This window comes from uncultured Selenomonas sp. (genome assembly GCA_905372355.1).
Lineage (GTDB): Bacteria > Bacillota > Negativicutes > Selenomonadales > Selenomonadaceae > Selenomonas.
Map to the genome: position 1 here is coordinate 115344 of CAJPOT010000005.1, position 56086 is coordinate 171429.

Consider the following 56086-nt stretch of genomic DNA (forward strand, 5'->3'; position numbering starts at 1 on the left):
CGAGCAAGAGGGGGGTGCTGACCTCGTTGATATTTAAGAGTGTGAAGAAGAAGCGGTAGAGAAGAACGCCGGGAATCAACGGAATGGCGGAAGGGATCGTCAGCACGATGTTCGGCGTGTGAAACCAGTGAATGGCAAAGAGTGCGAGAACGCCGACGAAGGCGGAGGCGAGGAAGGTGCCGGCCGCTTGGCTCATGCCAAGTTCGAACATACAGATGTTCCGAAGGAGGATCGTGATGATGCCGCCCGCGGAGACGACCCATAGCAGGCGGCGCGGCACGCTGAAGATCAGGGAGAAACCACCGGCTGCGATGGCGGCGGCTAGCGGGTGGTAGAGGTAGATCTCGCCGGGACTGAGGCTCACGGTCGTGAATGAACTGACGTGTCCGAGGCGCAGGGCGATCGCCATGCCGAATGCCGTGCTGCAGACGATGAGGAGCGTGTCGAACGCCCGCGTCATCCCCGAGGTGATGAAGTGGTTCAGAAGGTCGTTCGCCGCATTGATCAGAGGCACGCCGGGCACGATGAAGAGGGTGCAGGCGACGATGGGCAGCATGGGCGTCGCAGACAGGTCGAGGTCTTGCAGCAGCACGGCGGCGAGCGTCGCGGCAAAGGCCGCGATGGCGATGCCCGCGTAGGCGTTGAAGCCGTGCTCGTTGCACAGGCGACGCGCATAGAAGCCGAGGAAGGCGCAGACCGCCGTGAGGAAGAAGGCGGCGAGGTCGCAGCCGAAGAGGGCGCAGGAGCCGGCGCACGCGAAGCCTGCGCCGAGTGCTGTCAAGAAGCCGTTGTAGGGGGATTTTCGTTTTTCTAGAGCTTCGATCTCGCGCTCGAAAAGTTCGAGCGACCAGGCGTCACGCATGGCGCGCCAGATCATGCGGCTGACGGCGGAGAGGACGAGCATGTTCACGCGGTGCGTGCGGCACTTGCTGAAGCGCGTGTAGGTGCGCTCTTCGTCCTTGATGTTGAGCATGATGGTCGTGTAGGCGATGTGACAGCTGACGTTTTCCGCAGGGATGCCCATGTATGCCGCCGTGCGCATGATGTACTGCGAGGTGCGGTCGGAATCGGCGCCGTTTTCCATCATTGTGCGGGCGACGAGCAGGATCAGATGCATCTTGTAGATGATCTGGGAGAAGGGGTGTGTGAGAACATGTTCTTTCGTGGGTTCCATGGGAGGCTCCTTTCTTATAGGCGGACGGCAATGGAAGATGTCCGACATGTATGCTTTCGGGTTATATTGTAATCGTAGTTTGGAATATTGCGATAATTGATGACGGACTGCCTGAAAGGCAGTCCGTGTGTCCGTGTTCCTCAGTCTTCCTGATCGACGAATCTTGATGCGAGCAGTTTCTTTTCCTGTGCGAGTTTGTTTTTGCGAATTTGGCGCGACCAGAAGATGTTCGGTATGGCGACGCTGACGGCGATGCTGATGATGATGGTCGCCGCCTCGATGCCGTTTCTAAGGGCGCCCAAGAGGATGTCCGTGCTGACGTCGTTGATGTTGAGGAGCGTGAAGAGCAGGCGGTAGAGCAGGATGCCGGGGACGAGGGGGATGGCGGACGGCGTCCTGAGGACGACGTTCGGCACATGAAACCAACGCAGGGCGTTGAGCGCGAGGAGTCCGACGACGGCTCCGCCGATGAATGTGCCTGCCGCTTGGCTCAGACCGAGGTCAAACATGCAGATGTTTCTGAGAAGGATGGTGATGGCGCCGCCGACGGAAACGACCCAGAGGACGCGCTTCGGCACTTTGAAGAGCATGGAGAAGCCGCCGGCGGAGATCGCCGCAGCGAGCGGGTGGTAGAGGTAGATGTCGCCGGGACTGAGGCTGATGGTCGCAAAATCGGTGACGTGTCCGAGGTGCAGCGCCGCTGCCGTGCCAAACGCCATCGAGCCGACGATGAGAACGGTGTGAAAGGCGCGTGTGATGCCCGCCATGATGAAGTTGTTGAGCATGTCGTCGGCCGCATTGATCAGCGGCACGCCGGGCACGAGGAAGAGGGCGCAGGCAACGATGGGGTGCATGGGCGTCGCGGATTGGACGACGCCTTGGGAGAGGGCGGCCAAGGATGTCGCGACGAAGGCGGCGATGGCGATGCCCGCATAGTTGTTGAAGCCGCGCTCGTTGCAGATCGTGCGTGCGTAGAAGCCGAAGAAGGCGCAGACCGCCGTGACGAAGAAGGCGATGAAATCGCCGCCGAAGAGCAGGCACGAGCCGCCGCAGGCGAAGCTTGAGCCGATGGCGGTCGCGAAGGAGGAGTAGGGGCTTTTGCGGCTTTTGATGCGGTCGAGTTCTTTCTCGAAGCGTTCGAGCGTCCAGTTGTCGCGCATGGCACGCCACATCGTACGACTGACGGCGGCGAGGACGCTCATGCTGACATTGTGCTTGCGGCATTTCGTGATCTCGGTGTAGGTGTGCTCCTCGTTTTTGACGTTTAAGAGGAGCGTCGTATACATGATGTGGCAGCTGACGTTTTCCGCCGGAATGCCCATGTACGCCGCCGCGCGCATGATGTAGCGCGCCGTGCGGTCAGAATCCGCGCCGTTCTCCATCATGAGTCTGCCGACTGTCAGGATCAGGGACATCTTGTAGGTGATCTTGTAAAACGGATCTTTGAATACTTGTTCAAGGGATGGTTCCATGGTTTGTTAACCTCTTTTATTTGTGTTGTTTGTTGGTTAGGGAGTTCTTCTCAGTTGAATCGGCACTTTTGAAGGGATCAACTTTCTAAAGGAACGATGGCAAGCTTTTTGCCTAAGGGAGCGAGAAGTTTCATGATGGTGGAAACGCTTGGGGTTGAGGTTCCGCGTTCCATGCGGGCAATTACGGGCTGTTTCACGCCGCTTAATTCTTCCAGCTGTTTCTGCGTGAGACCTTGTTCTTGGCGAGCTTGAATCAACTCAGTGATGAGGGCGACGCGCAGATTGCTTTCCGCGATTTCCTCGGTCGAAAAAAGTTCCTTGCGCACTTCCTGCCAGTTTTTTCCGATTGCAGAATTATTTTTCATGATGAACGCCCCTTTCTTTCAAGTCAGCGATTTCTTTTCTCGCTTTTTCTATTTCACGCAGTGGTGTTTTTTGCGTTTTCTTCATGAAGTGATGGAGTAAAACGAAGCTGCCTTCGTGCCAAGTGACGAAGAAAATTCTGTCACGCAGAGGGCGCAGTTCCCAGAGGTCATCTTCGATGTGTTTTACATAAGGCAGACCTAAATGTGTCCCCATCTTGCTCAATGCTTCGATATAATCTTGAATCTTGTTTGCCTTGATGCGGCTGTCTTTGCCGGATTTCATGGAGAGTTGCCGCAGATATTCGAGAACAGGCTCTTTTCCGTCTTTGTTACGATAAAAATAAATCGGGTGCATAATGCATCCTTCCTTTATTGTGCCTTAAAATTTATTGGATGGCAAGGTGAAATAAGAAATTCTTTCAAAAATAGGGGGGGCTTGGACTGCCCGCCCTATTTCCGATTTCGTTTCTTTTTTATTTTCCTGCGTCCGTGAAGTCGTAGAGCTTCTCCGCCTTGTGAAAATGGGTGTGCAGCAGTTCGTGCGCCTTGCCTTCCAAGGGTGCGCCGAGGAATTCTTTGTAGATGCGCACGACTTCGGGATTTTCATGCGATTTTCTCACGGGGAGGTTCTTGTCGATTTCGTAGAGAGCCTTCATGCGCTCGGCACGGCGCGCGTTCGTCGTATTGAGCGGCTGTCCGCCGCCGCCTTGGCAGCCGCCGGGGCAGGCCATGACTTCGATGAAGTCGTAGGGACTTTTGCCGGCTTTGAGTTCGTCCATGATGTGCTTGGCATTCTTGAGCGTGTGCGCGACGGCGACGCGCACCTTGCGCTCGCCGAGGTCGACGGTCGCCTCTTTGATGCCGTCCATGCCGCGCACGGCGAGAAAGTCGATGGAGGGGAGCGTCTTGCCCGTCGCCTTTTCGTAGACGGTGCGCAGCGCGGCTTCCATGACGCCGCCCGTCGTGCCGAAGATCGCGCCCGCGCCCGAGCATGTGCCGAGCGGGCTGTCGAAGTCCTCCTCGGGCAGATCGTGGAAGGTGATGCCGACGTAGTGGATGAGCTTGGCAAGCTCGCGCGTCGTGATGACGATGTCGACGTCCTGATGGCCGTCCCTGCCCATCTCGGGACGCGCGGCTTCGAACTTCTTCGCCGTGCATGGCATGACGGAGACGGTCACGATGTCCTCGACGGGGATGCCCGACTGCTTTGGATAGTAGGTCTTGGCGACAGCGCCGAAGATCTGCATGGGCGACTTCGCTGTCGAGAGGTGGGGCAAGAGGTCGCTGTAGTGTTTTTCGACGTAGTTGACCCAGCCGGGGCTGCACGAGGTCATCATGGGAAGCGTACCGCCGTGTTCCAAGCGATGCAAAAATTCATGCCCTTCTTCCATGATCGTGAGGTCGGCGCCGAAGTTCGTGTCGAAGACGCGGTCGAAGCCGAGGCGCTTCAAGGCGGCGACCATCTGTCCCGTGACGATGGCGCCGGGCGGCAGATGGAATTCGTCGCCCAAGGAGACGCGCACGGCGGGCGCGACCTGCACGATGACGTGCTTCTTCGGGTCTTGCAGGGCGTCGAGGACGCGCTGCGTATCATCTTTTTCCGTGATCGCTCCCGTCGGACAGACGAGGCTGCACTGGCCGCAGAGGATGCAGTCGGTCGCTTCGAGCGGGCTGTCGTAGGCGGTCGTTACGACAATCTTGTCGCTTCGTCCGGCGAAATTCAGGGCTTCGATGCCCTGGACGTCCTTGCAGGCGCGGATGCAGCGGCCGCATTTGATGCACTTCGTCGGGTCGCGAGCGATGCTCGGGTTGTTCGCCGCGTCCTCCTTGTTTTCGACGACGATGGGCAGTCCTGTATGGCCGATGTTGAAGCGGCTGCAAAGCTCCTGCAGGTCACAGCGGTGGTTGCGCGGACAGTTCAGGCAGTCCTGGTTGTGGTTGGCGAGGATGAGCTGAAGGATGGCGATCTGCGTGTCGCGCACGATCTGCGTGTCCGTATGGACTTCCATGCCTTCCCAGACCTCGGTCGCGCACGCTGCCATGAGGCGGCGGCTGCCCGTGACCTCGATGGAGCAGATGCGGCAGCGAGCCTTGACGCGCTGATCGGGGTGGTAGCAGAGATGCGGGATATTGATGTGCACCTTGCGTGCGGCGTCGATGATCTTCGTGCCCTTGGGGACTTCGACGGGAATGTTGTTGATTTTCAGGTGTACGAGTTCTCTTTCTTCTGCCATCAGTGTACGCCTCCGATCCGGAATGTTTCAGGGAAGAGCTTGAAGGCGGCGGAAAGGGCGTTTTCAGCGCTTTCGCCGAGGCCGCAGAGAGCGGACATGGGCATGATGCGCGCGATCATCTTCATGTTTTCGAGATCCTTTTCCGTCGCTGTTCCTTGCGCGAACTTTTCCAAGATGAGCTTGATGTGAAGGACGCCCTCGCGGCACGGCGTACACTGGCCGCAGCTCTCGTGCGAGAAGAACGCCTGCGTCATGCGCAGAAAGTCGAGGACGCTCGTGCGCTCGTCGACGACGAGGATCGCGCCCGAGCCTACGGTCACGCCGGCCGCCTTGAGGTCGTCGTAGGTGTAGGGGACGTCGAGGATGGATTCGTCGGCGATCTTGCCCGACGCGCCGCCGAACTGGATGAGGCGGATGCGTCGGCCGCCCTGAATGCCGCCCGCAAGGTCATAAATGATTTCGCGCACGGTCGTGCCGAAGGGGATTTCAAAGACGGCAGGACAGTTGACATTGCCGCCGACGGAGACGAGCTTCGTGCCGAGGGATTCGCCCGAGCCGTAGCTGATGTATTCCTTCTTGTCGTCGAGGAGGAGATGCGGCACGATGGAAAGGCTCTCGACGTTGTTGACGCACGTCGGCAGCGCGAAGAGGCCGCTCTGCTTGATGAAGGGCGGCTTCATGCGCGGCCGGCCCGCCTTGCCCTCGATGGAGCGGATGAGCGCCGTGCCCTCGCCGCAGACGTAGGCTCCCGCGCCCGAGCGGAGGTGGATGTGAAAGTTGAAGCCTTCCTTGCCGAGGATGTTCTTGCCGAGGAAGCCGCAGCGCTCCGCTTCTTCGATGGCGTTCTTGAGGCGCGAGCGAAGGTGCGCGTATTCTTCGCGCAGGTAGATGTAGCCGTCCTGTGCGCGGATGCTCCAGGCGCCGATCGTCATGGCCTCGATGAGGTTGAAGGGGTCGTTCGTGATCAGTTCGCGATCCTTGAAGGTGCAAGGCTCGCCCTCGTCAGCGTTGCAGATGATGACCTTGTGCTCGCCCTTGACGGCACGCGCCTGCGACCACTTGCGTCCCATGGGGTAGGCGGCGCCGCCGCGCCCCTTGATCCGGGCTTCGGAGAGAAGGGAGGCGATGTCCTCGCCGTCCATTGTCACGGCCTTTTTGAGGGCGTTGAAGCCGCCAATCGCCAGGTACGATTCGATGGACATGGGATCGTAGCGGTGGAAGTTCTTTGTCATGAAAGAAACCTTGCTCATATAGTCTCCTTTCGTGTGGATGTCGTTTTGTTTCCGGTCCTTTTTGTGCGTCTCGCAGAGAGGAGGCGCGGCTGCAAGGGGTGGAGCGCCCTTGCAGCGCAGGTTCGGTGAAGATGTGCAGACTACTTACTGCAGCGTGTGCAAAAGTTCCTCGATCTTCTCGCGGCTGTCAAGATGCCCGTAGACTTCGCCGTTGACGCGCACGGCGGGCGCGATGTCACAAGCGCCGAAGCACGGCGTCTTTTCGAGCGTGAAGCGTCCGTCGTAGGTGACTTCGCCGACGTCGATGCCGAGGAGGCTCTTGAGCGCAGAGAAAAGCGTTTCGTTCTCGTTGATGCGGCAGACGACGGAGTCGCACACTTGGATGGGGTACTTGGCGCGCGGCACAGGCGACAGGCTCGCGTAGAAGCTCAGACAGTCGTAGATCAGAGAGATCTTCAGCGGCAGTTTCTCCGCCACGTAGTAGGCGGCAGGCTCGGGCACATAGTGGCGCTCGAAGAGGTCCTGCACGTCGAGCAGGATGCCGACGATCTGCGTCGGGTCGTAGGAATGAGCCTCAAGCACGCGGTCGATCTTCTCGCGCGTCGCGAGTTCGAGACTCTTGGGGTCGGCGTTCATGGCAGCATCTCCTTTTCTTGGAAAATATGTTTTCTTTTATCATTATAGAGGAGAACGGAGATTCATTCAAGAGAAAGGGGTACATGAGTATGTTTCTCCGTCCGTTTGTGCTATAATGTCTGCGATATCATCTGTTTGACTTTCGGAGGTGCAGCTTGGTCTCCTTTCTCATCATTTTAGTCACCGTTCTTGCAGTGTTCACCGTGGCGGCGCTTTGGGCGCTGCGCTATCTTCTCGCCGCGCGTGCGCTGTTTATTTGCCGCGTGCTGGTCGGCGTCGTGTTCACCGTCGCGTCGGCGTCCTTCTTCTTGCGGCGCAATCCGCTCGCGGCGTTTCTTTCGGACGGTGCGACGATTTCTCTGGCTTCTGTCTTCTTCCTCTCTTTGATGTTCTTGTTTTTCTTTGTGTTGGCAGCCGTCGTCCTTCGTGCCGTCTATCGCAGGACGCTCGCCGTGCCCGAGGATGCGGGGCGGCGTAGGATTTTGCAGGCAGCGGGCGCGTATCCTGCGGCGGCGCTCGGTGCGGCGCTTTACGGCAATCTCTACGAGCGGAATGCGACGGTTGAGCGTCGCTACGACATCCCCGTTGCAGCGCCGGCGCTCGCAGGCTATACGGTCGCTCAGCTCAGCGACGTGCATCTCGGCATGTTCTTCTCGCTTGAGCGGCTGAAGAGCCTCTTGCAGCGGGTCACCGACGCTTCTCCCGACGCTCTCTTGCTGACGGGCGACATCTTCGATCATCCCGATTGGACGGTGGACGCCGTGCGCCTGATCGACGGCTTTGCCGCCGCCTTTCCTGACGGTATATGGTACTGCCACGGCAATCACGAGCATATACGCGGCATTGCGCTCGTAGAAGAAGCGCTGGCGACGTCGAAGATTCACTTTTTGAAAAATGAGGCGCAGTGCGTGAGGCAGGGAGCGCAGCCGCTCTACTTCGCGGGCGTCGACTACCCGATGTCGGAGTACAGGAAAAGGCTCGACGCCGAGGCATTCCAGCGCGAGAAGGCGATGTACGCGAAGGCGGCGCTCGAAGCGATTCCCGCAGATGCCGTGACTGTCCTGCTCGCGCACCATCCCGAGTTCATCGACGACGGCGCCGAGTACGGCGTGCGCCTCGTGCTCACGGGGCACACGCACGGCTCGCAGTTCGGCGTCTTCGGCCTGCCGCTCTTTCCTGTGTTCAAGTACACGCGCGGCATCGTCGAGAAGGGGAAGACGACGGGCTACGTCCATTCGGGCAACGGCAGCTGGTTCCCGTACCGCCTCGGCTGCCCGCCGGAGATTGCGTACTTCGTCTTGCGCGCTTAGGAGGAAGCAATGAAAATACTCGTGACAATACCGCATTACTATGCACATGACCCACAAGGCATCTATGCTTCGAACGGCGACCCTGAGCGCAAGACAGGGAATCTTCGGAAACTCATCGTTCATCTGAAAACCCTGTTTGAAAGTCCGCAGGCATATTGCCGCTACGATCTGCAGAATGCGGACGGCTCGCGCTTCACGGATGCCGATTTGCAGGCGGGCAGGCCGATTGCACGCTCACTGGCGAACTACTATGCGGCAAACGAGGCGCTTCATGCCAAGGTCGATATCGTGCTCTCGACGGCGGGCGAGCGTCATGCGCTCGATCGGCTTGGATTGCCGCAGGGCATGTACGAGCGAAGGGATTTTCCCGATGTCGATCCGAAGCTTCTGGGATTCACCTGTCAGGATGTACTTAAGGAGAGACGCGGCGAATACGACTACTACTGCTACATGGAGGACGACCTCGTCGTGCACGATCCGCTGTTCTTCCAAAAGCTCGCGTGGTTCGATGCGTTCTTCGGCCCGGACGCCGTGCTTTTGCCGCATCGTTTCGAGTACAATGAGCGCTGCGTATTCCCCAAAGGGTATGTGGAGACGGACGGCTTCGAGGCGGGCAGCGAGCTTGTGGAGAGGTTGTCGTTTGCGCAGAAGTACATTGACTTCGCTGCGCGCCCCGTCTTGACGGCTTCCATGCCCGGCGGCGAGGTGTGCTTCGTCAAGGTGCGCAATCCGCATTCGGGATGCTTCTTCTTGACGGCGGAGCAGTTTGAGCGCTGGCTGAGCCGGCCCTATTACGGCGAGCGCACGGGAGAGTTCTCCTCGACGTTCGAGAGTCCTGCCACGTGGGGACTCATACGCACCTTCAGTGTTTACAAGAGTGACTTTCCCATGGCGGCGTTCTTTGAGATCGAGCATGCGGGCGCACGCTTTTTGGGGCAGAGCCTTTCGCATGAGCCGCAAAAGCGCATTGACGCGTCGTCCTTTGCGAGGGAAGGCATCCATTTCTCGTTTTGATGCAGGAGTAAGACATAAAAAAAGCCCGCTTTCGCGGGCTTTTTTTATGTCAATATTTTCCGCCACCACCGCCGTGGCTTTCATCGCGGCTCGAAGTGTCTTTTCCTTGCTTTTTGGGCTTTTCGTGCCGTGTGACGTTCATGTAGAGGAAGGAGTCGCGGTTTTCTGTCAGATGCAGTCCTTCGTGACTCAGATAGGCGTCGGCTTCCGTTGCCGAGGTGACGTTGCTCATCGAGGCGATGAGGCTGCTGCGCACGAGGTAGAATACACCGCCTGCGAGCACGACGGCGATGCCTAGGGCGATGAAGCTGAAACCTGCCTTGGGGTCGAAGGGTTTGCCTTCCTTTTCATAGTAGGTGAGCATTTCATCAGCTGCAGCGGCGTAGGCTTTGAATCCCGCCGCATAGTCGTCCTTCTTGAACGACGGCAGGAACTTGCCCGAAAGGTAGTCCGTACCGATGTCGTCGGTGATGCGGCTCTTCATCTTCTTGTCTGTCGCGAGATACCAGTCGCGCTCTTTCGGCGCGACAAGGAGAACGAGGGCGCCATTTTCCGTGCCTACTGCGAATTTGTCAGCGAATCTGTTCGCGACTGTGCCCGCTTTCTCCCCCTTGAGGTCTTTGACTGTGTAGACGACGATACGCGCTTTGTGTGCCGTTCCGATGTCGGCAAGCGTCTTTTTGAGTGAGGATTCGTCCGCATCGCTCAAGAGTCCCGCATCATCCATGACGCATGCGTCCGCCTGTGCGCGACTCTTTTCAGCCGCCTCGCTCAAGGCAGGGGCGGCGAGTGCGAGCAAAAGGATGAGGGAGAGGAGGACGGCGCTGAAGAAGTTTCTTTGTTCACGTTTCATGTGCAGCCCTCCTCATATTGTTCCCAAAAGGAATTTCGCGATGAAGTAGAGAATCGGCACGCTGATGAGTGAGGCGGCGAGGGGATAGAGCGTCGCCTTCCGCTTGTCGATGGGCAAGGAGCCGATGACCTTGCCTGTCTGTCCGTTCATCATGAAGGTGTAGGGCTTGCCTTCGTACTTCGTTGTGAGAATCCAGACGGGCACCATAGCGTAGCTGACGGTGCCGTCCTCCTTGATGATGCACGGCTCGCCATCGAGCGAGCAGCGGTCGTAGCCTTCGACGGTGCTTTCGAGGACGCCGAGGGCGCTTTCCGTCACGCGCTTGTCGGCGCGTGGCGCGGAGGCCTCGGCGTCGACGTCGTACTTCTCGGCGAGGAAGCCCGTGAAGTAGGCGGCCGAGAAGGGCACGAGTTCGCTGTAGTCGAATGGTTCGATGCTCTCCATGTAGGTATCGTCCATGCGTTCGCTGCCGTCGACGGGAATGCGCTCGAACTTCATCGAGCCTGTGCGCTCGCAGTCGTAGACGCTCGTTTCCGTGATGATCTCGTCCGCCGTCTCGTAGATGTTGTCCCTTTCCGCGCGGAAGGAGGCACTTGCTGTGATGGCAGAGTCGAAGAGCCAGAACGGCACGTACATCGCCTGGATTTCTTTGATGCGGTTGTTCGATTTGAAGGAGTCGGGCAAGAGGTAGCGCTTCTCGTAGAACTTTTTGAGGGCAGCGATGGCTTCGTCCTTCGTTTTCTTGAATGGGATGACGAAATCGGGGCGCAGCATGCCGGAGAATTGCTGCGGCAGCATGTTTGGGCTGCCGCAGTAAGCGCATTCCGTCGCCATCGTGTTGCCGTCTGAGACCAGCTCCGCGCCGCACGATGAGCATGTCTGCACCTTCATGGTGGCGGCGTCCTGCTCATCCCATTCGCCGCCTGCATTCTCTGTGTTCCAGCGCGAGTCGCGCGCTTCTGCGGCAAGACGCGCCTTTTCCTGCTCGCGCTCGAAGAGCGCTTCGACGGTCGCGATCTCAAGCTCCGTCGAGCAGTACTCGCAGGTCACATGGTCGTGACCGGGCAGGAAGGAGAGCGGTGCGCCGCAGTTGGGGCATTTGTAGCTTACCGATGTATCGGGCATTTGCTTCACCTCGCTTACTCGTTGGAATATTGCTTACTGCAAGTCGTTCTCGTCGAAGGCGTCGCCGCACTCGGGGCAGAACTTCGGCGGATTCGTTGGATCTTTGGGCTGCCAGCCGCATTTGTCGCAGCGGTAGAGCGGTGCACCTGCGGGTTTCGGCTTGCCGCAGTTCGCGCAGAAGCGGCCCTGGTTTGTCGCGCCGCAGCTGCACTGCCAGCCGTCTGCTGCCGGCTGAGGCTTGCCGCAGTTCGCGCAGAACTTGCCCGTATTGCCCGACTGGCCGCAGCTGCAGTTCCAAGAGCCTGCAGGTGCCGGCTTTGGTTTGCCGCAGCCTGCGCAGAACTTGCCCATGTTGCCTGTCTGACCGCACGAGCAGTTCCATCCGCCGGTGGCGGCTTGTTGCTGCGGCGGCTGCGGCGACTGCTGTGGCGCGAGCGGGTTGCCCTGCGGCGCTTGGCCGCCCGCAGGGCCGAAAGCACCCATGGCTCCGGCGCCGGCGTTTCCCGCCATGCCCATGCCCATGAAGCCGAAGGCGCCGCCCATGCCGGCTTCGTTGCCCGCTGCCGTGCGCATGGCATCCGCTGTCGCCGTCGCGAGGCGGCCGGCACGCAGGTTTGGGTCACTCATGATGGCGCTGTCCTGGATCTCCTTGATGCGCTTCTCGTCCTCTTCGTCCGCCTTGACGCTCGACACGCCGAAGGAAACGATCTCGATGCCGCGCTTTTTGCCCCAGTCCTCGGAAAGCTCTGCCGACAGCTCGTTCTTGATGTCGCGTGTGTAATTGATGAGCTGCGTGTAGCGGATTCCTTTGGCGGCGATGCGCCCGAAAGCGGGCTGCAGCGCCGTCAGAAGTTCACTCTTGAGCTGGGAGTCAATTTCGCTTTTCGTGTAGACGTCCTCGACGTTGCCGCAGACGTTCGTGTAGAAGAGGATGGGGTTTGTGATGCGGTAGCTGTATTCGCCAAAGCAGCGGATGTTCACGTTCATCATGTACTGGCCGATCATCGTCTCGAACTGGATGGACTGCGGCGTGCCGTACTTGTTGCCCATGATCTCTTTCGTATTGAAGTAGTAGATGCGCTGGTCTTTCGGCGCATCGCCGCCGAAGGTGAAGCGTTTGCCAATGTTTTGGAATACCGCTTTGATGTCGCTTGCGAGGTCGCCGCCGAAGATCGTCGGCTCGGTCGAGTTGTCGTAGGTGAATTCACCGGGCTGTGCGCAGACCTCGACGACCTTTCCCTGCTCTACGATGATCATGCACTGACCTTCGTTGACGGCGATGATGGAGCCGTTCGAGATGATGTTCTCCTCGCCCGAGGTGTTGGAGCTGCGCCCGCGTGCGCTCGTACGCTTCTGCCCCTTGGCGACGAGCGAATCTTTGTCGAGGCTGTCGCAGTAGAAAAACTCTTTCCATTGATCGGACATGACGCCACCGGCGGCGCCCATAGCAGCTTGGATCAAACCCATGATGCATCTCCTCCTTCGTGTGACTGTACAACTATACAAGTGTATCTATGAAACTAATTCTATTGTGTGAATAAGAAATCCTTGTGGAAAGGTCGGTTTTACTCTGGGTATTTTGGTGGAATTTTCTGATGTTTATTCTTTTTGCAAATGTAGAAGAAATGGATATAATATAGAAGAGACGACGTGTTTCGTCGTGGGATTTTTTGTCGGACGAAAAGACTCTTTAAGGGAAGGCGGTCATTCGATTGAAGAAGATTACGGTGCTCTACATGGAAGGTTGTCCGTATTGCCGCAACGCGGCGCGGGCGATGGACGAATTGGAAAAGGCGTATTCGGCCTACGAGGCGGTTCCCGTCGAATGGATCGAGGAAACTCGTGAGAAAGAGAGGGCGCTGCCTTTTGCCAAGGATTATTACTATGTACCTTCGATGTTCGTAGATGGTGTGAAGCTTTATGAGGCGAAGCCCGGCGAGAGCTATGAAGAGTGCAAGCGTTGTGTCGAGGCGGTCTTTCAGGCGGCTGTAGATTGATGAGTGGAAATGGGGCAGTGTTTTTTACGCAATGTTTCGGGCATAGAAAAATCCCATCTCCATAAGCAATGCGTTTTCGCGTTGCTTATGGAGATGGGATTCTATCGTGTCGCTGGTGAGTCTACGCCATGGCGTTGACCTTGCGGGCAAGGCGCGACTTCTTGCGGGCAGCGCAGTTCTTGTGGAACACATGGTTCGCTGCAGCCTGATCGATCGTCTTGCAGGCAGCCTTCAGGAAGGACTTCGCTTCATCAGCGTTTCCTGCCTCAACGGCGTCGAGTACGTGGCGGGAAGCCGTACGAACGCGGGACTTCTCCGCAGCGTTCTTGGCGCGGCGCTTCTCATCCTTCTTGACGCTGCGGATGGATGCTTTGATGTTCGGCAAATGTTTCACCTCCCTTGAAGGAAATTACACTGTAGTATATTAGCATGGATGGGGGGAAAATGCAATATTTAATTTTGTGGCAGGGAAATTGGAAATAACTGCGAATGAATAAAAGGGGCTCAACAGCCGGATCAAGGGAGGTACTTCGATGAAGAAAACAATCGTCATAGGCGCAGATCATGCGGGCTATCCCATGAAGCAGTTCTTGCTGCAGCAGTTGACGGAAGCGGGCTGCAGCGTCGAGGATGCGGGCACGTATGATGAAGCGTCCTGCAACACGCAGCCCTACGCGCAAAAGGTGGCGGAAGAGGTGGCGAAGGGCGAAGGGAAGCTTGGCATCCTCGTCTGCGGCACGGGTGCGGCGATGTGCATCATGGCGAACAAGGTCAAGGGAGCGCGTGCCGTCGTCGTGCACGACCTGTTTACGGCTCGCATGACGCGTACGCACAATGACGCTAACATCCTCTGCATGGGGCAGCGCGTCATAGCGAACCACATGGCCTGGGAGATAGCAAAGACGTGGCTCTCCTATGAGCCGCTTGGAGGCAAGTATGCTGAGCGGCGCGAAACCATCGCAAGGTATGAGGAAGAGCATATGAAATGACGAGGGTCTGTGCGCACTGCCGGAAAAAGTGGGAAGTTGTAAAAATAATGCTTGCGCCCCCTTTCATAATCGTGTATAATATCCCTTGCTGGTGCATGAGCACCGCATGATTCCTCGATAGCTCAGTAGGTAGAGCGCCTGACTGTTAATCAGGTTGTCGCAGGTTCGATCCCTGCTCGAGGAGCCATTCTCGGCGCGTTGGTCAAGTGGTTAAGACACCGCCCTTTCACGGCGGCTTCACGGGTTCGAATCCCGTACGCGTCACCATAAGGCAGAAGCAGCACCGTCCGATCGGGCGGTGCTTTTTTGTGTGCTTCCTTAGATGATTGTTGAAAAAGATAGAGAAAAGCATGCGTTAATTTTAATGAAGAGGATGCTCGCCTTTTAGGAAGGATTTTTCCTTTCCGCGACGAAGTGTTTCAGCGAACAGAGAAGATTTGACATTTTTTGAGAGAAATTCGCGAGGAGGGTGAGGAACTGCTATGCTCGTCGGTGGTGTTGTTTGTTCTATGGCGTTTTATTGTCAGCGCTGCGGCAAGATTCATGTGCACGATGTGCCGTATTTTCTCGGCGTAAAGCGCTTCTCTCTTCGCTGTGCAGGCTGCGGGCACGAGCAGGCGCTGCTGGTGCGTGGGGACAAGGGCTGCTTTGAGGTCCATGTGCCGTGCGTCGCCTGCAATAAGGAGCATGTGATTGCCTGCAGTCTCGCGCAGCTCCGGCGCATGGATCTTGAGAAGATCTATTGCAGTCGAGATCGCTTCGAACTGGGCTACATCGGAAAGCGCCGTCGCATCGAGGAACTTTTGGCGTTCAATCAGGCAGAGTTTGACAGGCTTCATCCTGCTGACGGCGCAAATTTCATCGGCAAGCAGCAGCTTCTTCTTGAGGCGGTCAACCGTGTGCATGAGTTTGTCGCTGCGGGCGATGTCGTCTGCCCGTGCGGCAGTCATGATTTCATCGCACATGTCGATGGTGCGTCCGTATTTCTAGAGTGTAGGGATTGCGGCAGCAGCGCCGTGATTCCTGCTGAGAGCGCGGCCGATCTTCGCCGTCTCCTGTGCGGTTCATCGATCCGTTTCCTGGCGCCGACGGTGCACAACAAGCGCTAGAGAATCAGAGACCTCGCAGAGACGAAAGGTATGTTTGTGAAGATAGAGACTTGCGGTGCAATCTTTGCAAAAAGATGGTCGCAGGTCTTGTTTTTTTACCGAAAAAGGATTTTCATTGAATATCGTCGAAAAGGTGTTAAAGAGTAAACTATTGTTTATGGGTTTATGCGTAGCCGCTTCTTGATGAAAGCAAGGGAGATGATGAAAATGAATACTTGGAAAAAACGTGTGGCAGCCGGACTTACAGCGGGCGTGCTCGCCTTCGGAGGAAGCTTCGCCCTGCAGCCTGCTCCTGTGGCGGATGCGGGTTGGGGCGATCTCATCGGTACGGTCATAGGCGGCTTCCAGGCAAAGGCTGAGGCGGAGAATCAAATCAAGGAACTCGACCAGACGGAGGAGGGGCGGCAGGCGCTTTTCGCCTCGTACCAAGAAGAGCTTGGCGTAGAAGAATATTCTCCGTGGGAGGGACTTTGCAGCCGTGCGATTGAACGCGTTTCGGCTGGTATCGCTAAGAGCGATCCTTCTGTCCGCGACAAGCCGTTTCTTTGGTTCATTAATCAGGACGACACCTTCAATGCCTTTTGTTCGCTCGGTCATGTGATGTCGATCAACCGCGGACTTTTCTATTATCTGCAGAATGAGGACGAAATTGCCGTCGTCTTGGGGCATGAGATGGGGCATGGAATGAAGAACCATGTGGCGGATGGTTGGCGCAAGAAGATCGACGTGGCGATCGGTGCGCAGGTTCTTGCCGATATGACGAATGCGTCGGCGGTTAGAAACGTCGTGCTCAATACGGTTGTCACGCAGATCAACCAGGTGTCGATCGGCCGTGCGCACGAATGGGAAGCAGACGGACTTGCACTCAAGTACATCACGGACGCGGGGTACAATCCCGGTGCTGCAGCCGCCGTCTGGCAGCGCTTCATGGAGCAGATGGGCGACAATCGGCAGAATTTCGTCAGCGAGATGTTCGATCCGTCCGATCATCCGACGAACAAGGAGCGCCGTGACAAGTACATGCAGAGCGTCAAGGAGTACAGCGGCGGTCATGTCGAGGTCAAGGACGGCGTCGTTTATGTCAAGGGCAAACGATTCGTCGTTCCCGCTGAGACCGACAATATGTCGAGCGCCGAGCGCGCTTACTTCGTGCAGGGAAACTTGGCGGCGGCATACCACAACGGGCATAACAAGGAGAGTGCCTATGCGGACGGAAACGTCGTCATGCTCGGCGCACAGCCGGTCATGACCTGCCTTAGAGGCGACGACTCCGCAGCGGCGCTCGCCGAGAAATTGAATCAGGTAAAGTGAGGAAGATGTATGGATTTCAAGCGTTATCTCAAGGAATATCCGAACAAGGAGGGGCGTTTCGGCAAGTTCGGCGGCGCCTACCTGCCAGAAGAACTCGTGCCTGCTTTTGCGGAAATCAACGAGGCGTATCTGACGATTTGCCATTCTTCGCAGTTCATCAATGAGCTGCGGCGCATACGCCGCGAGTTTCAAGGGCGGCCGACGCCCGTCTACCACTGCGAGCGCCTTTCGCGCAAGATCGGCAATTGCCAGATCTATTTGAAGCGTGAGGATTTGAACCACTCGGGTGCGCACAAGCTCAATCACTGTATGGGAGAGGGGCTTCTGGCGAAGTTCATGGGCAAGAAGCGCATCATTGCCGAGACGGGCGCGGGACAGCACGGTGTGGCGCTCGCGACGGCGGCGGCCTTCTTCGGGCTTGACTGCACGATCTACATGGGCGAGGTCGACATCAAGAAGCAGGCGCCGAATGTGGCGCGCATGAAGGTGCTCGGCGCGAAGGTTGTGCCCGTTTCGCGCGGTGCGAAGACGCTCAAGGAAGCTGTCGATGCGGCTTTTGAGGATTATCTGGCGAACTACAAGGAGACGATCTATTGCATCGGCTCTGCTGTCGGGCCACATCCGTTCCCCATGATGGTGCGCGATTTCCAGACGGTCGTCGGCATCGAGGCGCGCGAACAGTTCAAGGAGATGATGGGGTTCCTGCCCGATGTCGTGACGGCATGTGTGGGCGGCGGCAGCAACGCTATCGGCATGTTCGTGCCGTTCCTCGACGATCCTGTGGAGATCGTCGGCGTCGAGCCTCTGGGGCTTGGCAAGAAGCTCGGCGATCATGCGGCGTCCATGTCGTATGGCGAAGAGGGCGTCATGCACGGCTTTGACAGTATCATGCTCAAGGACGCGGCGGGCGAGCCGGCTCCTGTGTATTCGGTAGCAAGCGGACTCGACTACCCATCCGTCGGCCCCGAGCACGCCTTTTTGCGCGAGATTGGGCGCGTCAAGTACGATACGGCGACGGACGAGGAGGCGATCGGCGCCTTCTTCAAACTTTCGCGCTACGAGGGAATCATCCCCGCGCTCGAAAGCTCTCATGCGGTCGCCTACGCCATGCGCCGCGCCAAGGAGATGGATACGGGCTCGATCCTCGTCAATCTCAGCGGCAGGGGCGACAAGGATCTCGACTACGTCATTGAGAAGTACGGTACGGGCGAGAAGTATCTGGAATTTGCTTGAACGCTTGGATGAAGGAACATTAAGAGGCCTTTGGGAATTACCCACAGGACTCGCATGCAAAAGGAGCTGCTTTACGGCAGCTCCTTTTGCATGCGGGTCCTGTCTATGCTCTTATAGTATACTTCTTTCTATACACATGCTTTTCTGCTGGAAAAGTTAGATTGTACGACTTCTTACCGGGCTGACGGTTTTTGAGCTGGGAGGTTCGATATGATGGTGAAGGGCTCGAAAATATTCATGAAACATGGTATGCTTCTATATAATGAAAGTATCCCGATGCCCAGACGAAGGAGATGGTTTGTTTGGTTTGGAATAAGCTGAAAGATTTTTTTGATTTGCATGGCGACATCGCGTCGATACGGGAAATTACAGATCGGATCAACGCCGGCGTGCGATTTCGGGGGACGAATCTCTGTGTGCTGATATTGGCCATCTTTATCGCCTCCATCGGACTCAACATGGACAGCACGGCGGTCGTCATCGGCGCGATGCTGATCTCTCCGCTGATGGGGTCGATCTTGGGTATCGGCTATGGCCTTGCCCGGTATGACAGCACATATATCCGCTCTAGTGCAGGCAGTCTGTTGGCCCAAGTGCTCATTTCGGTTGCCACATCGGCACTTTATTTTTCCCTTACGCCCATAGCTACACCTTCGTCGGAACTGCTTGCACGGACATCACCGACCATCTGGGATGTTTTGATCGCTGTTTTCGGTGGACTGGCAGGCATCATCGGTATAACACGTAAAGAAGGTGGAAATGTCATCCCCGGCGTTGCGATTGCGACGGCTCTCATGCCTCCTCTCTGTACCGCAGGATACGGCATTGCTACGGGTGTGACTGCATATACCGTAGGTGCGTTATATCTTTTCTTCATCAATAGTTTCTTTATCTGTTTGACCGCATTCAGTGTCCTGAAAATCATTGACATTCCATCCAAGATCAAGCGGGACTCCGTGGAATTTTCAAGACAGAAACGCTACCTGCTGACATTTGCCATACTTGTCACATTGCCCAGTTGTTTCTTTGCGTATCAGAGCGTGCAGGAAAATCTGGAGAGCGAGCAGGCGAAGATTTATATCGAGGAGAATTTCAAAGTGCCGCCTCATCTGGCGATCTCCTATACCTTGGATAGTGAGAAGAAAATATTGACGGTATTTACGATTGCCGGAATATCGGAGGATGATTTGACGGTATTGACGGAGAAACTGCATGAAAAGGCATATCTCAAACCTTTCCGTCTGGAGGTTTTTTCTGCAGAAACGGTGGAAGAGCGGGAAAAGATGGAGGCGATGATCGATCAGAGACTCAGCGAGGTTGAAAAAAGAGCCATTCCTTCCGTACAGGAACAACAGACAGTGACCGCACTCAAATCTGCTCGAGAGGAAAGTGAAAAGCAGGGCACTTATATATTGGACTGGAATCGTGAGGCACGTATCGTGTTCCCGGAAATCTCCCGCATCGCCGTTGGGAGTGTGCGCGGCCCTGCTGCGACTGCAGATCCATCGGATTCTCTGAGTGAAATGCCGATTGCTTTTATATACTTGAAGGCCAATATGGACGAAGCGTTGCGTGCTCGTTTGACCGAATGGATTTCCACTAAGGCGCAGCGCCGTGTACAGGTGCAGTTCTTCCCCGAATCCACACAGGCAGAGGGAAAAACGTAACGATATTGCCGAGTCAATGTTCAACGAGTCGTTGGGCAGACGCCAAAAAAGCCCGCCCAGTCCCCGTGAGTAAGAGGAATGGGTGGGCTTCAGTTTGTGAAATCTCGTGTTCGTTTCGACGGTGCGGTGTGAAGAAGGTCGTGTACTGCAGCTTAGAGCAGCTCGTCCTTGGCGACGTCGTAGAAGGCGTGCTCCGCCTTGATCTCGCGCTTGCCTTGGCGAATCCTCACGTTGTCGTCGAACTGTGCGACCTGAGTGTCCCAGTTGAAGAGGCCGCTGTCCGACTGAATCGTGACCTTGGGGCGCTCAAGGAAGACGTTGCCTTCGACGACAGCCTCGTGCGTCTTGCCGATGACATGAGCCTTGTCGCCCGTGAGTTTCAAGCCGTCCTGTGAGACGCTGACATTGCCCTCGCACCAGACCTCGAAATCGGGGGAGTTGACGCCGCTCTGGGCATCGAAAGCGCCGTTTTTCAGGTACTTGAGCGCCGTCGCAAGGTCGACCTCGGCATGGTCGGCCTGGAAGGTGCAGCCGTTGGCAACGATGCGGATGTTGCCGTCGAAGACGCAGCGTCCCGAGGAGAAGTCGAGACGGTAGGAATCAAAGGAGAAGTTCGGTGCGGCAAGAGCCGTTGCGCTCAGGGTGAGCAGAACGAACATCATGAGAACCGAAACAAGGTTTTTTTTCATAAAGACGCTTCCTTTCATGGGCGGGAAAAGTATTTTCCATGCAGGTCCTTTTTCTATCATACAGCATGAAGGCGGGTTTTTCCAGCGAATTTTCCTTAAAGGCTAAGTTTCAGCAGGATAAAGCAGTGTTCTTGCCGTATTATTTCATCATATAATGGAGGAGAAGCAGGAAGAGGAGGCGGACAAATGACGATACGGGAAAAACGTGAGGCGTTGGAGTATGAAATACTTTCCCCCCTTGCGGCGAAGAGCAGGGAGAGCCGGCGGCGAGCACCGATCGTACCGTGCCCTTTCCGCACGGACTTTCAGCGCGACCGCGACCGCATCCTGCACTCGAAAGCGTTCCGGCGTCTGAAGCGCAAGACGCAGGTTTACATCGTCTCGGGTGATCACTACCGTACGCGCATGACGCACAGCTTGGAGGTGTCGCAGATCGCCCGCACGATCGCGCGAGGGCTTTGCCTCAACGAAGATCTGACGGAGGCGATCGCACTCGGTCACGATGTCGGTCATACGCCTTTTGGTCATGCGGGCGAGGCGGCGATGGCGGAGATCATCGGACACTTCGCGCACAACGAGCAGAGTCTGCGCGTCGTCGAGTATTTGGAGCGCGATGGCGCGGGTCTCAATCTGACCTTCGAGGTCAAGGACGGCATCGTCAACCACACGGGAAAGCATTTGCCGAAGACACTTGAAGGGCGCATTGTGCGCATTGCCGACCGCATCGCCTACCTTTGCCACGATTACGACGACAGTCTGCGCGCGGGTATGCTTGAGGCGGGTGATCTGCCGACGCTCGTTTACGCGAAGCTCGGGCATACGACGTCGGAGATGATCACGGGCATGGTCTCCGACCTCATTGTGCATTCAGAGAAGCGGGAGGACATTGCGCTCTCTCCTGCCATGCAGGAGGTCATGGATGCTTTTCGTGCCTTCATGTTCGAGCATATCTACCATTCGGAGCGGCTGGCGCGTGAGAGGAAGCAGGCGGTATTCGTGCTGCGCGAGCTTTACGCGCACTACATGGAGAATTTCGAGGAACTGCCCGAGGAGTTTCGCCGCTATGAAACGCGCTGGGGCAGGCAGCAGACCGTCGTCGACTATGTGGCGGGACTCAGTGACAACTATGCCGTGCATACGTTCGCACGCATCTTCATGCCGCCCGTCGGCTTTTCCGTGCCGGGCGATGCGTGATTTTCAGGACGGAACTTTTGTGGTTTTTTGTGCTTGTACCGCTGCAGCAGATTTCGGCAAAATTTTTTGGCGTAACGGAAAAAAAGAGGATATTTTCAATTTATAGGGAATATAAAATTTAGTGGAATTTGAGTGGATGTTCCGCGTGGCTCGTTTGTTTCAAGACGGTAGAAAAATCGCAGAAAATCAAGGAGAGGGAGCAGCGAAGGGTGAAGAAGCATGAGGAATGAGGCGATGGACGCCTTTGTCGAGCGCGTACGCGCAGATTCCGACATCGTTGCCGTCGTTTCCTCCTATGTCGCGTTAAAGAAAAAAGGAAATCGTTATTGGGGCTGCTGCCCGTTTCACCACGAGAACACGCCGTCTTTTTCGGTAGTTCCCGAGCAGGGATTTTTTTATTGTTTCGGCTGTCACGTCGGAGGAAACGTATTCAAGTTCCTCTCGCTTATCGAGAACATCCCCTATTTCGAGGCAATCAAACTGCAGGCGGAAAAGCTCAATATTCCTTTGCCCGAGAGAGAGAGAAGTGCAGCGGAAATCGCGCGTGACAAGAAGGCGGAGGAACTTCGCCGCGTGCATGAGATGGCGCAGGCCTTTTTTCACAACTGTCTGACCAAGACGCATTACGGCGAGGCGGCGAAGGCCTACCTCACGGGACGCGGCATCGGCGAGAGCGCCATCGAGGCTTTCGGCATCGGCTATGCACCGCCCGCGTGGGACAAGCTCGCCGTCGCCTTCGAGAGGCGCGGCGTGCCTGCTGCGCTCCTTGAAGAGAGCGGCTTGACGGCGAAGCGGCAGAAGGGCGCGGGTCATTACGACCGCTTTCGCAATCGCGTGATCATCCCGATCCGCGACGCGCGAGGGCGCGTCGTGGCGTTCGGCGGACGCATCTTGGGAGACGGCGAGCCGAAATATCTGAACTCGCCCGAGACGCTGATTTTCAACAAACGACGGCTGCTCTTTGGTCTCGATCGCGCGCATCGTGCCATTGCGCGCGCGGGATTCGCCGTCGTCGTCGAGGGCTATATGGATGCGATTTCCGTCGCGGCTGCGGGCATAGAGAACGTCGTCGCCTCCCTCGGCACAGCTTTTACTGCAGAGCAGGCGAAGCTTCTGCTGCGCTATGCGCCGGAACTGCGCTTCTGCTATGACAGCGATGCGGCGGGACAGGAGGCGACGCTTCGTGCGCTTTCCGTCGCGCGCGCGGCGGGGGCGATGGTCAAGGTGCTGCGCGTGCCCGACGGCAAAGATCCCGACGAATACATCCGAAAACATGGCGAGGCGGCTTTTCGAAAACTCGTCGAAGCGGCGCTTCCCTTCATCGAGTACCGCATGGTGCGCGTATTGGAGACGGCGGACAAGGAGAGCCTGCAGGGCAGGCTCGATACACTCGCGGCGCTTCTGCCCGTGCTCGCCGAGGTGAAAAGCCCTGCGGAACTTGATGGCTATATCGTGCGCACGGCGCGTGAACTGACGCTCGACGAAGGGCTCATACGCGCCGAGCTTGGCCGGGCGGCAGGATCTTCTGCGCCGCCCGCTGCCGTGCGACAGATGACGCGGCGCGCCTTCAAAAAGGCGGACGATATTCTGCAGCGTGCAGGGCGGATCGTGCTTCGGACAGCGTGGCACGATCCGGCTGTTACGGAGCATATTGCCTCCCTCGTGCCGTTCGAGGCTTTTTCGACAGAGGAACAGGCGAAGGCGCTCGCGTGGCTCTATGCGCTTCATCTTGCGGGCGAGAGGCCGACGGATGCGCGTGCGCAGGCGGAGCTTTCCGAGGCGGTCGCGACGGAGATCAGTCGATCGCTTGCCGAGGACACGGGGACGATGGACGCGCTGGAGGCTTACGATGACTCCATGCGGCGCTTGCGCAGGACGTATCTTGCGCAGCTCTTTGAAGAGCATACGCGGCGCGCCGATCGATGGGAAAAGGAAAATGATGCGCGGTTCTTGCAGGAATTAGCGCAGATTCAGCGAATAAAGAACGAAATGGAAGGGCTATGAGCAAAACAAAGGCATTTTCCCAAGCGGGCGTCCTTGCCCGACATGACGAAATGAGCAGCAGAAAGGAGGCGCGATTCCATGGCTGAGAAAGCGAACAAGACGGTTCTCGACGTGGAGAAGAAGCCGACGCAGAGCTCTGCCATCGTGTCGAGCCTTCTCACAAAAGGGCGGGGCAACGGCGGCGTGCTGACTTACGGCGAGCTGATGACGGCATTGCAGGAGCAGGAACTCACGCCGGATGAAATCGACGACCTTTACGAGACGTTCAGCAACAAGGGTATCGAGATTGTGGATGATTCGAACCGTGCACAAGCGGAGGTAGACGAGGACAAGGCTGAGGAAGAAGTGGATATCGATCTCAGTATTCCCGAGGGCATCAGCATCGACGATCCCGTGCGCATGTATCTGAAGGAGATCGGCCGCGTGCCTCTCCTTTCCGCAGATGAGGAAATCGCTCTTGCCAAGCGCATGGAAGCGGGCGACGAGGAAGCGCAGAAGGAATTGGCGGAGGCGAATCTGCGTCTGGTCGTGAGCATTGCCAAGCGCTATGTCGGCAGGGGCATGCTGTTTCTCGATCTCATACAGGAGGGGAATCTCGGCCTCATCAAGGCGGTCGAGAAGTTCGACTACAACAAGGGCTACAAGTTCAGTACCTATGCGACGTGGTGGATTCGGCAGGCGATCACGCGGGCTATCGCCGATCAGGCGCGTACGATCCGCATCCCCGTCCACATGGTCGAGACGATCAATAAGCTCATTCGCGTTTCACGCCAGCTCCTGCAGCAGCTTGGCCGGGAGCCGTCGCCCGAAGAAATCGCCGAGGCTATGGAGATCAGCGTGGAGCGCGTGCGCGAGATCATGAAGATTGCGCAGGAGCCGGTTTCCTTAGAAACGCCGATCGGCGAGGAAGAGGACTCCCATCTCGGCGACTTCATCGAGGATCAGGACGCGCCTGCGCCGGCGGAGGCCGCATCCTTCATGCTCCTCAAAGAGCAGCTCGAAGAAGTCCTCGACACGTTGACGGAGCGCGAGGAACGCGTCCTGCGCCTGCGTTTCGGTCTGGACGACGGCAGGGCGCGCACGCTTGAAGAGGTCGGACAGAACTTCGGCGTGACGCGCGAGCGCATCCGTCAGATCGAGGCGAAGGCTCTCCGGAAGCTGCGGCATCCGAGCCGCAGCCGCAAGCTCAAGGACTTTCTCGATTGATTGGATGCCGAAAAAGATGAAAAGGGGCGGTGACGGTGCCAGAACTCGATGAGCGTCTTGCGGCCGTCGCCGCTTTCGTGCCTTTGGGTGCACGCCTTGCCGACATCGGCACCGATCATGCGAAACTGCCGCTCGCCCTCGTCGTTGCGGGAAAGATTGCACACGCGATCGCCGTCGATGTGAACGAGGGGCCTTTTGAGGCGGCGCGGCGAGCCGTGCGGACGGCAGGGCTGGCGCGGACGGTCGAGGTGCGCCTCGGTGATGGTCTTGCGGCGCTTGCACCTGGCGAGGTCGACAGCGTCGCTGTCGCGGGCATGGGAGGCTCGCTGATCGCGCGCATCCTCACGGACGGTGCTGCCGTGCTGCAGACGCTGGAAACCCTCGTCCTGCAGCCGCAGAGCGATGCGGCGGAGCTTCGCACCTGGCTCTATGACAACGGCTGGCACGTTGCGGAGGAAAGCCTTGTGCGTGCGGGCGGTAGGCTCTATGAGATCCTTCTGGCAAGGCGAGGGAAAAAGGAGAAGCCAGAGCCGATCCTCTTGGAGATCGGCCCTTGCCTTTGGCAAAAGAAGCCGCCGCTCTTGAAAGAACATATCGAGCAGCTGCTTTCTCGTGTGCGCCGTGCGAGAGAAGGCATGGGAAAGAGTGCGCGTGCAAGGGAAGGGGCGGCGTATCGCGCGCTTGGAGAAAAGGCCGCCGCATTGGAGGAAAAGCTTATATGGTAAAGTTGCAGGACGTCATGCAGGCGATGGAACGCATCGCGCCGCGCCGCTTGGCAGAGGAGTGGGACAACCCCGGCCTCCTCGTCGGCTCGCCGCACGATGAAGTGAGGAAGATCCTCGTCGCGCTCGATGTGCGCGAGGAAACAGTGGAACGTGCAATCGAGGATGGCTGCGATCTGATCGTCGCGCACCATCCTCTTATTTTTCGTGGACTCAAGGCGGTGCGCACGGACGATGCGACGGGACGCAAGATCGCGCGTCTGATCAAGGCAGACATCGCTGTCTTTGCCGCGCACACGAACCTCGACAGTGCGGCGGGCGGCGTCAACGATGTGCTCGCTGAAAAGCTGGAATTGAAGGGAGTTGTGCCGCTTGCCGAAGGCGCGGCAGACGGCGAGCCGGGTCTTGGGCGCATCGGCTCGCTCGATGCGGAATTCTCCCTGGATGATTTTGCTGCACGCGTCAAGGCGAAATTGGGGCTTTCGTCGATGCGCATTGTGTGTGCAGGCGCTCACAGGATTTCCCGTGTCGCCCTCTGCGGCGGCAGCGGTGCAGAGTTCATCGGCAGGGCGGCGGCCAAGGGCGCCGACGTCTATGTGACGGGCGATGTCAAGTATCACGATGCCGAACGCGCCATAGGTCTTGGGATCCATATTCTTGATGCCGGGCATTTCGCGACGGAGCAGCCGATCGTTGCCCGTCTTGCTGAACGGCTGAAGAAGGAACTTGGCGATGGTGTGGAAATTGTCGCCGAAACAAAATCTAGTGATTTTTTCAAGTTTATTAACTAGATGTATGATAAATGGAGAAAATAGAATTAATGTTCTCTTATAATAATTGTTTGCATGTGCCTCGAATCGTTTGACAAATCCTTGGGCAACTGGTATAATGGTCACGTTGTGAGTTTGCTGAGCATCCGGGCAATCGCGGGCGTTTCGCCTGAGGAAAGTCCGGGCTTCAGAGGGCAGCGTGCTGGATAACGTCCAGCGGGGGCAACCCTAGGGAAAGTGCCATAGAGACTTAGACCGCCGCACGGCATAGCCGTGTTGGCAAGGGTGGAAAGGTGCGGTAAGAGCGCACCAGCAGTCAGGTGACTGGCTGGCTAGGCAAACCCCACGCGAAGCAAGACCGAATAGGGAAGGGATGAGGCGGCCCGCCGACCTTCCGGGTAGCGTCGCTTGAGCCGTCCGGCAACGGGCGGTCCAGATAAATGATTGCCACTGCCGTAAGGCAGCACAGAACCCGGCTTATAGGACGCCCAGCGAGCAAAACAACGAGGAGCTAATACGCATCAGCGAAGAAAAGCCGAATCCAGCTCAGGAGCGGGGGAACCATAGTTTTTGGGGTGAATGATGAGGCGGCAGAAGGACGGCAGGGATAAGGTTGCTTTCCAGTCGCGTCAAAAAGGGTGTTCTCTTCCCTAACCCGGCAGCTAACCTCGTAGGCGAAATCAGAGAGGGAGTGTCTATTTGAGTAGAGTAATGCGTATTTTCGTGCTGACCATGGTTTTGATGTGTGGGTTTTCTGTTGCGGGGGCTTCGGCTTTCCGAATCGGAGACCAGGGAAGCGATGTAGCGGAGATTCAGGGACGGTTGGCGAGCCTTGGATATGACGTGGCGGCGGACGGCGATTTCGGCCCCGCAACGGCAGAGGCGGTCAAGGCTTTCCAGAGTGCGCACGGCCTTGAGGCGGACGGCCTCGTCGGCTCAGCGACGTACTCGGCGCTTCTCGGCAAGGGTATGCCGGAAGTGAGCCGCGGCTCGAACTATATTTCGCGCCGCATCATCTCGGATTCGATGCAGTATCTCGGCGTGCCGTATGTATTCGGCGGCACGACGCCGAGCGGTTTTGACTGCTCGGGCTATGTGCGTTATGTGTTCGCCAACGCCGGCATCTATCTGCCGCGCATGGCGGATGAGCAGTTTGAGGTGGGTACTCCCGTTTCGACCGACGAGCTTATCCCTGGCGATCTCGTGTTCTTCACGACGTACACTTATGGTGCATCGCATGTCGGCATCTATCTCGGTGACGGCAACTTCATCAACGCATCATCGAGCCGTGGCGTGGCGATTGATTCGCTTTACAGCTCGTACTGGGGGTCCTGCTACATCGGGGCTCGCAGGGTAATGTAATCTTTTTTGGGGGAGGCTGCAAGCCTCCTTCTTTTTTTGTGCGCATATATAGGATGTCCGGCGTCTCAGCCTATGAACTTGACAAATATCCTAGTCCTATGGTATTCTTTCTAGCAGAAGAGCAGTCTTTGGGGCGGGGTGGAAGTCCCCACCGGCGGTATAGCCCGCGAGCCTTTTGGCAGATTCGGTGTGATTCCGAAGCCGACAGTATAGTCTGGATGGGAAAAGACGTGCAAGTTGCGTTACGGAGACTGTGAAAAGAGTGTTCTTTTTGCGGTCTTTTTTTGTGCAAAGAACAGGAAGGAGGTGGAGAGATGCAGCAGGACGAGGACTTTATGCGCGAGGCGCTCCTGCTCGCTGCGAATGCGCGTGGCCGCACCTCGCCCAATCCGCTCGTCGGTGCTGTCATCGTGCGCGAGGGGCGCATCGTCGGCGCAGGCTGGCATCGCAAGGCGGGCACGCCGCACGCTGAGGTGCATGCGCTCGCCATGGCAGGCGATCTCGCGCATGGTGCGACTGCCTATGTGACGCTGGAACCATGCTCGCACCACGGACGCACGGGACCGTGCGCCGAGGCGCTCGTCAAGGCAGGCGTCAAGCGTGTCGTCGCAGCCATGCTCGACCCGAATCCCCTCGTCGCAGGCAAAGGCAAGGCGATGCTCGAAGCGGCGGGCGTCGAGGTGATGGTCGGCGTGCTCGGCGAGGAGGCACGGCGGCTCAATGAAGCATATCTCAAATGGGTGACGCAGAAACTGCCCTTCGTCACGCTCAAGACGGCGATGACGCTCGACGGTAAGATCGCGACGGCAACGGGGAAATCGCAGTGGATCACGGGCGAGGCGGCACGTCAGCGCGTGCATGAGATGCGCGATGTGGCGGACGCCATCGTCGTTGGCATCGGCACGGTGCTCGCCGACGATCCATCGTTGACGACGCGTCTGGCGGACGGTACGGGCAGGAATCCCGTGCGCGTCATTGTCGACAGCCGCGCGCGCACGCCGCTCGCGGCGAAGGTCGTACAGGACGGTGCGGCGAAGACGCTCATCGCCGTGACATGCGCCGCGCCCGAGGAGCGTTGTGCAGCTTTGGAAGCGGCGGGCGTCGAGATCGTCCGTGCGGGCGAGGGTGAGCGCGTCGATCTCGTGGCATTGATGCGTTTGCTTGCAGCGCGGGACATCACATCCGTCTTCGTCGAGGGCGGCGGCACGCTGAACTTTTCACTCTTGGCGGCGGGTCTTGTCGACAAGATTCATGCTTTCATCGCGCCGAAGATCGTGGGAGGCAAGGCAGCTCTGACGCCCGTCGAGGGCGCGGGATTCGCCGAGCTTGCCGATGCCGCACTTCTGACAAGACTGACGGTGGAGCAGGTCGCAGCGGACATCCTCCTCACAGGCTATGTGGCGAAGGGAGCGAGGTAGCCTTTGTTTACAGGAATCATTGAAGAGGTCGGCGCACTGGAGCGCCTTGCGGGCGGTGAGATCGCCATCCGCGCGAAGAAGGTACTCGAAGACGTCGCGCTCGGCGACAGCATCGCGGTCAACGGCATCTGCCTGACGGTCACGCACTTCGATGCGGCGCACTTCACGGCGGACGTCATGCCCGAGACGGTCCGACGCACGTCGCTTGCAGAGCTGAAGCGCGGCAGCCGCGTAAATTTGGAGCGCGCCCTGACGCTTCGAAGCCGCCTTGGCGGTCACATCGTCAGCGGCCATATCGACGGCGTGGGCACGATCGCCGCCATGCAGGAGGAGGGAAATGCCATCCTCTTGACGGTACGCGCAGGTGCCGACATCCTGCGCTACATTGTGGAGAAAGGCTCAGTCGCGCTCGACGGCATCAGCCTTACGGTCGCGCGCGTGAGTGCGGCGGATTTCACGGTCAGCCTCATTCCGCATACGCGCGAGATCACGAACCTACGCGAAAAGCGCAGCGGCAGTCGCTTGAACATCGAGACGGACATCCTCGGCAAGTACGTGGAGAAACTTTTTCCGGGAGTGCGCACACAGGGAGAAAGCGATGCGCCGAAGAGCGCGGGCAAAATAACTATGGATTTCCTGCGACAGCAGGGATTTTAAGGGAGTGCGGAATTTATCCGTACTTCCCAGAGATAAGGAGATGCAGCAATATGTCAGATTTTGCAACGGTGGAGCAGGCAATCGAGGATATCAAGTACGGCAAGATGGTCGTCGTCGTAGATGACGAGGATCGCGAGAACGAGGGCGATCTCATCGTCGCGGCGGCGACGGTCACGCCTGAGGATATCAATTTCATGGCAAAGTACGCGAAGGGCCTGATCTGCACGCCGATCGACGGTAAGCGACTCGACGAGCTGAATATCGGACAGATGGTCGTGAACAACACGGACAATCACGAGACGGCGTTCACGGTTTCCATCGACGCCTACAATACGGATACGGGCATCTCGGCTTTCGAGCGCTGCCAGACGATCAAGCTTCTGCTCGATCCGAAGGCAAGGCCATCATCCTTCCGTCGTCCCGGCCATGTGTTCCCGCTGCGCTCCGTCGAGGGCGGCGTGCTGCGGCGCACGGGCCACACGGAGGCGACAACGGATCTCGCACGCTTGGCAGGATTCTATCCCGCGGGGCTTTGCTGTGAGATCATGGCGGACGACGGGCACATGATGCGCACGCCCGAGTTGAAAGAATTTGCGAAAAAACACGGACTCAACATCATCACGGTCAAATCGCTCATCGAGTACCGCAAGCGCACGGAGAGTTTCGTCAAGCAGGTTGCCGACGTCGACTTTCCGAGCCGCTACGGTCACTTCCGCATCAAGGCGTATGAGAGCACGCTCGACGGCAAGTGCCACATCGCCGTCGTCAAGGGCGATGTGGCGGGCAAGAAGAATGTGCTCGTGCGCGTCCACTCCGAATGCCTGACGGGCGACGCGCTCGGCTCGCTGCGCTGCGACTGCGGCGACCAGCTCGCCATTGCCTTGAAGAACATCGAGAAGGAAGGCGAGGGCGTCGTGCTCTACATGCGCCAGGAGGGGCGCGGCATCGGCCTCGCAAATAAGATGCGCGCCTACGAACTGCAGGACAAGGGCGCGGATACGGTCGAAGCGAACGTCGAACTGGGCTTCGCGCCCGATCTTCGCGACTACGGCATCGGCGCACAGATCCTCTCCGACCTCGGCCTCACGAGCATCCGCCTCATGACGAACAATCCCGCCAAGCGCGCGGGACTTGAGGGATACAATCTCGAAATCGTCGAACGCGTGCCGCTCGTCGTCAAGGCGAACAAGTTCGACAAGCGCTACTTGAGCGTCAAGAAAGTCAAGATGGGACACCTTTTGAACGACGAAGATCTGGCGAAATGATAATGACTTCGTGGTTTGAATCATGGGAGAAAAATAATGGAAACAATTCTATTGGTGCTTCTTGAAGAATATGCTGATTGGGAAGCTGCGTATATCTCGTCGGGGGTTCACCTGCTTGGTCAAGGAAAATTTGAAATCAAGACGGTTTCGCTTTCGACACAGAGTGTGCGTTCCATCGGTGGACTTCAGACGATACCAGACTATACGATAGATACTGTGCCAGACGATTATGCGGCATTGCTTTTGATTGGAGGAATGCGGTGGCGTGAAGAACGCGCACGGAAACTGTTTCCTCTGGTAACGCATTGTTCGCAAAATGGCAGATTGTTAGGCGGTATTTGTGATGCAGTAGGATTTTTAGCTGCGGCGGGTGCTTTGGATGCTGTGAAGCACACGGGAAACAGTTTGTCTGAGCTTCAGTGGGGAGATTCGCAGTATAAAGGTGCGGCGCATTTTCAGCCCAAACAGGCGGTTTGTGACAAGAATACGGTTACAGCCAATGGTTCTGCACCGTTGGAATTTGCCCGAGAAGTTTTGCTTGCATTGCATGTTGCGGATGAGGCTCTGGTTGAGGACTGGTATGCTCTACATAAATTAGGGTACTATAATACGGCTATGCATAATCGTTTTGTAACGATGATGCAGAATTAAGGAGAGATAATCATGGCAAAGACGATCGAAGGTTTCATTACAGGCAAGGGACTTCATATCGGCATCGTGGCGGCGCGTTTCAATGAGTTCATCACGAGCAAGCTCTTGGGCGGTGCGCTCGATGCGCTGCATCGTCATGAGACGAAGGAGGATGACATCGACGTCGCCTGGGTGCCGGGCGCGTTTGAGATTCCGATTGTTGCCAAGAAGATGGCCGAGAGCGGCAAATACGATGCCGTGATTTGTCTCGGTGCGGTCATTCGCGGCGCGACGACGCATTATGATTATGTCTGCAATGAAGTGTCGAAGGGTGTCGCGCAGGTCGGGCTTTCGACGGGCGTGCCGACGCTCTTCGGCGTTCTGACGACGGAGAACATCGAGCAGGCGATCGAGCGTGCGGGCACGAAGGCGGGCAACAAGGGCGCGGACTGCGCCCTGGCAGCGATGGAGCTTGCAAGCCTGCTGAAGAAGATCGGCTGAGGGGGCGAGGTCATGAAAATCGGCATCATCAGCGATACGCACGGCTGCGAGAAGCGCTGGCAGCTTGCCTACGATAAGCACTTTTCCGACGCCGACCTCATCATCCACGCGGGCGACGTGCTCTACCACGGCCCGCGCAACCCGATGCTCGAAGATTACAACCCCGCCGGGCTTGCCGATAAGATCAACGAGAGCGAGCCGCCCGTCCTTATCTGCCGCGGCAACTGCGATTCTGAGGTCGACCAGCTCGTGCTCAAGACGCCGATCCAAGCGCCTTACGCCTATGCTTTTGCGGGCGGCAAGCGCATCGTCGCGACGCATGGGCATCTCATCGAGAGCGACGCCGCCAAGGATGAGGCGGCACAGACGATGCGCGCCGACGTCTTCATCACGGGTCACATCCACACGAACGTCCTCGAAAAGCGCGGTGCGACCGTGTTCGTCAATCCTGGCTCGCCGTCTCTGTCAAAGCGCGAGGACGGCAGGGCGACCATCGCCTTGATGACGGATGAAAAGATTGCGATCCTCGACCTCGATACGGATGAGGTGCTGATGGAATTGAAATTTTAGATATGTGCGTCAATAATCGGCGATGTTGTCTGGGAAATGTGCACATTGTGGTGTAGAAAGCCTGTCATGCCGCACACAAAAGACGCTCCGTTGAGGAGCGTTTTTGTGTGCGATTTTTGTTGCCTTGAAGCGAAAAAATTCGTACAATGGAGAAAAGGGGTGAGAATATGGGCGACTACAAGATCAAGCCGTGGGAAGAGTTGACGATTCGTGATGATTACATGTTCAAACTCGTTATGAGGCGCAGGCGCATTTGCAAGAAGATGCTTGAAGGAACACTTCGCATAAGGATTGAGAAGATTCGGTATCTGGAAACGGAAAAGTCTATAACAGCACCTTATCGAAGCAAGGGAATACGCCTGGATGTCTACGTCAAGGATGAGAGAAATACAGTCTATAACATTGAGATGCAGATTCGGCGACTGGAAGGAGATGCGCTTTTCAAAAGGACACGATATTACCAGTCCATGATGGATGCCGATCTTCTCGCGGCGGGAGCGGATTACGATGAATTGAATAAAACAATCATCATATTCATCTGTCCCTTCGATCCCTTTGGTGAAGGGCGCTATATGTATACGTTTGAAAATATTTGTCTGGAAAATAAGAACCTCAATCTACTGGATGGTGCGACGAAGATTTTTCTCAATACGAAAGGACAGATCGGCGATATTGATGATACGATTCGCGCATTTCTGCAGTATGTTGACGGTGTAGTCACAGATAACAGCTTTGTACAGGAGGTCGAAGAGGAAATTCGAAGAGTCAAGCTTGAAGAAGGAGAGAGGGTGAATTACATGACATTTGCCATGAAGATGATGGAAGAACGCAAAGAAGGACGCAAGGAAGGACAGCGGGACGAGCGTGTGGCAATTCTACGGCGACTTGTTACGCAATCTCAAATTCCTGTCGAACAGGCTCTTGAGATGATTGGCATACCGCAGGCGGAGCATCTTTCGTATAAGAAGATGCTCCATGCGAAGCTGTGACAGCAGTGTGCGGACAGGTGCAGCGGCACGGTTCTCGTGTACATTATGGACCGTATCCGGGCTATGCTCGAAAGTGAAAAGCCACCAGCTGTACAGGTGGCTTTTTTTCATGTGGATTGTCTCGGCTTAGGGAGATCTTCCTGAATATTTGTGCAGACTTCTCGCTTTTTGAGAGGATTTCTTTCTCTAAAAGCGAATTAGATAAATACGACGGAAATTAGAACAAGAGGCAAGGGGGAAGGATGGATGGCAATCAAATTGCAGGCGATTCTTTTTGATACGCGCTCGATTCAGAAGTATATCTTCGCGAGCAACCGCCTCAAGACGAATATCGGGGCGTCGTTCTTGGTGGAAAGCGCCTTTTCTCGCGAGTTGCTTCATGTCTTGCGCGAGCGTTTCGGCGAGGGTGAAGTCGATGATGTGACGTGGCGCGAGGTGGAGTCTCCCGATTGGACGAAGATGGAGCAGAAGTGCCGCATCGGCTATATCGGCGGTGGCAACGCTCTCGTGCTGTTTTCTGAGGGAACGACGGATGAAGAACTCGTCGAGGTGATTCGATCCTTCACGAAGCGGCTGCTGTGGACGACTCCCGGACTGCGCACGGGAGCGGCGCGCGGCGAAATGGTGCTCGAAGCGGACGGCGCCTATCGCGTGACGCGCGTGAAGCGTGCGGATGGCGAGGAAGAGGCGATCGACGATCTCACGCATCTCGTCCGCAAGCTCAGGGCGCAGCAGAACTTGTTCTTTCCTGCCGTGTCGCTCCCCTATACGGGATTGACGCTTTCGTGCGAGGCGAGCGCGGAAACGGCGAATGCCTACGATGTGGACGATGTGCGCAAGGAGAGCCGCTTCCTTTCGTGGGAAGTGAAGAGGAAGCTCTTGGCGGCACGTCAGAAGGGGGGCGTCATCGCACCCGCTGAGGAAGCGCTTCTCGACAAGCTGCGCAGCATCCTGAGGGCACAGGCCTTGGCGGGTGAGACGTTGCCGCCGTCGCGAGTCCGCGCTATGAGTGATCCCGAGGAATTGGCACGAGAGCTGCAAAAGTATGCTTTTCCTTCCGAGTTCGAGAAGCTCGGGCAGAGGGAGACGGAAGACTACATGGCGATTGTCCATATCGACGGCAACAACATGGGCGAGAAGTTCCGTGACTGCAGCACACTGACAAAGCGCAAGAACATGTCGCGCGCCGTGTACTGGAAGACAGTTCTGGCGTTCTGCATGCTCCTTGCGGACATCTTAGGCGATTATGCGGCGATGCATAAGCATCTCTCACTGGAGGAAGCTGACGACGGCAAGATGCTTCTGCCGATCCGCCCCATCGTGCTCGGCGGCGACGATATGACCTTCGTCTGCACGGCGAAGTACGCGCTCTCCTTCACGCGTACGATCATGGAAGCGCTCAATGACCTCGGCATCGATACTTGCGGCGGCGTCAGCATCCTGCCGACCGCCTATCCGTTCTTCCGCGGCTACGAGATTGCCGAGCAGCTTTGCGGTGCGGCGAAGTCGAAGATGCGTGCCATGCGCACGGAAGGAAGCTCGTGCTGGCTCGACTTCGCCATCCTGCACGGCGAGCAGCCGCCGACCTTGGAGCAAATCCGCGAGCAGCAGTACAGCGGCAAGTGCGGTGCGATGCACTTCGGCCCCTACCGCGTCGACGGTGATGCATCGAAGCCCGAGTACGTCGGCAATCTCATCGAGGCCGTGCGTCAGCTCGTGCAGGGTGAGGGACGCATGCCGATGAACAAGATCAAGGAACTGCGTGCCGTATTGGCGGCGGGCAGACATGAACATGCGCAATTCATGGCGCAGTATCACCGCTTGATTGCAAGTGGCGGAGCGATGCGCCTGCCCGAGATCGCGGCTTGGTCGTCGTACCGCGAATCTTTGTGGCAGGAGGGAAGGACGCCTTACGTCGACGCCATCGAGATGATCGACTTCTATGTGCCCGGGGAGGTGCAGCATGGCTAAAAAGAAGAACGCAAAGGAGGCGCGCGAAAACAAGAAGAAAGAGCTGCTGGTCAAACATGCCGAGAGTCGCAGACAGCAGATGGAGATGAACCAGCAGAAGCAGCAGGCAGCGCAAAGGCCTGCTCCGAGCGAGAGCAATGCGGCGGACGATGGCATGCCGACGCTGGAAGAACAGCTCAAGCGTGTGCCCAGGAACTCGTTTCCTCCTGTGCGACTCCCGGAGCATCCCTTGCCTGAGTCCAAGGAGATTCGCTTCGACGAATTTACGCTGGAAGTCGCGGCGCTTTCACCGCTGCACCTCGGCTCGGGGCGCGCCGATGTCAACGTCGATGCTGAGGTCGTGCATGACCGGGCGGGATTGCCCTACTTCCCCGGAAAGCGGCTCAAGGGGCTCATTTACGAGAGTGCGCTGGAAGTCCTTGAGATGTCCGAATTGGCAGGATTGAACCTCTTTACAGAAGAGGAAATGGAGGAGCTTTTCCAGCATAACGTGCAGAGCGATACACAGCTGACGATACCGAACCTTCAGCTTGCGTCGGAGGAAGCAGCGCGGCAGATGGAAGAAGACTGGCTTTACCTGCAGCAGCACTATCCCGACCTCGTCTCTGCGCAGGATGTTCTTTCGCTCTATACCTCGCTGCGCTATCAGACGATGATTGATCGTGAGACAGGTACGGCTGCCGAAACGTCGCTCAGGAACATCCGCGTCGTCGATGAAGGCCTCGTTTTTTGCGGCACGGTACGTCTCAAAAGAGGAACGCGGAAAAAGCTCACGATTCTTGCGCTGGCGCTGCGCAACCTCTCGCAGGCGGGCATGAAGCGCAATCGAGGCTTCGGCCGCATATCGTGCGCGATGCTGCAGCAGGGGAAAGATATACGGAGCGTCCTCGTCAATGAAGCGCTGAAAGGGGGCAAGGTTTGAGATGAAAAAGATCCGTGTAAAAATAGAGACCCTTTCGCCGATCGTGCTGGCGACGCGCACCAATACGACCGTCATGACGTCGTCGCACGATTTCTTCAGCGGCACGCTCGTGCGCGGTATGCTGGCCGAGCGCTACATTGAAGCGAAGAATCTTGGCAGTCAGGCGCAGGAGGACGAGGATTTTCTCGGACTCTTCTTCGACAAACTGCGCTTCGTCGCCGCCTATCCCGTGCGTGCGTTGGATGGAAAGCGCGCCTCCTTTGTACCCGCTTCGGTGCAGCGCCTCAAGGACGGAGAGGCGGTCAAGGACTTGCTCGCAGATGCTCCCGAGGCAGGGTACAAGACATTGCGCGGCTTTGCCGTGATCGAAGACGGCGGCATCGAGAAGGTGGATGTCGCAAAGAACATATCGCTGCACATGAGCCGCAGTAACGTCAAGGAACGGCAGGGCAAGGAGAGGGGAAGCTCGTCCTTGGAGCGTCTTGCGGGACGTTCGCGCGACGGCGCGATCTACAACTATGAAGCTGTAGAGAAAGGCGTGCGCTTCGAAGGCGAAGTCTTCGGTGAGGATGCGGCGTTGGAAAGCTTCATGGACGCCTTGGGAACGGCTTCATGGACGGCGCAGGCGGGGCGTGCGCGCCATGCGCAATACGGCGCCTGCCGCGTACAGCTTGAGCCGGTGGAATTCATGCCTGAAAGCGTCGAGCCGGATGCAGACAATCGCATCAATCTGCGTCTAGAGACGCCGCTTCTCGCGGCGGATGACCTCCTGTCGAGCGCTGCTGTGGCTCTGCAGCAGATCGTTGACCGCCTCAACGAGGGCACTGCGGGAGAGTTTTCCCTTCACGCCTACGATCCAAAGCGGAGTGCAGCACAGGGAGATGTGGAAAACACGGTCTTTGCCGATTTTGTCGAGGTGGACAACTTCGTAGGCATCTGGGGCATGAAGCGCCCGCGCGCCGTTGCCCTCGCGGCAGGAAGCGTCTTTGCCGTAGAGAAGGAGAGCGCGTGGACAGAGAGCGACAAGGAGCGACTGCAAAGACTGCTGTACGATGGCGTCGGCGTACGCACGGAAGAGGGCTTTGGTCAGCTTCGCCTCTGGCATCTGCAGCCGCTTTCTCTCGCGAAGAGGATGCAGCAAAAGGAACGGCGTGCAGTCAAGTCGCCCGAGGTGCGCAGGCGGGCGAAAGAACTCCTCCTCTGCGCGGCGCAGCGGAAGATGGTCGTCTATGCGGCGGAAGATGTGCAGAAGCTCACGGGGGGTAAAGGGGTATCGCACTTTTTCGCACGACTCGATTCGATGTGGATGCGTGGACGGGCAAACATGCAGGGAGCATTGCGCGAGGAAATCCGCAGTCAGAAAAGCAATGCGTCGACGCCCTTTGCCAGGAATCTAGAGGCGATCAAGTTCAACGGGCGCTCCTTGGAGGAACTTTTGATGAAGGCGAATCTCGCCGATATGCCGTACAACAAGGAACGTCGTTGGAAAAAAGAGCTGGGCGAAGATCTCGAGGCATTCCTGGAAGATGTAGGCGAGCCGGACTTCCTGACGAGCGGCACGGCGCAGGACGCGCTCTTCTATGCGTATTGGCACAATTTCTTCCGCTTCGCGAGAAAGGCAGCGGCAGGAAAAGGAGGCGAGGAGTGATGGCGATGAGCGAAGAGAGTATCAAGAGCAAGGTCATCCTCAAAGGCACGCTCGTCCTCGATGCGCCGCTCCTCATCGGTGCGGGCGGCAGCGGTGCAGGCAATGAGATCGATACCGAGGTGCTGAAGACAAAAGCAGGACAGCCGTTCATCCCCGGCACATCGCTCGCCGGGGCGCTGCGAGAGTTCATGACAGCGGAAAATGCGCTCGGCATGCGTCTGCTTTTTGGCACAGAAGCCGCGTATGAAAGACAGCATAATGCGGCTTGGCAAAGCTCCATCCGCATCGACGACGTCAAGCTGAACAACGTGGAAATCGTCGTGCGCGACGGCGTGAGCCTCGACGAGATCACGGGCACGGCAATCGAGCATCATAAGTTCGACTACGAGGCGGTGGGCAGCGGCGCGACGGGGAAGTTCTTCGCCGAGATCACGCAGCGCGGCATCCATGAGAGGTACGGGGACGCTATGAAGGAGGCGGTTGACCTCTTGGCGCATAGACTCGCTGCAGGGTTCTCCTTGGGCGCACATACGGCTAAGGGCTTTGGCGAAGTGTATGTGAGGGATTTGCAGGTTCGCCGCTATGATTTCAAAAATCCCGCTCACGTCAGAGCTTGGCTTGGCTCAGAGGGAAAGAGCGAAGCTCTCGTCGAGCCGGAAGTATACGAACGGCAGAAGGGCTTCTATGCCAAGGATGACTGCGTGCTCGAAGCGAAGTTCGCCTTGAAAAGCTCGCTTCTCGTGCGCGACTATGCGCGTGCTATGGAGGTGAAGACGGCAGAGCGCATGGATGATAAGGGGACGTCCGTGCAGGCGCTCATGCTGCGCGAAAACGATCATTGGCTGATTCCCGGCGCGAGCATCAAGGGGGCGCTGCGCCATCGTGCGGCAGAGATCCTGCGAAAGCTCGATATCGACAGCACACTGCTCGACCGCATGATGGGGCCGTCGCTCGATCGCATCAAGGAGAAGCCGGAGGAAAAGTGGAAGAGCCGCCTGCTCGTTTCGGAAGTGCGTCTGGAAGACGGTGTTGCAGCAAGACTGCAGACACGCGTGCGGATCGACCGCTTCACGGGCGGCAAGATTCCTACGAGCCTCTTCACAGAGGCTCCTGTATGGCAGACAGAAAAAGAGCGCGCGGTGCTTTCCATGCGCCTTGTCCTGCATGAGCCGAAGGAAGAGGAGCGCGCCTGGCAGATCGGCCTTCTGCTCCTTTTGCTCAAGGAATTGTCACTCGGCAGACTGGCGCTCGGCGGCGAGAAGGGCATCGGCCGCGGTGTGCTTGAGGGAAGAGGCGCCGTCCTGCATTATCATGGTGAGAAAATTTCCTGGGATGCGACGCCCGGCGCCTTGACGGATGAAGAGCGGCGGAAATTGCAGGGATTCGTCGAAGCCCTGCTGAAAAAGAGGGAGGCGAAAGCTCTATGAGCATCGAACTGGCATTGGAAGATCAGATGTGCATACAGCAGGGAAGCTCAGAGAGGCTCGCCGTAAGTCTCGAGAGGAATGAAACCGCCCTCTGCGAAAAGCTCGAAACGCTCGGCATGAAGGAAGCGAATGTCGTCGTCTGGCAGGTGCACGGCATCACTTGGGGACGCTGGCAGAACGGCTCGCTCAAGCTGGCAGGCGATGCGGCGAAGAAGTGCAGCCTGTGGCTGGAACTGCGCGTATTCAACGAGGAAGAAGAGCTTCATTTGAAGAAGAGCGGCGACATGTGGCTCGGGCGTTGGCGCAAGGACGGCGCGGGCGAGGCGACGGAATACGTTGACAGCATCTCACGCTTCTGGGGCGAGAGAGTAGAGGCAGCGGATGCGCCCGAAGGCTATATGAAGCTCGAAGATGCAGCGCGAAAGCTCAAGCAGATTTTGCCGCAGGCCGAAGAGCGCGCGAAATACTACGGCTTGGTGACGCGCAGCTATATCGGCTACGAGGCGACGGGGCAGGCCGGCTATGCGGACTATCGCTACGTGCGCATAGCGGCGGCGGATGTGGAAGGAGGTATGGAAGATGGCAATGCGAGATGAAAAAGCCACGGCATCGTACAACTTCGTGCCGCTGCCAGCGACGGTCATCCGTTCGCCCATCGACGGCGGTGCGAAGAATGATGCAGAACGGCAGGAAAACTACAAGAGATATGTGAAGGAACATGGCAGGCTCAGCGGCTATATTGAGCTGAGCTGCCGCACGATGACGCCTGTCTTCATCGGCACGGGCGACAAGGAAGGCGCGTTCTTCGCCCCTGTCGGCAAACCCGTCCTGCCGGGCAGCACGCTTCGCGGCATGGTCAAGAACATCTTCAAGATCGTGACCTGCGGCGCGATGCGCATGATGAAATCCGATGTTGTGGGCGGTCAGCGACAAGATTTCGATGTCGACAATCGGAGACTCTATTTTCGCACTGTAGCTGCGAAAAAGAACAGTCTCACGAAACTCTATGATGAAGAATTGCTCGAAAGGACTGATACGGATGAAGATGGCGAGCGGATCAGCATAACGAAGGCAGAAGCAGCGTTTCTCGTCCATGACAGCCAAGATGGAAACCATTACATGTGCCGTGCCGAATATCGCCATAAGAAGGTCGAAGATAAAGGTTTTCTTAAGCACAATGCAGGAAAGATTCTTTGGGAAACGTACGAAAGGACGGGAGAACTTCCCTGCTTTACCGGCGCGATGTTTTCCAAGAAGCGCTATACCGTGCATTTCAATCCAGACTGGAATGACCGTGTGCTTGTCACGCCGGAGGTTATAGCGCAATACAAAGAAGATCTTTTGCGCAGCGATGTCTTGGATTTGTTCAAGCTGGCGCGCAAGAATGAGGAGGCAAGGAACTTTACGGGAGATGATCGCTATGATTTCGTTGTGCCTTGCTTTTACAAGAATGAAAATGGCACGGTGAAACATTTCGGGTTTGGGCAGTTCTATCGTATTTGCTACCCTTATCGGCTTGGTGAGGCAGGGCATATTCCCGAGATCCTTCAGTCGAAAGCCGTTGATTATGCGGATGCTCTTTTTGGTCGCACGGAGCTTTGGGGCAGCCGTTTGTTCTTTGAGGATGCCGTGCTCAAAGAAAGCAAGGGATTTGAAGGGCAGCATTACTCGAAAACCTTGGGCGAGCCGAAACCCACGTCGTTCCAGCTCTACATGGAGCAAGAAGATGGAAAGAATCTCAATCACTGGGGCACGGAAAATGCCGCGATTCGCGGCTATAAGCTGTATTGGCATCAGAAGCCGGGTTTTCGCTGGCAAAAAAACGGTGTCGTGAAGGAAAATGTCGACCGCAAACTGCGCCCCTTGAAGGCGGGCAATGTGTTCGAGGGTAGAATACGCTTCAAGAACCTAAGCGAAGTGGAGCTTGGCGCATTGCTCAAGGTCTTTTCGCTCGCGGCAAAAGATCGCAAGCTTTGCTTCAAGATTGGCCAGGGCAAGGGCATCGGGCTCGGCAGCGTGCGCATCGATGCGAAGCTCGTCCTCGTGGACGAAGTGCATGGCTATGAGCAGCTTTTTGCGGCGGACGGCGACTGGAACAAGGCGGAAAAAGAAACTTCGATGGAAGCATATCTGAAAGCCTTTGATGATGTCATCGCACAGCTCGGCAAAACGGAGCGGGCGCGCTATGAATTGTCACAGCAAGCTCTGCTCGATCTTCTCGATTGGAAGGCTGTAGAGCAGAAGGACTGGGCGGCAAGGACGCGGCAGATGACCTTGGGCGACAGGGATTCTTCTGATCGTGACGAAGTTTCCGACGCAGAGAAAAACCAATTCCGCAATCGTTGGGTCTTGCCGACGGCGCATGAGGTATATGATGAAGGGATAGGCAAATGATCGGTGCTGTTGTCTATCGGCTGCGGGCAGAAGATACTGCCCGTGTGCCAGTTTTTCACGGACGTTGGCTGCATGGGCTGTTCTTCAAGATTATGGAAGGATATTCGGCGGAGCTTTCCACCTATGTCCATGAGACGCTTAACGTAAAGCCGTTCACCGTGTCGCTCCTCAAGTGGCGGCAGGAAAAAGACGAGGGCGGCTATCGTGTGGTTACCAGGGGCGAGAGCCTGAGCTGGCGCGTCACGGCGCTTCGGGAGGACGTATTGCAGGCGGCGCTCCATGTTCGCACGGGCGAGGTTCTGCAAGCGGGGAATTTGCCGCTTCGCGTCGAGAAAGTCAAGGCGGATGGCACAGAGGATTCGGGCGTCGTCGATGAGATGGAGCTTGTCGGCGCGGCGCTTGGCGCAGGGCGCATCGCGGAACTTCGTCTGCGCTTCCTCTCGCCCGTCGCCTTTCGCCGCGACGATAAGGACTATCCGACGCCTGATCCCGTCTTCATCTTTTCGTCGCTTGCCGACAAGTGGCAGCAAGCCGTCATGCCCGTGGAGATGGATCGCGCCTGGGTTCGCGAGGCGGCGGCGAGGGCGCTTCTGGCAGAATGGCACGGCAGCTCGCGCCGCGTCTACTTCGGCGGCGACCGCGGCATGCTAGCGTTCTCGGGCAGGTTTAGCTACGATGTCACGGCTTTGAATGAAGAAGAGCAGCACGCACTCCTTCTCCTCGCCCAATTCGCCAACTTCTCCGGCGTCGGCAGACTCACAGGACAGGGATTCGGCGAGACGCGGGCGCTGTATCGGCTCTTGAGATGATCGGCATACCGCAGGCGGAACTAAAGAAGAGGCTGTAGGCGACGCTGTAAGAGCGGCAGCAAAAGCGGGAACGCTCTCTATGAGTCTTCCCGCTTTTGCCGTTTGCGGAGGAAGGAATTTCTTAGGCCATTGACAGCATTTCAATTTCATGCTATACTTCGTTACAGTGAAGTCCGAGATTTGCGAAAAGATTCCATGAGTTTTAGATTTTTTTCGTGGACAAAAGTTTCCTTGATATAGCTGGCTTCGCACCCATTTTAAGCCACTTTTTGCGACAAAAAAATTCCCTGAGGTTTGGGGAAAAGTGCAAAAGGGAGGGCGTACTAGAAAACCACCTTTTGGGTTCACTGTTTTCAAGGGTTCTGGGAGACAGTATTGCATGCAATCCATACCGCTTGCGGTATTGAAACCGCTGAACGCTTCGGACTGAACCGTAGCGCCAAAATTGCATGCAATCCATACCGCTTGCGGTATTGAAACGCTGCATTAATATCGTTGCCTCAAGAACCGACGAGATTGCATGCAATCCATACCGCTTGCGGTATTGAAACACGATGGCGAGGTCATGAGGGGTGAGGTTGATATACACGAATTGCATGCAATCCATACCGCTTGCGGTATTGAAACCCCACAAAAAGCGATACCGAGTTATCGTTCTGCCTATTGCATGCAATCCATACCGCTTGCGGTATTGAAACGTTCCCCTCCATCTCCAAAGATCCGTCTTCGTGGGCATTGCATGCAATCCATACCGCTTGCGGTATTGAAACAGCAACTGCGCTCTCACACAGCAGTTTACGAACATATTGCATGCAATCCATACCGCTTGCGGTATTGAAACAAGTCGACGTCCGCAGGGCTGACGTTTTCCAGCAATTGCATGCAATCCATACCGCTTGCGGTATTGAAACTTCCCCTTGCGGGGCTTGTGCTCGTAGTAACGGCATTGCATGCAATCTATACCGCTTGCGGTATTGAAACTTCCCCTTGCGGGGCTTGCGCTCGTAGTAACGGCATTGCATGCAATCTATACCGCTTGCGGTATTGAAACACTTCAGTAACATCCTCAGAGAGACGAATCGTCCATCATTGCATGCAATCCATACCGCTTGCGGTATTGAAACATTACGAAGATACCCCAATGCTTGAAACACCAATTATTGCATGCAATCCATACCGCTTGCGGTATTGAAACTCCACATTGAAATCGACCCTGAAATTGAACTTGAATTGCATGCAATCCATACCGCTTGCGGTATTTTTTTTATTTTTAGCGCGTTTTTTCAAACGCGCGCTTTTTTTATGGCATAATGGAGTTGTTGGAAGATTCTTTTTGAGGAGGGATAGCAATGTGTGTTATTTATATGATGTCGAAGGATACGAAAGCAATCAAAGACCATGGCAGGCTGCTTCTTTATCGCAAGAATGAGAAGATCGCGAGTCAGCCGATTTCGCGCATTTTTAGGGAAACGCTGATAAAATGAAGTTGCCCAGATTTGCACAGATGCGCTGTGCCTATGGCGGTCAACGTCAGCCAATCATGCGGCGCACTTCGTGCTTGCATTCTTGGGACGTTTTCGCATACGAGCCGTTGCCCAATCACCTGCGTCCTTCGGACTTGGCTCTTGGACGGCTCAGCAAGGAGACAAACCGCAGGCGTAGCAGAGCTACGTCGAGGATTTGTCGACGACGAGAGGACAGCGTAGATGTGTGAAGATGGGCGGCTGAATTTATCAGTGGTTCCCTATCGTTATGGTCACGAAGCAGGCGCATATGACGATGCCGCTGGTCTATGCTCTGATGGAGGAAGGCGTCCCTATTTCTTATATGCGACACACAAGGCGCAGTGTACATGGAAACAGCGATAAAATAAAGTGTTGACATAGTTTTTCCCTTTTGTTAATATATATAGGTGCCTGACACTGAGCAGGAATCGTGCGTTGGGAGGGAAGCTGCATGACGTTGAAATCGCTGAGGGACGCGGAGCGGGTCATCGGGGTCAAGCAGGTCACGAAGGCCGTGCAGAAGAGCCGTGCGGATGCCGTTTTTTTGGCGGACGATGCGGATGAACGCGTGACGCAGCCGCTTCTCGATCTCGCGAGTGAGATCGGCGTGCAAGTCGTGCATGTCCCCACGATGCAGGAGCTTGGAAAGGCTTGCTCCATCGAGGTCGGCGCCGCTGCGGCAGCCGTACTGAAGGAAACGATGATAAAATAAAGTCCCCCAGATTTGCACAGATGCTCTGTATCTATCGAGGAGACAAACCGCAGGCGTAGCTGTGCTACGTCGAGGATTTGTCGACGACGAGAGGACAGTGCAGATGTGTGAAGATGGGTGGCTGAATTTATCAGTGGTTCCTCGAGAGCGATGCCTCAGGTCGGTAAATGCTTCGCCTGCCGCAAGGCGAGCGGCTCAAAGAGCTGCGGCGGAGTAATTATAAATAATAAATTCTCAATATGAAGGAAGGAGGTGCATCAAATGCCTACAATCAATCAGCTGGTTCGCAAGAGCCGCAAGAGCATGCAGGAGAAATCGAATGCACCGGCACTGAAGAATTGCCCGCAGAAGCGCGGCGTCTGCACGAGGGTTTACACGACGACCCCGAAGAAGCCGAACTCGGCTCTCCGCAAGGTCGCCCGTGTTCGCTTGACGAACAGCATCGAGGTGACGGCATACATTCCCGGTATTGGCCATAATCTGCAGGAGCATAGCGTTGTCTTGATCCGCGGCGGCCGCGTCAAGGATCTGCCTGGTGTTCGCTACCACATCATCCGTGGTTCGCTGGATACGGCAGGTGTTCAGGATCGCGGTCAGGCGAGGTCGAAGTACGGCGCGAAGCGCGCGAAGAAGAAGTGAGACGCTTTTTCTGAGAAGAGATTATAGCCAGGAGGGGTAAGTATGCCAAGAAAAGGTGCCGTACCCAGACGTGACGTGTTGCCGGATCCGGTATACAAGTCCAAGACGGTTACAAAGTTTATCAACAAGGTGATGCTCTCGGGTAAGAAGAGCGTTGCCGAGCGCGTCGTTTACGATGCGTTTGAGACGATCCGCGCCAAGACGGGCAAGGATCCTCTGGAGGTCTTCGAGACGGCTCTGAAGAATGTCATGCCGGTTCTCGAGGTGCGCGCACGCCGTGTCGGTGGTGCGAATTATCAGGTGCCGGTTGAGGTTCGTCCCGATCGCCGCATGACGCTCGGTATTCGCTGGCTTGTGAACTACGCAAGACTGCGCGGCGAGAAGACCATGGACGAGAGGCTTTCGGGCGAGCTCATGGACGCAGCGAACAATACGGGCGCGGCGATCAAGAAAAAAGAAGATACGCATAAGATGGCTGAGGCTAATAAGGCATTCGCTCATTATCGTTGGTAATCCCAAGCAGTATCTCAACTAGTTAAGGAGCGATAATAAGTGGCAAGAGAGTTTTCTCTGGAAAAAACTCGCAATATCGGCATCATGGCTCACATCGATGCCGGAAAGACAACGACGACAGAGCGTATCCTCTTCTATACGGGCATTACACATAAGATCGGTGAGGTTCATGATGGCGCTGCCACGATGGACTGGATGGCACAGGAGCAGGAGCGCGGCATTACGATCACGTCGGCTGCGACGACCTGCCATTGGAAGAATCATCGCATCAACATCATTGATACGCCCGGTCACGTTGACTTCACAGTCGAGGTGGAGCGCTCGCTGCGCGTTCTCGATGGCGCTGTTGCCGTCCTGACGGCCAGAGGCGGCGTCGAGCCTCAGACGGAGACGGTCTGGCGTCAGGCGGAGAAGTACAATGTCCCGCGCATGGCTTATGTCAACAAGATGGACATCACGGGCGCGGACTTCTTCAACGTCATCAAGATGATGCAGGAGCGCCTGCAGGCAAATCCGGTGGCAATCCAGCTGCCGATCGGCTCGGAGGATACGTTCTCCGGCATCGTCGATCTCATCAAGATGGAAGCGATCATCTATGAGGACGACCTCGGAAAGGTCGCCGATGAGGTGGCGATTCCCGATGATATGAAGGATATGGCCGACGAGTACCGCGACAAGCTCCTCGAAGCCGTCGCCGAAGAGGATGACGACCTCATGGAGAAGTATCTCGGCGGTGAGGAAATCTCGGAAGATGAGATCCGTAAGGCCATCCGCAAGGCGACGATCGCCTGCAAGATGACGCCGGTGACGTGCGGCTCTTCGTACCGCAACCGCGGCGTACAGCCGATGCTCGATGCGATCGTCGACTTCATGCCCGCGCCGATCGACATCCCCGCGATCAAGGGTGTCAACCCTGATACGGGCGAAGAGGATCATCGCGATTCGACGGACGACGGCCCCTTTGCGGCGCTCGCGTTCAAGATCATGGCCGATCCTTACGTCGGCAAGCTCGCGTTCTTCCGCGTCTACTCGGGTACGCTTTCCTCTGGCTCTTATGTCTTCAATTCGACGAAGGGCAAGAAGGAACGCATTGGCCGCATCCTGCAGATGCACGCGAATCACCGTGCCGAGTTGGATACGGTCTACAGCGGCGACATCGCTGCTGCCGTCGGCTTGAAGGACACGACGACGGGCGACACGCTGTGCGACGAGTCGAAGCCGATCATTCTTGAGTCGATGGAGTTCCCTGACCCGGTCATCTCGGTCGCGGTCGAGCCGAAGACGAAGAACGATCAGGAGAAGATGGGCATCGCCCTGCAGAAACTGGCGGAAGAAGATCCGACGTTCCGTGTGCGCACGGATCAGGAGACGGGTCAGACGATCATCTCGGGCATGGGCGAACTTCATTTGGAAATCATCGTCGACCGCATGCTGCGCGAATTCAAGGTCGACTGCAACGTCGGCAATCCGCAGGTTGCGTACCGCGAGACGATCCGCAAGTCCGCGAAGGCGGAAGGCAAGTTCGTCCGTCAGTCGGGCGGTCATGGTCAGTATGGCCATTGCTGGCTCGAGCTCACGCCGCAGGAGCCGGGTGAAGGCTTCACATTCGAGAACAAGATCGTCGGCGGCGTCATTCCGAAGGAGTTCATCAACCCGATCGAGAACGGCGTGCGCGAGGCTATGGACAACGGTGTCATCGCGGGCTATCCGATGGTCGACGTCAAGGTCACGGTCTACGACGGTTCGTACCACGAGGTCGACTCTTCGGAAATGGCGTTCAAGATCGCCGGCTCGATGGCGTTTAGAAACGGCGCTGAGAAGGCGAATCCGGTGCTCCTTGAGCCTTATGTAAAGGTCGAGGTCATTGTGCCGGAAGAGTATATGGGCGATGTCATGGGCGACATCAATTCACGCCGTGGCCGCATCGAGGGCATGGAAGCGAGAAACGGCGCTCAGGTCATCAATGCGTTCGTTCCGCTGTCCGAGATGTTCGGATATTCGACGGATCTGCGCTCCAAGACACAGGGTCGAGGGAACTACTCCATGGAAGTTTCTTACTATGATGAAGTTCCTAAGAATATAGCCGAGGCTATCATCGCCAAGAACAAGGGCGAGTAACGAGGGAGGAAAAAACAATATGGCAAAGCAGAAGTTTGAGAGAACCAAGCCGCATGTCAACATCGGTACGATCGGCCACGTCGATCACGGCAAGACGACGCTGACGGCAGCAATCACGAAGGTTCTGTCCAAGAAGGGCATGGCGCAGTTCGAGGACTACGCGGACATCGACAAGGCTCCGGAGGAGAGGGAGCGCGGCATCACGATCAACACGGCGCACGTCGAGTACGAGACGGACAAGCGTCATTACGCGCACGTCGATTGCCCGGGCCACGCCGACTACGTCAAGAACATGATCACGGGCGCTGCTCAGATGGACGGCGCGATCCTCGTCGTCAGCGCCGCCGACGGCCCGATGCCGCAGACGCGCGAACACATTCTCTTGGCTCGCCAGGTCGGCGTTCCGGCGATCGTCGTCTTCCTCAACAAGGTTGACCAGGTTGATGATCCTGAGCTTCTTGAGCTTGTCGAGATGGAAGTCCGCGACCTCCTCACGGCTTATGAGTTCCCCGGCGACGATATTCCGGTCATTGCAGGTTCTGCGCTCAAGGCTCTTGAGGACGATGCGGAGCAGGAGAAGAAGATTCTCGAACTCATGGATGCTGTCGATGAGTACATTCCGACGCCGACGCGCGATACGGAGAAGCCCTTCCTCATGCCGGTTGAGGACGTCTTCACGATCACGGGCCGCGGCACGGTCGCAACGGGCCGCGTCGAGCGCGGTGAGCTGAAGCTCAACGATACGGTTGAGATCGTCGGTCTCGAAGATAAGACGAAGCAGACGGTTGTTACGGGCATCGAGATGTTCCGCAAGATGCTCGACACGGCTGTCGCCGGCGACAACATCGGCGCTCTCTTGCGCGGTGTCGATCGCAAGGACATCGTCCGCGGCCAGGTTCTCGCGAAGCCCGGCTCGATCAACCCGCACACGAAGTTCAAGGCTCAGGTCTACGTCCTCAAGAAGGAAGAGGGCGGTCGTCATACGCCGTTCTTCACGAACTATCGTCCTCAGTTCTACTTCCGCACGACGGACGTCACGGGCGTTGTCCGCCTGCCCGAGGGCACGGAGATGGTCATGCCTGGCGATAATGTCGAGATGGAAGTTGAGCTCATCACGCCGATCGCCATCGAGAAGGGCCTGCGCTTCGCGATCCGCGAGGGCGGCCATACGGTCGGCGCCGGCCGCGTGACGGAGATCGAGGGCTAAGACGCTAATTCCATAAAGGCTTTTGTAAGGGCTGCGGTCTCGCAGCCCTTTATAAAGGCCTTGTGTATTTATCTCATTTCCGGAATCACTGACAAGTTCAGCGCTTCCTTATTGCTCCCATGCGATGACGCGGCAGATGGCTCGGCAGAGCCGAGGGAACTGCTGCGGAGAAATGTTTGGGCCATGGAGTCCGGACGACAAGGAGGAAAAAACATTGTCGAAACAGCAGAAAATCCGTATTCGTTTGAAGGCCTACGATCACAAGGCTCTCGACCAGAGCGCGGTTAAGATTGTCGATACCGCGAAGAGGACGGGTGCTCGTGTGTCGGGTCCGATTCCGCTCCCCACGGAGAAGAACATCTACACGATCCTGCGCTCCCCGCACGTCAACAAGGATTCGCGCGAGCAGTTCGAGATGCGCACGCACAAGCGCCTCATCGACATCCTCGATCCTTCCAACAAGACGGTGGACGCACTGATGCGCCTTGACCTGCCGGCCGGGGTGGACATCGAGATCAAGCTGTAAGGGGAGGTGGAATTTATGTCGAAAGCTATTTTGGGAAGAAAACTTGGCATGACGCAGATCTTTACGGAAGAGGGCACTGTCGTCCCTGTCACGGTCGTCGAGTCAGGCAACAATGTTGTCATCATGAACAAGACCGTGGAGAACGACGGCTACAACGCTGTCCAGATCGGCTTCGGCGAAGTCAAGGAGAAGAGGGTCACGAAGCCTCTGAAAGGTCACTTCGCCAAGGCGGGAGTCGCGCCTGTGCGCTTCATCCGCGAGATGCGTCTTACTGATGCTTCGGAATATAACGTCGGTGACACCATCGGCGTTGACATATTTGCTGCCGGCGACCTCGTCGATGTGACGGGCACCTCGAAGGGTAAAGGTTTCGCTGGTACGATCAAGCGCCACAACTTCGCGCGCGGCCCCATGGGGCACGGTTCGAAGTCGCACAGAGAACCCGGCTCGACGGGCGCGATGATCAGCGGTCATGGCGGCCGCGTCTTGAAGGGTAAGAAGCTTCCTGGCCAGATGGGTCATGCGAGGGTCACGGTGCAGCGTCTTTCCGTCGTCCGTGTGGACGCGGAGCGCAACCTCATCCTCATCAAGGGCGCAATCCCGGGCCCGAAGAAGGGTCTTGTCGTGGTTCGTGCCACGGTCAAGCCGGACAAGCCGAAAAAGGCGGAAAAATAATCTGGAAGGAGGATTGCTAACTTATGCCAAAAGTAGCAGTTTATAATAGCGCAAACCAGCAGGTTGGCGATATCGAATTGAATGACAGCGTCTTCGGCGTGGAGATGAATGCCGGTCTCGTGCATCAGGCCGTCGTCATGCAGCTCGCATCGCGCCGTCTCGGCACGCATGCGACGAAGACGCGCGGCCTCGTGAGGGGCGGCGGAAGGAAGCCGTGGAGACAGAAGGGCACGGGTCGTGCGAGAAGCGGCTCGACACGCTCGCCGCTGTGGGTCGGCGGCGGCACGGTCTTCGGCCCGCAGCCGCGCTCGTATGCTTTCCGCATGCCGAAGAAGCAGCGCCGCCTCGCGATCAAGTGCGCGCTCTCGGACAAGGTGGCGAGCGGTGATTTCATCGTCCTCGACGACCTTCAGTTCGATGCCCCGAAGACGAAGAGCGTCGTCAAGATGCTCGGCGATTTCGGTGTCGATGCGAAGAGCCTTATCATCACGCTCGATGAGAACGAGAACGTCGAGCTTTCTTCGCGCAACATCCCCGGCGTCAAGGCGATCAACACGATGGGCCTCAACGTCTACGACATCCTGAACCACACGAAGCTCTTCATCACGAAGGCTGCGATAGAAAAGATTGAGGAGGTGCTCGCATAATGGACGCACGCGATATCCTCATCCGCCCGCTGATCACAGAGAAAAGCACCCAGCTCATGGAGGAAGGCAAGTATGTCTTCGTCGTCGCCAAGAAAGCGAACAAGATCGAGATCGCCAAGGCGGTCGCTGAGGTCTTCAACGTGAAGGTCGCAAACGTGAACACGGTCAACGTCAGCGGCAAGATGAAGCGCATGGGTCGCTTCGTCGGCAAGCGCTCGGACTACAAGAAGGCGATTGTGAAGCTCGCTCCGGGCGAGACGATCGAGTTCTTCCAGGCATAAAATCGAGCAAAGGAGGTAAAAAGAAGTGGCAATCAAAAGTTTCAAACCTTATTCCGCAGGCCGCAGGTTCATGACGGTCGCGTCGTTTGACGAAATTACGACGGACAAGCCGGAAAAATCCCTCGTCGAGAGCCTCAAGAGTCATGGCGGACGCAATCAGCAGGGCCGCATGACGGTTCGCCATCAGGGCGGCGGTCACAAGCGCCGCTACCGCATCATCGACTTCAAGCGCACGAAGGACGGCATCCCCGCCCGCGTCGCGACGATCGAGTACGATCCGAACCGCAGCGCACGCATCGCTCTTCTGAACTACGCGGACGGCGAGAAGCGCTACATCCTCGCACCGAACGGCCTCAAGGTCGGCGACAAGGTGGAGTCGGGCGCAGAGGCTGACATCAAGGTCGGCAACGCGCTTCCCATCAAGAACATTCCTGTCGGCACGATGATCCACAACATCGAGCTGAAGATCGGCAAGGGCGCACAGCTCGCAAGAAGCGCCGGCAGCGCCGTGCAGCTCATGGCGAAGGAGAACGACTACGCGCTCCTGCGTCTTCCCTCGGGCGAGCTTCGCAAGGTGCACATCAACTGCCGCGCGACGATCGGCCAGGTCGGCAACCTCGAGCATGAGAATATCACGATCGGTAAGGCGGGGCGCAACCGCTGGCTCGGCAAGCGTCCGGAGAACCGCGGCGTAGCGATGAACCCGAATGACCATCCGCACGGCGGCGGCGAGGGGCGCAGCCCGGTCGGCCGCAAGCATCCGGTCACGAAGTGGGGCAAGTGCGCGATGGGCGCCAAGACGCGCCGCAAGAAGGCGTCGGACAAGCTCATCGTGCGTGGCCGCAAGTAATTCGTGGGGGAAGGCAGCTCAGGCTGCCTGAGCGGAAGGAGGATATATTTTGTCGAGATCAGTCAAGAAGGGGCCTTTCGTACAAGAAAGTCTCGTGAAGAAAATTGACGCGCTCAATGCGGCGAACGACAAGAAGGTCGTGAAGACGTGGTCGAGGAGTTCCACGATCCTGCCGGATTTCGTGGGTCACACGATCGCCGTGCACGACGGCCGCAAGCACGTTCCTGTATATGTGACGGAAGATATGGTCGGACACAAGCTCGGAGAGTTCGCTCCGACGCGCACGTTCAAAGGCCATGCCGGCGAAGAGCGCAAGACTTCGCTGAGATAAGAGCGAAAGGAGGCATTTCCCCTTTGGAAGCAAAAGCTACAGCCAAGTATGTACGGATTGCGCCGCGCAAGGTGCGTGTCGTCATGGATCTCATCCGTGGCAAGAACATCGCCGAAGCTTTCGCAATCTTGAAGTTCACGCCGAAAATCGGTGCGGACGTCATAGAGAAGGTATTGAAATCCGCCGTTTCCAATGCCGAGAACAACTTCGACATGAATGTCGACAAGCTCTACATCAAGACGGCTTATGTCGATCAGGGCCCGACACTCAAGCGCATCCACCCGCGTTCTCGTGGGCAGGCGTTCAAGATTTTGAAGCGCACGTCCCACGTTACCGTCGCCGTGGAAGAAAGATGAGGAGGAGGGAAAAGGTTTGGGTCAGAAAGTAAATCCGAACGGCATCCGCATCGGCATCGTCAAGGATTGGGATGCAAAATGGTACGCAGATAAGGACTTTGCAGACAACCTGCATGAAGATATCAAGATCCGCAAGTATTTGAAAGATAGCCTCGGCGCTGCCGGCGTCTCGAAGATCGAGACGGAGCGCTCGAAGAACCGTCTGAAGCTCACGATCCATACGGCGAAGCCCGGCATGGTCATCGGCCGCGGCGGCTCGGGCATCGAGCAGATCAAGGAAGGCCTCAAGGGCAAGACGGAAAAGACGGTCGACATCAACATCTCCGAGATTCGTCAGCCTGATCTCGACGCGACGCTTGTCGCCGAGAACATCGCGCAGCAGCTTGAGCGCCGCATCGCGTTCCGCCGTGCCATGAAGCAGTCGGTCGGCCGTACGATGCGCCTCGGCGCCAAGGGCATCAAGGTCAAGGTTTCGGGTCGTTTGGGCGGCGCGGAAATCGCTCGAAGCGAGGCGTATCGCGAGGGCAGCATTCCGCTGCACACGCTGCGAGCCGACATCGACTACGGCACGGCGGAAGCCCGCACGACGTACGGACGCATCGGCGTCAAGGTCTGGATCTTCAAGGGCGAAATCCTTCCAGAGAAGAAGCAGTCCAAGAGGGCTGCCGCTGAAGGGAGCGAAGCTTAATGTTATTACCGAAGAGAGTCAAATACCGCAAGCAGTTTCGCGGACGCATGAAGGGCAAGGCACATCGCGGCAACACGGTCAGCCACGGTGAGTTCGGCCTTGTGGCTCTGGAGCCGGCTTGGATCACGAATCGTCAGATCGAAGCCGCCCGTATCGCCATGACGCGCTACATCAAGCGCGGCGGCAAGGTCTGGATCAAGATTTTCCCCGACAAGCCGGTCACGGCGAAGCCGGCCGAGACCCGCATGGGCAGCGGCAAGGGCTCGCCCGAGTACTGGGTGTGCGTCGTCAAGCCCGGTCGTGTGCTCTTCGAGATGGACGGCGTGTCGAAGGAAGTCGCCATGGAGGCCATGCGCCTTGCAGGCCACAAGCTGCCGATCCGCACGAAGTTCGTCACGCGCGAGGAGTCACTGAAAGCAGCAGAGGGCGGTGAAGTAAATGAAGGTTAATGAGATACGCGACTTGAATGCCGGGGAGCTTGTTGAAAAGCTCGCTTCGCTCAAACAGGAGCTGTTTAACCTCCGTTTCCAGCACGCTACCGGCCAGCTGGAGAATCCGATGCGTATCAAGGAAGTCAAGAAGTCGATCGCGCGCGTCAAGACGGTGCAGCGCGAACTTGAGAATCAGGACGTTTGCTTGGCGAAGAATTGATTGATATGCAGAGGAAGGAGGCTCTTTGATGAGCGAGAGAAATGAACGCAAGACGAGAGTCGGCAAGGTCGTAAGCGACAAGATGGACAAGACCGTCGTCGTCGCCGTTGTCGACATTGAGCAGCACAAGCTCTATAAGAAGGCCGTCAAGAAGACGGTGAAGTTCCAGGCGCACGACGAGAACAACGAGGCGCATGTCGGCGATACGGTGGCTCTGATGGAGACCCGCCCGCTCTCGAAGCACAAGCGCTGGAGAGTCGTGAAAATCGTCGAGAGGGCGAAATAATTTCGCCACGATCTCGAAAGGGAGGTTCATACATTGATTCAACAGCAGACCATGCTGAATGTTGGCGACAATACGGGCGCGAAAGAGATCATGTGCATCCGCGTGCTTGGCGGTTCGTACCGCAAGTATGCCAACATCGGTGATGTTATCGTGGCTGCCGTCAAGGCAGCGGCCCCCGGCGGCACGGTCAAGAAGGGCGATGTCGTCAAGGCTGTCGTCGTTCGAAGCGTCAAGGGCATCCGTCGTCGGGACGGCTCTTACATCCGCTTTGACGAGAACGCCGCCGTGCTCATCAAGGAAGACAAGACGCCGAGAGGAACCCGTATTTTTGGCCCCGTGGCCAGGGAGCTGCGCGAGAAGGATTTCATGAAGATCGTTTCCTTGGCTCCTGAAGTTCTTTGATAGGAGGCGCTATTTTGTCACAGGTGAAACTGCACGTAAAGAAAGGCGACACGGTCGTCGTCCTCGCAGGCAAGGACAAGGGCAAAGAGGGCAAGATCGTCGAGGCTCTGCCGAAGAAGGGCAAGGTCGTCGTCGAGGGCGTGAACAAGGTGAAGCGCCACACGAAGCCGAGCCAGAAGTACCCGCAGGGCGGCATCATCCAGAAGGAAGCCCCTCTGAACGCCTGCAAGGTCATGCTCGTATGCCCGGCCTGCAAGAAGGCAACGCGCACGGGCAAGAAGGAAGTCAACGGCAAGATGGTTCGCGCCTGCAAGAAGTGCGGCGAAGTCATCGACCAGACGAAATAATTGAGGAAGGAGGAGCACGGTTTGGATAGATTACAGGAAAAGTACAAGAACGAAGTTGTGCCTGAGCTCACGAAGAAGTTCGGCTACAAGAACATCATGCAGCTTCCGAAGATCGAGAAGGTCATCATCAACATGGGCGTCGGCGAAGCCGTCGGCAATCCCAAGGCTCTTGACTCTGCGGTCAACGATCTGACGATCATTGCGGGACAGAAGCCCATCCTGACGCGCGCGAAGAAGTCGCTTGCCGCCTGGAAGCTTAGGGAAGGCATGCCGATCGGCACGAAGGTCACGTTGCGCGGCACGCGCATGTACCAGTTCCTCGACAAGTTCATCAACGTCGCCCTGCCGCGCGTCCGCGACTTCCGCGGCGTGAGCAGCACGGCTTTTGACGGCCGCGGCAATTATGCGGTCGGTCTCAAGGAGCAGCTCATCTTCCCCGAGATTGAGTACGACAAGATTGACAAGCTGCGCGGCATGAACATC

Annotated in this window: 60 protein-coding genes, 2 tRNA genes, 1 other RNA gene, 1 CRISPR repeat array and 2 riboswitches (2 of these 66 only partly in view); of the genes, 51 read left to right on the top strand and 12 right to left on the bottom strand. The window is 57.0% G+C overall.

Annotated elements, in window-relative coordinates; translation table 11 throughout:
• From QZ177_RS04685 to QZ177_RS04715, 7 genes are all read right to left on the bottom strand, one after another.
• Positions 1–1174, bottom strand: partial view of a threonine/serine exporter family protein gene (locus QZ177_RS04685; protein ID WP_294175679.1) — the 5' portion only. Its footprint begins 158 nt before the window's first position; only the first 1174 of its 1332 coding nucleotides appear in the window; the start codon lies at positions 1172–1174; its stop codon lies beyond the left edge, outside the window.
• A 140-nt stretch (positions 1175–1314) separates the two neighbouring features.
• The gene (locus QZ177_RS04690) at positions 1315–2646 is read right to left on the bottom strand and encodes a threonine/serine exporter family protein (protein WP_294175680.1); all 1332 of its coding nucleotides are present in this window, start codon (positions 2644–2646) and stop codon (positions 1315–1317) included.
• A gap of 77 nt (positions 2647–2723) precedes the next feature.
• Complete coding sequence (locus QZ177_RS04695; protein ID WP_294175681.1) at positions 2724–3011, bottom strand: helix-turn-helix transcriptional regulator; 288 nt, start codon at positions 3009–3011, stop codon at positions 2724–2726.
• Complete coding sequence (locus QZ177_RS04700) at positions 3001–3366, bottom strand: type II toxin-antitoxin system RelE/ParE family toxin (RefSeq protein ID WP_294175682.1); 366 nt, start codon at positions 3364–3366, stop codon at positions 3001–3003. Before QZ177_RS04700 ends, QZ177_RS04695 begins: the two co-directional genes overlap by 11 nt.
• A 118-nt stretch (positions 3367–3484) precedes the next feature.
• Positions 3485–5245, bottom strand: coding sequence for an NADH-dependent [FeFe] hydrogenase, group A6 (locus QZ177_RS04705; RefSeq protein ID WP_294175683.1), 1761 nt, complete (start codon positions 5243–5245; stop codon positions 3485–3487).
• Positions 5245–6495, bottom strand: a complete 1251-nt coding sequence (locus QZ177_RS04710; RefSeq protein WP_294175684.1) for an NADH-ubiquinone oxidoreductase-F iron-sulfur binding region domain-containing protein — start codon at positions 6493–6495, stop codon at positions 5245–5247. The genes QZ177_RS04705 and QZ177_RS04710 overlap by 1 nt, the downstream gene beginning before the upstream one ends.
• Before the next feature lie 126 nt (positions 6496–6621).
• Positions 6622–7113: an NAD(P)H-dependent oxidoreductase subunit E gene (locus tag QZ177_RS04715; protein WP_294175685.1), complete on the bottom strand. Its 492-nt coding sequence runs from the start codon at positions 7111–7113 to the stop codon at positions 6622–6624.
• Between the two features lie 155 nt (positions 7114–7268).
• Here QZ177_RS04715 and QZ177_RS04720 point away from each other — a divergent pair, with 155 nt between their 5' ends.
• Complete coding sequence (locus QZ177_RS04720) at positions 7269–8423, top strand: metallophosphoesterase (protein ID WP_294175686.1); 1155 nt, start codon at positions 7269–7271, stop codon at positions 8421–8423.
• A gap of 9 nt (positions 8424–8432) precedes the next feature.
• Positions 8433–9437, top strand: coding sequence for a hypothetical protein (locus QZ177_RS04725; RefSeq protein ID WP_294175687.1), 1005 nt, complete (start codon positions 8433–8435; stop codon positions 9435–9437).
• Positions 9438–9486: 49 nt separating this feature from the next.
• Here the strand turns inward: QZ177_RS04725 and QZ177_RS04730 are convergent, their stop codons facing one another.
• Genes QZ177_RS04730 through QZ177_RS04740 form a run of 3 tightly spaced genes read right to left on the bottom strand, consistent with a single transcriptional unit; the run spans position 9487 to position 12882 of the window.
• On the bottom strand, positions 9487–10290 hold the full coding sequence (locus tag QZ177_RS04730) for a TPM domain-containing protein (protein WP_294175688.1): 804 nt from the start codon (positions 10288–10290) through the stop codon (positions 9487–9489).
• Between the two features lie 12 nt (positions 10291–10302).
• On the bottom strand, positions 10303–11415 hold the full coding sequence (locus tag QZ177_RS04735) for a hypothetical protein (protein WP_294175689.1): 1113 nt from the start codon (positions 11413–11415) through the stop codon (positions 10303–10305).
• Positions 11416–11448: 33 nt separating this feature from the next.
• Entirely contained in the window at positions 11449–12882 is a 1434-nt protein-coding gene (locus tag QZ177_RS04740; protein ID WP_294175690.1) for an SPFH domain-containing protein, read from the bottom strand.
• Between the two features lie 245 nt (positions 12883–13127).
• Here QZ177_RS04740 and QZ177_RS04745 point away from each other — a divergent pair, with 245 nt between their 5' ends.
• Entirely contained in the window at positions 13128–13412 is a 285-nt protein-coding gene (locus QZ177_RS04745; protein WP_009645163.1) for a glutaredoxin domain-containing protein, read from the top strand.
• A gap of 121 nt (positions 13413–13533) precedes the next feature.
• Here the strand turns inward: QZ177_RS04745 and rpsT are convergent, their stop codons facing one another.
• Positions 13534–13797, bottom strand: coding sequence for a 30S ribosomal protein S20 (rpsT, locus tag QZ177_RS04750; RefSeq protein ID WP_009645094.1), 264 nt, complete (start codon positions 13795–13797; stop codon positions 13534–13536).
• Positions 13798–13945: 148 nt separating this feature from the next.
• Here rpsT and QZ177_RS04755 point away from each other — a divergent pair, with 148 nt between their 5' ends.
• The 7 genes from QZ177_RS04755 to QZ177_RS04785 all read left to right on the top strand — a co-directional run bounded on the left by QZ177_RS04755 (position 13946) and on the right by QZ177_RS04785 (position 19721).
• Complete coding sequence (locus QZ177_RS04755) at positions 13946–14401, top strand: RpiB/LacA/LacB family sugar-phosphate isomerase (protein ID WP_009645127.1); 456 nt, start codon at positions 13946–13948, stop codon at positions 14399–14401.
• A 111-nt stretch (positions 14402–14512) separates the two neighbouring features.
• Positions 14513–14588, top strand: a tRNA-Asn gene (locus tag QZ177_RS04760).
• A gap of 5 nt (positions 14589–14593) precedes the next feature.
• A tRNA-Glu gene (locus QZ177_RS04765) sits at positions 14594–14668 on the top strand.
• 242 nt (positions 14669–14910) lie between these two features.
• Positions 14911–15510: a hypothetical protein gene (locus QZ177_RS04770; protein ID WP_294175691.1), complete on the top strand. Its 600-nt coding sequence runs from the start codon at positions 14911–14913 to the stop codon at positions 15508–15510.
• 207 nt (positions 15511–15717) lie between these two features.
• On the top strand, positions 15718–16821 hold the full coding sequence (locus QZ177_RS04775) for a M48 family metallopeptidase (RefSeq protein ID WP_294175692.1): 1104 nt from the start codon (positions 15718–15720) through the stop codon (positions 16819–16821).
• 9 nt (positions 16822–16830) lie between these two features.
• On the top strand, positions 16831–18054 hold the full coding sequence (gene trpB / locus QZ177_RS04780) for a tryptophan synthase subunit beta (protein ID WP_009645073.1): 1224 nt from the start codon (positions 16831–16833) through the stop codon (positions 18052–18054).
• Between the two features lie 293 nt (positions 18055–18347).
• Complete coding sequence (locus QZ177_RS04785) at positions 18348–19721, top strand: DUF389 domain-containing protein (RefSeq protein ID WP_037369406.1); 1374 nt, start codon at positions 18348–18350, stop codon at positions 19719–19721.
• A 152-nt stretch (positions 19722–19873) separates the two neighbouring features.
• Here QZ177_RS04785 and QZ177_RS04790 read toward each other — a convergent pair whose 3' ends face one another.
• On the bottom strand, positions 19874–20410 hold the full coding sequence (locus QZ177_RS04790) for an OstA-like protein (protein WP_009645158.1): 537 nt from the start codon (positions 20408–20410) through the stop codon (positions 19874–19876).
• Between the two features lie 186 nt (positions 20411–20596).
• Here QZ177_RS04790 and QZ177_RS04795 point away from each other — a divergent pair, with 186 nt between their 5' ends.
• The 41 genes from QZ177_RS04795 to rplE all read left to right on the top strand — a co-directional run.
• Positions 20597–21604: a deoxyguanosinetriphosphate triphosphohydrolase gene (locus QZ177_RS04795; RefSeq protein ID WP_294175693.1), complete on the top strand. Its 1008-nt coding sequence runs from the start codon at positions 20597–20599 to the stop codon at positions 21602–21604.
• 219 nt (positions 21605–21823) lie between these two features.
• A complete protein-coding gene (gene dnaG, locus QZ177_RS04800) occupies positions 21824–23608 on the top strand; it encodes a DNA primase (RefSeq protein WP_294175694.1) in 1785 nt (594 codons plus the stop codon).
• Positions 23609–23686: 78 nt separating this feature from the next.
• Positions 23687–24814: an RNA polymerase sigma factor RpoD gene (rpoD, locus tag QZ177_RS04805; protein WP_009645128.1), complete on the top strand. Its 1128-nt coding sequence runs from the start codon at positions 23687–23689 to the stop codon at positions 24812–24814.
• A 29-nt stretch (positions 24815–24843) separates the two neighbouring features.
• Positions 24844–25539, top strand: a complete 696-nt coding sequence (locus tag QZ177_RS04810) for a class I SAM-dependent methyltransferase (RefSeq protein ID WP_294175695.1) — start codon at positions 24844–24846, stop codon at positions 25537–25539.
• Positions 25533–26327: a Nif3-like dinuclear metal center hexameric protein gene (locus QZ177_RS04815; RefSeq protein ID WP_294175696.1), complete on the top strand. Its 795-nt coding sequence runs from the start codon at positions 25533–25535 to the stop codon at positions 26325–26327. Before QZ177_RS04810 ends, QZ177_RS04815 begins: the two co-directional genes overlap by 7 nt.
• Before the next feature lie 117 nt (positions 26328–26444).
• An RNA gene (rnpB, locus tag QZ177_RS04820) (RNase P RNA component class A) lies at positions 26445–26802 on the top strand.
• 27 nt (positions 26803–26829) lie between these two features.
• Positions 26830–26999, top strand: a riboswitch (cyclic di-AMP (ydaO/yuaA leader).
• Positions 27000–27005: 6 nt separating this feature from the next.
• Positions 27006–27668 (top strand): NlpC/P60 family protein, encoded by a 663-nt coding sequence (locus tag QZ177_RS04825; RefSeq protein ID WP_037369408.1) that lies wholly within the window; start codon positions 27006–27008, stop codon positions 27666–27668.
• Between the two features lie 120 nt (positions 27669–27788).
• Positions 27789–27902, top strand: a riboswitch (FMN riboswitch).
• 80 nt (positions 27903–27982) lie between these two features.
• Complete coding sequence (gene ribD, locus QZ177_RS04830) at positions 27983–29086, top strand: bifunctional diaminohydroxyphosphoribosylaminopyrimidine deaminase/5-amino-6-(5-phosphoribosylamino)uracil reductase RibD (RefSeq protein ID WP_294175697.1); 1104 nt, start codon at positions 27983–27985, stop codon at positions 29084–29086.
• A gap of 3 nt (positions 29087–29089) precedes the next feature.
• The gene (locus QZ177_RS04835) at positions 29090–29743 is read left to right on the top strand and encodes a riboflavin synthase (RefSeq protein ID WP_294175698.1); all 654 of its coding nucleotides are present in this window, start codon (positions 29090–29092) and stop codon (positions 29741–29743) included.
• Between the two features lie 50 nt (positions 29744–29793).
• Positions 29794–31008: a bifunctional 3,4-dihydroxy-2-butanone-4-phosphate synthase/GTP cyclohydrolase II gene (locus QZ177_RS04840; RefSeq protein ID WP_294175699.1), complete on the top strand. Its 1215-nt coding sequence runs from the start codon at positions 29794–29796 to the stop codon at positions 31006–31008.
• A 36-nt stretch (positions 31009–31044) separates the two neighbouring features.
• Complete coding sequence (locus QZ177_RS04845; protein WP_009645096.1) at positions 31045–31659, top strand: type 1 glutamine amidotransferase family protein; 615 nt, start codon at positions 31045–31047, stop codon at positions 31657–31659.
• 12 nt (positions 31660–31671) lie between these two features.
• A complete protein-coding gene (ribE, locus tag QZ177_RS04850; protein WP_009645130.1) occupies positions 31672–32139 on the top strand; it encodes a 6,7-dimethyl-8-ribityllumazine synthase in 468 nt (155 codons plus the stop codon).
• Between the two features lie 12 nt (positions 32140–32151).
• On the top strand, positions 32152–32709 hold the full coding sequence (yfcE, locus tag QZ177_RS04855; protein WP_294175700.1) for a phosphodiesterase: 558 nt from the start codon (positions 32152–32154) through the stop codon (positions 32707–32709).
• A 167-nt stretch (positions 32710–32876) separates the two neighbouring features.
• Positions 32877–33698 (top strand): Rpn family recombination-promoting nuclease/putative transposase, encoded by an 822-nt coding sequence (locus QZ177_RS04860; protein WP_009645151.1) that lies wholly within the window; start codon positions 32877–32879, stop codon positions 33696–33698.
• A gap of 246 nt (positions 33699–33944) precedes the next feature.
• Positions 33945–35669 carry a hypothetical protein gene (locus QZ177_RS04865; protein WP_294175701.1) on the top strand — a complete coding sequence of 575 codons (1725 nt, stop codon included), beginning with the start codon at positions 33945–33947 and terminating at the stop codon, positions 35667–35669.
• A complete protein-coding gene (locus tag QZ177_RS04870) occupies positions 35662–36591 on the top strand; it encodes an RAMP superfamily CRISPR-associated protein (RefSeq protein ID WP_294175702.1) in 930 nt (309 codons plus the stop codon). Before QZ177_RS04865 ends, QZ177_RS04870 begins: the two co-directional genes overlap by 8 nt.
• Position 36592: 1 nt before the next feature.
• Complete coding sequence (locus QZ177_RS04875; protein ID WP_294175703.1) at positions 36593–38239, top strand: hypothetical protein; 1647 nt, start codon at positions 36593–36595, stop codon at positions 38237–38239.
• A complete protein-coding gene (locus QZ177_RS04880; protein WP_294175704.1) occupies positions 38239–39666 on the top strand; it encodes an RAMP superfamily CRISPR-associated protein in 1428 nt (475 codons plus the stop codon). Before QZ177_RS04875 ends, QZ177_RS04880 begins: the two co-directional genes overlap by 1 nt.
• The gene (gene csx19 / locus QZ177_RS04885; RefSeq protein ID WP_294175705.1) at positions 39663–40262 is read left to right on the top strand and encodes a CRISPR-associated protein Csx19; all 600 of its coding nucleotides are present in this window, start codon (positions 39663–39665) and stop codon (positions 40260–40262) included. Before QZ177_RS04880 ends, csx19 begins: the two co-directional genes overlap by 4 nt.
• On the top strand, positions 40246–42060 hold the full coding sequence (locus QZ177_RS04890; RefSeq protein WP_294175706.1) for a TIGR03986 family CRISPR-associated RAMP protein: 1815 nt from the start codon (positions 40246–40248) through the stop codon (positions 42058–42060). The genes csx19 and QZ177_RS04890 overlap by 17 nt, the downstream gene beginning before the upstream one ends.
• Positions 42057–42869, top strand: a complete 813-nt coding sequence (gene cas6 / locus QZ177_RS04895) for a CRISPR-associated endoribonuclease Cas6 (protein ID WP_294175707.1) — start codon at positions 42057–42059, stop codon at positions 42867–42869. The genes QZ177_RS04890 and cas6 overlap by 4 nt, the downstream gene beginning before the upstream one ends.
• Positions 42870–43243: 374 nt before the next feature.
• A CRISPR array of direct repeats spans positions 43244–44134; the repeat unit is 36 nt; unit sequence ATTGCATGCAATCCATACCGCTTGCGGTATTGAAAC.
• Between the two features lie 84 nt (positions 44135–44218).
• On the top strand, positions 44219–44353 hold the full coding sequence (locus QZ177_RS04900; RefSeq protein ID WP_009645144.1) for a hypothetical protein: 135 nt from the start codon (positions 44219–44221) through the stop codon (positions 44351–44353).
• Positions 44354–44825: 472 nt separating this feature from the next.
• Positions 44826–45086 carry a ribosomal L7Ae/L30e/S12e/Gadd45 family protein gene (locus QZ177_RS04905; protein ID WP_009645066.1) on the top strand — a complete coding sequence of 87 codons (261 nt, stop codon included), beginning with the start codon at positions 44826–44828 and terminating at the stop codon, positions 45084–45086.
• Positions 45087–45347: 261 nt separating this feature from the next.
• A complete protein-coding gene (gene rpsL, locus QZ177_RS04910) occupies positions 45348–45725 on the top strand; it encodes a 30S ribosomal protein S12 (RefSeq protein ID WP_006191709.1) in 378 nt (125 codons plus the stop codon).
• A gap of 42 nt (positions 45726–45767) precedes the next feature.
• Positions 45768–46238 (top strand): 30S ribosomal protein S7, encoded by a 471-nt coding sequence (gene rpsG / locus QZ177_RS04915; protein ID WP_006191712.1) that lies wholly within the window; start codon positions 45768–45770, stop codon positions 46236–46238.
• 39 nt (positions 46239–46277) lie between these two features.
• Entirely contained in the window at positions 46278–48356 is a 2079-nt protein-coding gene (gene fusA / locus QZ177_RS04920) for an elongation factor G (RefSeq protein ID WP_009645153.1), read from the top strand.
• Positions 48357–48375: 19 nt separating this feature from the next.
• Positions 48376–49563, top strand: a complete 1188-nt coding sequence (tuf, locus tag QZ177_RS04925) for an elongation factor Tu (RefSeq protein ID WP_009645155.1) — start codon at positions 48376–48378, stop codon at positions 49561–49563.
• A gap of 172 nt (positions 49564–49735) precedes the next feature.
• Positions 49736–50089: a 30S ribosomal protein S10 gene (gene rpsJ / locus QZ177_RS04930; protein WP_006191717.1), complete on the top strand. Its 354-nt coding sequence runs from the start codon at positions 49736–49738 to the stop codon at positions 50087–50089.
• A 15-nt stretch (positions 50090–50104) separates the two neighbouring features.
• Positions 50105–50764, top strand: a complete 660-nt coding sequence (rplC, locus tag QZ177_RS04935) for a 50S ribosomal protein L3 (protein WP_006191718.1) — start codon at positions 50105–50107, stop codon at positions 50762–50764.
• 23 nt (positions 50765–50787) lie between these two features.
• The gene (gene rplD, locus QZ177_RS04940) at positions 50788–51411 is read left to right on the top strand and encodes a 50S ribosomal protein L4 (protein WP_006191719.1); all 624 of its coding nucleotides are present in this window, start codon (positions 50788–50790) and stop codon (positions 51409–51411) included.
• Entirely contained in the window at positions 51411–51692 is a 282-nt protein-coding gene (rplW, locus tag QZ177_RS04945; protein WP_009645115.1) for a 50S ribosomal protein L23, read from the top strand. The genes rplD and rplW overlap by 1 nt, the downstream gene beginning before the upstream one ends.
• A gap of 25 nt (positions 51693–51717) precedes the next feature.
• The gene (gene rplB / locus QZ177_RS04950) at positions 51718–52542 is read left to right on the top strand and encodes a 50S ribosomal protein L2 (RefSeq protein WP_009645099.1); all 825 of its coding nucleotides are present in this window, start codon (positions 51718–51720) and stop codon (positions 52540–52542) included.
• A 49-nt stretch (positions 52543–52591) separates the two neighbouring features.
• Positions 52592–52873, top strand: coding sequence for a 30S ribosomal protein S19 (gene rpsS, locus QZ177_RS04955; protein ID WP_009645084.1), 282 nt, complete (start codon positions 52592–52594; stop codon positions 52871–52873).
• Between the two features lie 23 nt (positions 52874–52896).
• Positions 52897–53229, top strand: a complete 333-nt coding sequence (rplV, locus tag QZ177_RS04960) for a 50S ribosomal protein L22 (RefSeq protein ID WP_009645138.1) — start codon at positions 52897–52899, stop codon at positions 53227–53229.
• A gap of 16 nt (positions 53230–53245) precedes the next feature.
• Positions 53246–53917 (top strand): 30S ribosomal protein S3, encoded by a 672-nt coding sequence (rpsC, locus tag QZ177_RS04965; protein WP_006191728.1) that lies wholly within the window; start codon positions 53246–53248, stop codon positions 53915–53917.
• The gene (gene rplP / locus QZ177_RS04970; RefSeq protein ID WP_009645139.1) at positions 53917–54366 is read left to right on the top strand and encodes a 50S ribosomal protein L16; all 450 of its coding nucleotides are present in this window, start codon (positions 53917–53919) and stop codon (positions 54364–54366) included. The genes rpsC and rplP overlap by 1 nt, the downstream gene beginning before the upstream one ends.
• Entirely contained in the window at positions 54356–54568 is a 213-nt protein-coding gene (gene rpmC, locus QZ177_RS04975; protein WP_006191731.1) for a 50S ribosomal protein L29, read from the top strand. The genes rplP and rpmC overlap by 11 nt, the downstream gene beginning before the upstream one ends.
• Before the next feature lie 28 nt (positions 54569–54596).
• The gene (rpsQ, locus tag QZ177_RS04980) at positions 54597–54854 is read left to right on the top strand and encodes a 30S ribosomal protein S17 (protein WP_006191734.1); all 258 of its coding nucleotides are present in this window, start codon (positions 54597–54599) and stop codon (positions 54852–54854) included.
• Positions 54855–54887: 33 nt separating this feature from the next.
• Positions 54888–55256 carry a 50S ribosomal protein L14 gene (gene rplN / locus QZ177_RS04985; RefSeq protein WP_009645106.1) on the top strand — a complete coding sequence of 123 codons (369 nt, stop codon included), beginning with the start codon at positions 54888–54890 and terminating at the stop codon, positions 55254–55256.
• Between the two features lie 14 nt (positions 55257–55270).
• Positions 55271–55603, top strand: a complete 333-nt coding sequence (gene rplX, locus QZ177_RS04990; RefSeq protein ID WP_009645091.1) for a 50S ribosomal protein L24 — start codon at positions 55271–55273, stop codon at positions 55601–55603.
• Positions 55604–55624: 21 nt separating this feature from the next.
• Positions 55625–56086, top strand: the 5' portion of a protein-coding gene (gene rplE / locus QZ177_RS04995; RefSeq protein WP_009645131.1) for a 50S ribosomal protein L5. 78 nt of this gene lie beyond the right edge of the window; 462 of the gene's 540 nt are visible here — the first part of the coding sequence; it begins with the start codon at positions 55625–55627; its stop codon lies beyond the right edge, outside the window.

Coding starts and splice junctions, on each gene's coding strand:
- QZ177_RS04690 (WP_294175680.1), bottom strand. CDS start 2,646: ATGGAACCATCCCTTGAACAAGTATTCAAAGATCCGTTTTACAAGATC.
- QZ177_RS04695 (WP_294175681.1), bottom strand. CDS start 3,011: ATGAAAAATAATTCTGCAATCGGAAAAAACTGGCAGGAAGTGCGCAAG.
- QZ177_RS04700 (WP_294175682.1), bottom strand. CDS start 3,366: ATGCACCCGATTTATTTTTATCGTAACAAAGACGGAAAAGAGCCTGTT.
- QZ177_RS04705 (WP_294175683.1), bottom strand. CDS start 5,245: ATGGCAGAAGAAAGAGAACTCGTACACCTGAAAATCAACAACATTCCC.
- QZ177_RS04710 (WP_294175684.1), bottom strand. CDS start 6,495: ATGAGCAAGGTTTCTTTCATGACAAAGAACTTCCACCGCTACGATCCC.
- QZ177_RS04715 (WP_294175685.1), bottom strand. CDS start 7,113: ATGAACGCCGACCCCAAGAGTCTCGAACTCGCGACGCGCGAGAAGATC.
- QZ177_RS04725 (WP_294175687.1), top strand. CDS start 8,433: ATGAAAATACTCGTGACAATACCGCATTACTATGCACATGACCCACAA.
- QZ177_RS04730 (WP_294175688.1), bottom strand. CDS start 10,290: ATGAAACGTGAACAAAGAAACTTCTTCAGCGCCGTCCTCCTCTCCCTC.
- QZ177_RS04735 (WP_294175689.1), bottom strand. CDS start 11,415: ATGCCCGATACATCGGTAAGCTACAAATGCCCCAACTGCGGCGCACCG.
- QZ177_RS04740 (WP_294175690.1), bottom strand. CDS start 12,882: ATGGGTTTGATCCAAGCTGCTATGGGCGCCGCCGGTGGCGTCATGTCC.
- QZ177_RS04755 (WP_009645127.1), top strand. CDS start 13,946: ATGAAGAAAACAATCGTCATAGGCGCAGATCATGCGGGCTATCCCATG.
- QZ177_RS04770 (WP_294175691.1), top strand. CDS start 14,911: ATGGCGTTTTATTGTCAGCGCTGCGGCAAGATTCATGTGCACGATGTG.
- QZ177_RS04775 (WP_294175692.1), top strand. CDS start 15,718: ATGAATACTTGGAAAAAACGTGTGGCAGCCGGACTTACAGCGGGCGTG.
- trpB (WP_009645073.1), top strand. CDS start 16,831: ATGGATTTCAAGCGTTATCTCAAGGAATATCCGAACAAGGAGGGGCGT.
- QZ177_RS04785 (WP_037369406.1), top strand. CDS start 18,348: ATGGTTTGTTTGGTTTGGAATAAGCTGAAAGATTTTTTTGATTTGCAT.
- QZ177_RS04790 (WP_009645158.1), bottom strand. CDS start 20,410: ATGAAAAAAAACCTTGTTTCGGTTCTCATGATGTTCGTTCTGCTCACC.
- QZ177_RS04795 (WP_294175693.1), top strand. CDS start 20,597: ATGACGATACGGGAAAAACGTGAGGCGTTGGAGTATGAAATACTTTCC.
- dnaG (WP_294175694.1), top strand. CDS start 21,824: ATGAGGAATGAGGCGATGGACGCCTTTGTCGAGCGCGTACGCGCAGAT.
- rpoD (WP_009645128.1), top strand. CDS start 23,687: ATGGCTGAGAAAGCGAACAAGACGGTTCTCGACGTGGAGAAGAAGCCG.
- QZ177_RS04815 (WP_294175696.1), top strand. CDS start 25,533: ATGGTAAAGTTGCAGGACGTCATGCAGGCGATGGAACGCATCGCGCCG.
- ribD (WP_294175697.1), top strand. CDS start 27,983: ATGCAGCAGGACGAGGACTTTATGCGCGAGGCGCTCCTGCTCGCTGCG.
- QZ177_RS04840 (WP_294175699.1), top strand. CDS start 29,794: ATGTCAGATTTTGCAACGGTGGAGCAGGCAATCGAGGATATCAAGTAC.
- QZ177_RS04845 (WP_009645096.1), top strand. CDS start 31,045: ATGGAAACAATTCTATTGGTGCTTCTTGAAGAATATGCTGATTGGGAA.
- ribE (WP_009645130.1), top strand. CDS start 31,672: ATGGCAAAGACGATCGAAGGTTTCATTACAGGCAAGGGACTTCATATC.
- yfcE (WP_294175700.1), top strand. CDS start 32,152: ATGAAAATCGGCATCATCAGCGATACGCACGGCTGCGAGAAGCGCTGG.
- QZ177_RS04860 (WP_009645151.1), top strand. CDS start 32,877: ATGGGCGACTACAAGATCAAGCCGTGGGAAGAGTTGACGATTCGTGAT.
- QZ177_RS04865 (WP_294175701.1), top strand. CDS start 33,945: ATGGCAATCAAATTGCAGGCGATTCTTTTTGATACGCGCTCGATTCAG.
- QZ177_RS04870 (WP_294175702.1), top strand. CDS start 35,662: ATGGCTAAAAAGAAGAACGCAAAGGAGGCGCGCGAAAACAAGAAGAAA.
- QZ177_RS04875 (WP_294175703.1), top strand. CDS start 36,593: ATGAAAAAGATCCGTGTAAAAATAGAGACCCTTTCGCCGATCGTGCTG.
- QZ177_RS04880 (WP_294175704.1), top strand. CDS start 38,239: ATGGCGATGAGCGAAGAGAGTATCAAGAGCAAGGTCATCCTCAAAGGC.
- csx19 (WP_294175705.1), top strand. CDS start 39,663: ATGAGCATCGAACTGGCATTGGAAGATCAGATGTGCATACAGCAGGGA.
- QZ177_RS04890 (WP_294175706.1), top strand. CDS start 40,246: ATGGCAATGCGAGATGAAAAAGCCACGGCATCGTACAACTTCGTGCCG.
- cas6 (WP_294175707.1), top strand. CDS start 42,057: ATGATCGGTGCTGTTGTCTATCGGCTGCGGGCAGAAGATACTGCCCGT.
- QZ177_RS04900 (WP_009645144.1), top strand. CDS start 44,219: ATGTGTGTTATTTATATGATGTCGAAGGATACGAAAGCAATCAAAGAC.
- QZ177_RS04905 (WP_009645066.1), top strand. CDS start 44,826: ATGACGTTGAAATCGCTGAGGGACGCGGAGCGGGTCATCGGGGTCAAG.
- rpsL (WP_006191709.1), top strand. CDS start 45,348: ATGCCTACAATCAATCAGCTGGTTCGCAAGAGCCGCAAGAGCATGCAG.
- rpsG (WP_006191712.1), top strand. CDS start 45,768: ATGCCAAGAAAAGGTGCCGTACCCAGACGTGACGTGTTGCCGGATCCG.
- tuf (WP_009645155.1), top strand. CDS start 48,376: ATGGCAAAGCAGAAGTTTGAGAGAACCAAGCCGCATGTCAACATCGGT.
- rpsJ (WP_006191717.1), top strand. CDS start 49,736: ATGTTTGGGCCATGGAGTCCGGACGACAAGGAGGAAAAAACATTGTCG.
- rplC (WP_006191718.1), top strand. CDS start 50,105: ATGTCGAAAGCTATTTTGGGAAGAAAACTTGGCATGACGCAGATCTTT.
- rplD (WP_006191719.1), top strand. CDS start 50,788: ATGCCAAAAGTAGCAGTTTATAATAGCGCAAACCAGCAGGTTGGCGAT.
- rplW (WP_009645115.1), top strand. CDS start 51,411: ATGGACGCACGCGATATCCTCATCCGCCCGCTGATCACAGAGAAAAGC.
- rplP (WP_009645139.1), top strand. CDS start 53,917: ATGTTATTACCGAAGAGAGTCAAATACCGCAAGCAGTTTCGCGGACGC.
- rpmC (WP_006191731.1), top strand. CDS start 54,356: ATGAAGGTTAATGAGATACGCGACTTGAATGCCGGGGAGCTTGTTGAA.
- rpsQ (WP_006191734.1), top strand. CDS start 54,597: ATGAGCGAGAGAAATGAACGCAAGACGAGAGTCGGCAAGGTCGTAAGC.